Origin of the sequence: Reichenbachiella sp. MALMAid0571 (assembly GCF_040151475.1) — a bacterium.
In the GTDB taxonomy this organism is placed as follows: Bacteria; Bacteroidota; Bacteroidia; order Cytophagales; family Cyclobacteriaceae; genus CAXBNB01.
This window is the reverse complement of record NZ_JBDKWG010000128.1, coordinates 1-57,671: the sequence shown is the minus strand read 5'-3', so window position 1 is coordinate 57,671 and position 57,671 is coordinate 1. Positions and strand designations below refer to the sequence as shown.

The window sequence follows — 57,671 nt, the reverse complement described above, 5'->3', positions numbered from 1 at the left end:
TCTACGTTTTTCGAAAGTGCGGGGGAGTTTGTATTGTTACCACCACATCCTGATATTAAAATTAGACTTGTAAATAATAATACGTACTTCATAATTTGATATGTCATTTGGTAATTCTATGAATCAAAATTAATAGAATTTGATTCAGTTTGAAAACTGATTGATTACGGATTTAGATCTTTTAAGGTATCAATGTCTGAGAGTGTTGGCAAAAGAAAACAGGTCTTCGACATCTGTTGGATTTCATGTATGGCTTCAGCGCATACTTTGGGAGTGCTGTAGGTTTTGTTGGCGAAAAGTTGGGGTGCAGGTTCACGCATTCCCAGCAAATAATAACCACCATCTTTTGCCGGACCAATCACAAAATCATACTCTTTCAATTTTTCAAATGCCTCTGCCAGTATAGGCTCATTGATTTCGAAACAATCACTGCCAATAATGCAGATGGGCTGGTTGCCATTGTCAAAACCAGCCTGAAATGCATTGGACATTTTGTCTCCCAGATCATTTCCTTCCTGAATTCTTTTTTTATAATCTCCTAATTCCCATTGGTCTCCAATATCAATTTTGGTGGAATAATACAGTACTTTTTCAACCTTCAGATCAGTAGTAATGGAATGCGTATGATCAAGTAGTTGCTTGTAAATCTCCAGAGCACGTTCATCTCCTACTTCTCTGGCAAGTCGGGTTTTTACCTTTCCTTTTTCAGGATTTTTTATGAAAATAATCAAAAGTGGCTGAGGCAAATCCATTATGTTTTTAGGTATGTGCTGTTTCTAAACTTCATGATTTCAAATATGGCCAATGGGATGACAACAAGGTACTCCAAAGCCATGATAAAAAACGGGTGTTCATATCCTCTAACAGAATATCCGATATAAGTGTAGAATATAAGCAATGACCATACAATAGGGAATTTGAATTTTGTTAATGAAGAAAAGGCCACCAGAGGAATGATGTACCAGGGGTGTACCGTTGTAGCAAGGCTTAGTTGAATCAATGAAATGACTATAAATGCTGTAGGCAGATAAGTGTTTTTTTTGAATATAAAGAAACTGTAAATCAGAATCAATACAATAGCGGACAGGCTCATCCAGGGGCCAAGTGTAGCGATGATGTCATATCCCTTGAAGTAAAAACCGATTTCTCTAAACAGGAAAAAAAGCCCGCCATTAAATTCAAATTTTCTAAAAAACAGATCCAGGCTGTCTGACATGCCGGATATAAACTTAAAGTCAAGAAATGGCAGGAACAGTAGTATTGTTACGGCTCCAATCAGAAAGTAGATTGATATGGTTTTTACCGGAGGTGATTTTTTAAACAACAGAGGTAAAAACATCAGTGGAACCAGCTTGGTAGCTATCCCAAATGCCAATGAGACAGAAGAAATAATTGTTTTTTCTTTTTGGAAAAAATAAATAAACCCAAGAATAAAAAACAGCATGATACCTTCGAAATGCAGATTCCCAGTGAGTTCAAGAATTACCAGTGGATTCAATGCATAAATCAGTGCATTGGAAGAATTGAGGTTGGTGCTTTTCAACAACTTTGAAATTAAAACCATACATCCGATTTCGAAGCTTAAAATAATTGTTCTCATTACCAGCACACTTCCTGCTATGATATTGGGAGTAAATAGAGTTGAAATCCAAAATACAAACTGACTAATAGGAGGGTAGATAGTGAAATAGGATTTGGAGTTTAGGTTTTCATAGAGTTCAGGAGATAGTGCACTGAATGCTACCTGATTTTGCATGAAAAAATCAGGTGTATGGAAGAAAGGGTTGATGCCATTGGCTATAAGCCTGCCATCCCAGATAAACCTGTAGAAATCATCGGACAGGTTGGGCAGTGACCAGAAGAGTAAGAGTCTTGAAACTACGCCTAAAACTAAAATTTCTTTAGTAGAAAATTGATTGTACTTAAGTGTGAAAAGGTAAATAGCGAAGACTAAAGTATAAAAACCACATAAGGTAATAGTATCTTCTCTCTGTAAAAAATAATGGATATAGAAGAGTCCTGTTAAGAATGGAATCAGAACAAGATAAGATCGAATCTTGTATCCGTCATGCATTACTCATTGGTTTAACAGTATGAATAAAAATACCACCAAAACCCAAAGCCAGCATGATATGGAATGCAATTAAGCCATAATCTTTCAAGATAAAACCAGCGACTACTCCGCTAATAAAATACAGGCAGAGAATCCCTTCCAGTATGGTGGGGATACTTATTTTTGGTCGATAATATTCATTGTTTTTCCATTGTTCGCCTTTTTTGAAGATGTTGAATTTGGGAGTACGAATAAAAGGCGTTTTGTATCCCAGCAACCCTTCCGAAACGGCCATGGTATTGTGCAGTGACAGCCCCATGGAGAAAGTAAGGAATACAGGAAAGCTTTTTAGAAAGTACATTCCTGATTTTTTCCCTTTGATAGCTTTGGATGAAGTCCAGTAAAACAATCCGATGGAGAAAAATCCAATAAGAAAAATACTGCCCATGTTGAACAGTATGTCCAATTCAGGATGCGATGCTTTGATGAATAGCATTGGGATACTGAGAATAGCAGCAGTAAGCAACATCAGGAAAACGGAGCTATTGAATAAATGCAACACTGCATGAATTTTGTGTGTCAACCCAATATTGGATGTCAGGACATTTCCAAGGTTTTTTCGAGCGGTTTCTGCCGCTCCCTTATTCCATCGGTATTGTTGGGATTTGATGGCCGGCATGATGACAGGTAGTTCCCCAGGAGCCACTACATCTTCCAGAAACTTAAATTTCCAGCCCTTCAGTTGTGCCCTGTAGCTCAGGTCAAGATCTTCGGTAAGTGTGTCGGCTGACCATCCTCCGGCATTTTCGATACACGATTTTCTCCATACCCCTGCTGTGCCATTGAAGTTGATAAAGCTACCAGCATGGCTTCTGCCAGTTTGTTCAATGGTAAAGTGGGCATCCAGTCCAAAAGCTTGTAATCTGGTAAGCAGTGAATAGTCTTGATTGACATGTCCCCATCTGGTTTGAACCACTCCTGTGTTGGAATCTTCAAAATAGGCCAGGGTCTTTTTTAAAAAATCCTTTTTGGGAAGAAAATCAGCATCGAATATGGCTAGAAATTCTCCTTTGGCGAGTTTCATCCCATATTTCAACGCTCCGGCTTTGAATCCTTCACGGTTTTTTCTTCTTATTTGCTTGATGTCAAAACCCTGATTGGAAAATTCTTCAACCTTTTTGGCGATAAGTTCTATGGTTTCGTCTGTAGAATCATCCAAAACATGGATTTCCATTTTATCTTTTGGATAATCCAACTCTGCGATGCTGTCAATTAGCCTTTCTACCACATATTTTTCATTGAAAATCGGTAGTTGGATAGTGACTTGAGGAAATGTTTTTAATTGTGGAACGGGAGCTGGTGATTTTTTACTTTTCCAATAGTACCAGGTCAGGTGAAGCTGACCCAGACTGAATAAGAAAATAAAAAACAAAGCACCAGCGTAGATGCAAACTACCAACCACTCCATTATAAATATTTAAATATTGTATATATAATTTTATATCCGGCTAAAATAGTGCCTTTTACCGTTCCTGATACTTTTGAAACACCAATTCTTTTGCGGTAGTTCATTGGTACTTCAGCAGTTTTCATTTTTAGTTTGGCAGCTTTCAGTTGCATTTCTACTGTCCATCCATAAGTTTTGTCTTGCATGTCCATTTTCATCAGACTTTCATATTTGACAGCCCTAAATGGCCCCAGGTCGGTAAATGACACATTGTAAAACCATCGGATCATGGTGGTCGCCAACCAATTACCAAAAATCTGTTGTGGAGTCATTGAGCCTTTTTCTTTTTGCCCAATTGCCCTGGATCCGATAACCAGATCAACGCCATTTGTCTCTATTGGTTCTATCAGTTTGGTCATTTCCTCAGGATAATCTGAATGATCTCCATCCAGAAAAATGACGATATCTGGTAAATCATTTTTTCGATTTGCAATGTATTCCATCCCTTTCAGACATGCCCTGCCATAGCCACGCTTTTCTTCTCGCAGTACTACGGCACCTTTTTGCTGAGCTATCTCACAGGTATTGTCGGTCGATCCATTGTCAACTATTATGATTTCATTTACAAGCTCTTTGGGGATTTCATCTATGACGAGCCCTACCGCATTTTGCTCGTTAAAAGCCGGAATGATTACTTTTATGTTGTGAGACATTTATGGTCGCTCGTATTGTATTTTTGAGTTGAAACTATTGGCCTGATGAACAGCTTTTGCAAAGCTAATTGAAAATGCAACCGCTATCTGACTGGTAAAAGACAATTTTTCTAAACTATTAGTTCTCCAAATTGGTTAATCTTTATGACTAAACCTTAATAAATATGAACAACAAGTCAATAATAGGTATTTTGGTAATTCTCATTGGGCTATTGTCTTGTCAGGGAATGACTCAAAATAAGAAAGTCAAATCTCCAACAAGTTATTCCCAAGAGTTTTCGGATTACTGGTTTCAGGGAAAAGCGGAGCTTTCGAGTTACGAATTGTCTCAGGCAAGGTATGGAGAAATGCGCCAAGGAGAAGCTGTCTTGATCTTTGTGACCGAAGATTTTTCCAGTGCAAAACAAGTAAAGTTGGATGATCCTTCTAAGAATAGTGGTGATGCGATAAAGGTTTTGAAAATGAATGCCACAAGGAAATTTAATACCGGAATTTATCCCTATTCTATGATGGAATCGGTATTTACTCCTTTAGACCAAAACAATTACCCCAATTCATTGAAAGTAACTATTTCGTCTCAGGAATGGTGTGGGCATACTTTTTCCCAGCTCAACCTTAAAGGAAATAAGTATCATTTTTCAGGTAAATCATATTTTGAGTCTGAGGGAGATGAAGAAATGGATGTGGAGAAAAGGTTATTGGAAAGTGAATTGTTTAACCTGATAAGGCTGACACCTGAGCTTATCCCTATCGGTGCAATTGAGATCATTCCTTCTGGTTTTTTTACCAGATTATCACACACAAAAATTGGAGTCAGGCATGCTAATTTGACAATCAAAGACAGTTCTTCCAAGTCTCGAATGCTGGAAATCAATTATTCCGATATAGAAAGGAATGTCAAAATAGAATTTGCGGTTGAATTTCCTTATGAAATACTCCGATGGGAAGAAACCTATAAAAGTGGATTTGGTGAAAATGCCAGACTAATGACTACCGTGGCAGTCAGGAAGAAGACAATTTTGTTGGATTACTGGACTAAGAATCATGAAGCTGATTCTACATATAGACACCAGATTGAGTTGGATTAACCCTAATCCTCCGGATAAGGAATAAAAAGAAACTTGGTGAACTCTGCGTCGACTACAAACAGGCAGCAAAACTCATCAGGATTTTTATAAGCCTGTTCAAAATCTGGTTGTCTGTCCTTTTCTACCAGTTCACGTTGGATAAATTCATCCAGAAACGATGCGTTGTATTGCCAGTTATTTTCCAGTTCTCCGATTTTGATCAAAGGTTGACCGATAGGAATGTCCGTTTTGCTAATAGCAAAAATCGGGAAATTGGAAAAGCCCCTTTTGATAATTTGGTAGGACGCTTCTTTTAGGTTTTCGGATACTTTCACAAAATCAGCGGTGATGGTTCCTAAATATTTTCCGCTAAGCTCTGGATCGTTGTTCATGCTTGTTCCTTTCTATTAATTATTGTCACTAACTGTTATTCTCTTATTCTTTACTTCAGCACCAACAACGCAACATTCTCCACATGATGCGTTTGTGGAAACATGTCAACGGGTTGGATTTTTTCTACTGTATATTTCGACGACATGAGATGGATGTCTCTTGCCTGAGTGGCAGGGTTACAGCTTACATACACTATTTTTTCAGGCTCTACTTTCATCAATAAATCCACTACGTTTTCATGCATCCCTGCTCTTGGCGGATCTGTAATCACTACATCGGGTTTTCCGTGTTTTTCTATAAAAGCTTCATTCAGCAAGTCTTTCATGTCACCTGCAAAGAAGTCTGTGTTGGAAATGTTGTTGAAGCTGGAGTTTTCCTTGGCATCTTCTATGGCTTCTGGCACATATTCTAGCCCAATTATTTTCCCCACTTTCGAGGCGCAAAAATTGGCTATGGTTCCCGTTCCCGTATAGAGGTCATACACCAATTCATCACCTTTAAAGTCTGCAAAATCCGCCACTACCTGATACAGGTTGTGGGCTTGTGCAGAATTGGTTTGATAAAATGACTTGGGATCAATTTTGAATTTTATCCCATTCATTTCTTCAATGATATGGTCTTTGCCGCCAAATGTGATTACCTCCAGGTCATTGAATGTATCGTTTCCCTTATTGTTGATTACATAAAGGAGAGAGGTGATTTCGGGGATTGTTGCTCGTACATGCGAAAGCAGGTTTTTAATAACTTCTACATCATTTTGAGCAAATTGAACCAATACCATTATTTCACCGAAATCTGTAATCCGGATCATCAAAGTCCGTAGCAGTCCGGTTTGTTTGCGAATATCAAAAAAGCTTATACCATTCTCCAATGCATATTTTCTTATTACATTTTTGATTTTATTGGTAGGCTCCTCCATTAAATGGCATTGCTCAATATCTACTATTTTGTCAAATAGTCTGGGGATATGGAAGCCAAGTGCATTGCGCTCCAATGGTTCCTCTGACTGAATTTCCTCTTTTTTCAACCATCTTTTGTTAGAAAAAGTAAATTCCAGCTTGTTGCGATATTTTTTTGTTTTTTCTGATCTCAGTATCGGGTAGGTTTTCCCAATCTCTACTTTTCCTATCCTTTGCAAATTGTCCACCACTTGCTGGTGTTTGTACTCCAACTGCGCTTCATAATCAAGGTGCTGCCATTTGCATCCACCACATACACCGAAATGCTCACAGAAGGGCTCGACTCTTTTGTCGGAATAGGTATGGTAGAGGATAGGGTATCCTTCCATAAAGGACTTTTTTTTTCTAGTGACTCTAATATCAACTACATCTCCCGGTACAGCTTCTTTTACGAAAACTACCTGCTCCCCAGTCCGTGCGATGCTTTTTCCTTCAGCCGCTACACTTTCTATTTTCAGGTTGTACAGTGTTATGTCTTTATTCCTTCTTCCCATTGTGCCGCAAAACTACAAGGAATCTCTGACTGATGGACAGGCTGGCTTGAGATAATTACACAAAAACTTACGTTTACCCACAGCAAGTATAACATTTGAAATGATTACCAAATTAGAAGTTATTTATGGAATGAGAACGAATATGAAAGATGTAGGTCAACCGATTAATTGATAAAATCTCCCCTTATGGTTGTCGGCAGGATGTCTTCTTGCTATTGAAATTCTATCCAAATTCATTTTATTACTTAAATTCGAGAATATATGTTTTTGGTTTTGCATAGTGATAAATTCTATTGTAGAAAGACTCATCAGTTTTGTTGAAAAAAAGAATAACTTGGTTGAAATAAGTGATATTCAAACATGCCTTCTTTAGGGTATATGACATAGCAGATGTTCTTTATTGATAAAAAAACAAACGCCACACTACCAGCTAAATGAAGAAAATTTTACCCATCATTTTATTGTTCATAATGCTTTCATACAATTTGAAGGCATTCCACATAGTGGGTGGCGAGATAGAATTGGTGCATGTGAATGGGTTTACTTACAACCTGAACCTGATACAGTATTTTGATGCTGCACAGGCAGACAATCCGGCTCCTGATCAATCGGTTACGGTTTATATTTATGAAAATGGTACCAATGCCAAAGTAGATGAATACCTATTGCCACTGCAATACACACAGTCGGTTCCATATACTACGCCTGATTGCGCTATAGGCCAGTTGCAAACGCTTCGACCCTATTACTCCAGGCAGGTGACTCTTGATCCTGATAAGTATTCGAACCCTGCGGGCTACTATGTGGTATGGGAGCGATGTTGCAGAAATGCTTCGGTGGTCAACCTCAATAATGCTACCGGGACAAGTGTAGGAATGACTTATGTGCTGGAGTTTCCAGCCATCATGAAAAATGGAGAACCGTTTGTAAACTCTACTCCGCAGTTGTTTCCTCCATTGAGTGATTATGCCTGTATCAACCAATTATACTACACCAGTTTTGCCGGGATAGATGTGGATGGCGATTCTCTTGTCTATTCTTTGACAACTCCATTAAACAGTTCTTCCAGCGATCCTGTACCTATTCCAAAAGCTAAACCCCATTTTCCAGTGGTTTTTGCCAATGGGTTTGATCAGCAAAACATGGTGCCGGGCGACCCATCTCTTCAAATTAGTAATAAAGGCTTCCTGACAGTGGAGCCGGAGTTTACCGGATTGTTTGTGTTTTCAGTTTTAGTGGAAGAATACCGGGATGATATCAAAATAGGCCAGGTTACACGTGATTTTCAGATGTTGGTGATCGATGGTTGTGATCCTCCTGTACCACCGGATGCTCAGGTGAGGTTGCCGGGTGAGGACGAATTTTACAATGAGGTTGATACCATTAGGTTTACAGTGGCTGATGAAAAGTGTTTCGAATTTCTTGTTACAGATGATGTAGGTGATTTGGTTACATTCAGGGCAGAGGGAGTAAATTTTGAGCAAAAGGTAGAAGATATTTTTGAATTCAATCAAGATTTTATAAATAGCAATAGGGATACTTTGCGTGTAGAAGTGTGTATTCCTGATTGCCCCTATGTAAGGGACGAGCCTTTTATTATTGATCTGCTTGCGGCTGATAATGCTTGCCCTTTGCCTCAGATAGACACTGTCCGATTGACGATTTTTGTAGAGCCACCACCAAACGATGCTCCACAATTTCAAACGACTACAAAGACCAGAACCATTTCTATTCCTGAAGGACAGGTTTATTCTGAGAAATTTATAGGTAGAGATGGGGATGGAGATTTTCTCGTCACCACAATCGAGCCGATCGGTTTTGAATTAGACGATTATGGCATGTCATTAAACCTGACCAAAAATTTGGCAGGTGAAAATGAAGTGGAGTTCAATTGGGATGCTAAATGTCTGACTTATGATTTTAATCAGAAATCTAATTTTGAATTGTCGCTTATATTGGAAGACCTGGATGTCTGTAGCCAGCCTGTAGCAGACACTATTTTATTTGACCTGACAGTTGATCTGCCTCCCAATAGTGACCCTGTAATTACTACCGGGCTTGGAGATAGTCCTGCTTTTTCCCGAATAGATACAAAACTGGAATTCAATGTCAATGTAAAAGATGCTGACAATGACATTATTAATTTAAAGGCTTTTGCACCTGATTTCAATATGCAGGAATTGGGATTGGTATTTGACGATGTTTCAGGAGTTGGAGAGATCAATAGCTTGTTTTCCTGGCAGTTGGATTGTGAAGTGTTGGATATAGACCAATCTAAAACTTATAACATTTATTTTGTTGCTGAAGATGAGGATGATTGTAAATTTTCGAATAGTGACACCTTAAAAGTTGTTGTTAATGTGATAGTCCCCTACAATAACAAACCCGAATTTGATTTATACCCTGATTATGAACTGACCGTAAATGAACCGTTTTCATTGGATATAACGGCTAGTGATAGTGACAATGATTTTATAAGTGTGGATTTGCTGGAAGGAGTAGCTGTACCGCCTTCTCCAAGTTTTAGTTTTGGAAGGGTTTCGGGGGAAGGACAGGTGACTTCTACGTTGGAGTGGACTCCTGAATGCTCTTTGTTGGATGACGACTTTGCTCCAAAAAAGTATAATGTCTTTTTTCTGGTTTGGGATGGAAGATGTCCGGTTCAAAAATACGATACCATGTCTATCATCTTTGAAATAAAGGAATTGGAAGTGGATTATGATACTTTTTTACCAGCCAATGCCTTTACCCCCAATGGCGATGCTCTCAACAATACTTTCAAGTTGACTGATTTGCCTATTCCTGAGCAGAATCTGCCTCCTGACAATTGCGAAGACCAGTTTATGTCTATTGTAATAGTGGATAGAAAAGGGAAAACGGTTTTTGAATCGGATGACAGGAATTTCGAATGGACAGGAAACGGAATGCCCGCATCTACTTACTATTACAGCATTCGCTATTTACACACTGACTTTCGTGGTACAATTTCTATTTTGTATTGATATCTTAGGTTAAAAACCCATTCCAAATTTGATGCCACTGGCGTAGTGTTCTCCTCTCAAATAGGCCATGTAATAGTCTATTCTGAAGATTTTAAAAATGTGTTCCAGCCCGAATCCATATTCTATATAGCTTTTGGATGTTTCCGTAAACAGGTAGTTTACAGAGCCTGTGGCTTGCACTTTCGTTTTTCTAAGCAATGGAAATTTGTTGATCAGAAATCCATTAAAATGATGCGAATATTGAGCAGTCAACCAATTTTTGGTAGTACTAAAGTAGTAGTAGTCCAATAATTGGAAATTATTAGCTTTGAACTGAGCCAATACCGTACGGCTACCAATAAAGTGTGTATAATCAATGAATGTAAGTTTATTATCATTCAGAAAGGTTCCTGTAGCCAGGGAGTAGTTTCCAGAACCCATTAGTTTGTAATCTATATTGTCCCTGACATCAAAACTGATTCTGTCAAAATCCACATCTGAACCCAGAGCAGGGAGTCCTTTGGAATAACTGATTCGAAACCTGGGGTATTTCGTGCCCATTACGATTTTCTGGTCTGGTCTTGAAATGTATTTTTGTTTTATTCTTAATGTTACATGAGCATCCACTCTTAGCGCATTGTTTGATCCAAATGACGTGTTGGTTAATTCAGCATTTACAGGCTTGTTGGAAGTGAATACTCTTTCATCTTGTTTCAAAATAGAGTAATCCGTAGTGTTTGACAGCTCTTGCCTGTTGGCATATTCGATGTTAGAGGTCAAAAGAACTCCATTGGTGAGCTCTGTTTGATGAGCCATGCGAAAAAAGTTTTTTTCATAGAGCTTCATGTAGTTTCTTCTGTTGAAGAGAGTTTCCAGGGAGTTGATCAATGAAGAAATAGGCTGGTATTCGTTGTATTGATAGACAAAGCTTCCAAACTGAACGAGTGCTCTGGAGAAATTTTCAGAGTTGTAATAGAGCCTGCCAAAAAGCTGTCCGTAAGGTTTTTTGCTCGAAAATCCATACCTCAACTCAGGCACTACCTGATATTTTAAATTCCCATTTTCTGACTTGTTATAGGTTGACTTCAGGAATACTACAGCACCTTCTACTGTATTGAATTGCAGGTTTTCTATGATAGGTTCAAAACGAAAGTATTTTTCCTGAAACGATTTTTGATACACATACCCACTGTAGATGATGTTGGCAGGATTAATTTTATTGACTACCTTATCAATCGAGTCTTTATATGGTTTTGAATTAAAGATTACTTCCAGGCTATCTTTGGTTTTATAGTCTTCTATTTCGATTTTGGTCAGAGGAATAGGACGTACTTTTTCCCAATAGGAACTGTCTTTTTTATTGGAATTTTCTTTTACTACCAGTATTTCATTGTTGAAGTATTTCTTAGGAAATAATTTTTGAATGATCTGATGGGTTGTATCTCCGGTTTCGAGTTTGGTTTGAATGCTGTCCAAAAGAGTCTCATTAGGCTGTATTTCATAATCGGAATGAATGCCGATAAAATCTCCTTTGCCCTTGAAACCAAAAATATCGACGGTGAATGTGAATTTTTGTGAAATCATCATCCAAAAATCTCCATAAATGGGAGCGTGAACCTGACGAATGTTGAGGTTGTCAATAAACTCCAGCTGATGGTCTTTGGTGAGCGTTAGGTTCACACTATGAATCTTCCACGAATCTTCTATGATATAAATATATCCCGAGAATACAGGGTCGTTGTTTCGACGCGGGATGACTTTTATTTTATTAATGATTAGTTCATTTTCCTGTATAACGCCTTCCAGTTTGTATTCATAAAAGAGCATGGCATTGTTCGCAATGGGAGATACATATCCACGCTCGCTAAGCCCCTCTGCTTTGAGCAGATTGTCATAGAATGAGAATAGCATTTGTGAGCCCTGATTGTAGCTGAATGAATTGTTGTTTCCGCTCACTTTAGACGAAATCATCACCTCCTTTATATTGTCCGGTTGCTCAAAACTCAGTTCTGAAATAGATTCTGACAGATATACAATCCCCGTATCAAGGGGTATGGCAAAACCAAATATTTTATCAGGTTTCTCATCGATGGTTTGAAGCCCTTTTATATAGACCTGACACTTATAAGCCTGAATTTGTTCTTTGTGGTATTTTCTTTTTTTGATGGCTTCTCTGACCACACGGTAAGCCGGATCTTCATCTGTAGCACTCACCACCACTTCGTTCAGTTGTAATGCCTCACTTTCGAGCATTACGTTCAGTATGAAGGGAGAGTCGCTTAGCTGCACACTTTTTATTTCTTTTTTGTAACCCACATATTGAAATATCAACTGATATTTTCCAGCAGGCAGGTCGATAGAATAATAGCCGTCTGCATTTGATGTTGTACCCTTCGTAGTATTTTGAATATATAGCGTGGTAAAGGGTAGAGGTTCGCCTTTTTCATCAGTAACTCTACCGGAAATAGTATGTGCTACCAAATCAACAGAGAGTAATAATAGTACACTACAAAGAGCTGTTTTCACAAACCTGATTTTTATCAAAATGAAATTTTTATTCAAAAATACCTGGTGCAATACTACTAAATATTGAGGGCATATAAGTAAAATGGGTTGGTCAAAATGGTAACTGCTAAGGTTATGAAAACTCCTATATGGTATGATAAAATTGCACATCATACAGGCTTAATATTTTATACTTTTATCTTTGGTGAAATTTTACATGGAATCCCTGCCTGACGGACAGGCTGGCATGAGATAATTACACAAAAAACAGTTCTTATTCCCGGTATGTGTGATAATTGATATGGTTTCCAAAATAGACTTTATATAAGGAAAAATGAAAACAGTAATTATCACAGGAGGATCGTCAGGAATTGGGCAGGCTTGTGCTTTGGAGTATGGACGAAAAGGCTACAATGTAGTGTTTACAGGCAGGAATGATCAGCGGATCAAAGAGACGGAAGACTTGCTTAAGTCAAAGCAGATTTCGTTTCTGAGCCTGAATGTGGATGCTGCAAGTGAAGAAGGAGCGAAGGAAGTGATAAATGCCACTTTGACTAAGTTTGAAACCATTGATGTTTTGGTTTGCAATGCTGGTATTTCCATGCGAGCCCTTTTTGAAGAGGTAGAATTGAAAGTGTTTGAGGATGTGATGAACATTAATTTCATGGGGTCTGTGTATTATGTGAAATATGCCTTGCCTTATTTGTTGAAGTCTAAAGGTTCCATCGTTGCTGTGTCTTCTATCAACGGCCATAGGGGCACACCGGCTCGTACGGCCTATACTGCCTCCAAATATGCTATGGAAGGCTTTTTTGAGGCACTCAGGACAGAAGTAATGTATAGAGGAGTTCATATTCTCGTGGTAAGTCCGGGGTTTACTGGTACCAACATTCGAAATACGGCTTTGACCGCTGAAGGTAAAGTGCAGGGAGAATCACCACGGGATGAAAGTAAAATGATGACTTCTGAGGAGGTAGCTCAAATTATTTATAAAGGCCAGCAGAAAAAGAAACGTGATATTGTTTTGACTACACAAGGTAAGCTTGCCGTATTCTTAAACAAATGGATTCCTGCTGCTATGGACAAGATTGTATATAAAGTGATGGCTAAAGAACCGGATTCTCCTTTCAAATAAAAATCTTTATTATCAGGGCAAACGTATTTAAAAGAAAAAACTTCCTTACCGTACTGGTTGTGTTATCTTTTAAAGCCAGAGTCAACTCTAAAAAGACCACCCCTGAATGAATCAGGGGATAGTGTGAATTTTTAAATGAGATTGCCCTGTTCTTATTACCCCAGTTTTTTTACTTTGTCTTTTTTGATGTAGGCTTTTTCACCATTCCATAAAATTTCTAACCACGGACCATACTCTTCGAAGGTTTTCACCCGATGGCCTTTTTTAATTACTTCTATGAGATCCGACCCTGAAGAAGGTCCGCTCATGAGGTATGCATGATTTTCTATAATAATGGCTTCATTATTATCGGTACCATAATTAATAAAATAAAAAAGCAAGACTAAAGTGGCGGTTAAAAACAGAAAAGAAACTGTAGGCCTGTTTTGAGTTTTGTATTTTTTATAGAGAATGAAAGACAAGAAGAGAATACAGACTAAGAAGATAGAAATGATGATGGGTGTTTGATATTTATTTAGAAGGTTCAGGAAAAAAACTGAATCGTCAACTACAAATCCAGATAAATTGTTTTCTTCGGCTATTTCTTTCATTTTATTTCTGGCATTCTTGTCAGAGGTTTTTAGGTAGTAAAGGTTCAGGTAATACAACGCAGTGCTATAATCACCCAGTCCTTCTTTAATAAATGCCATTTTTAGTAGCATTTGTGCAGTTGCTTGCTGATTCCGGTCTAAAATATTTTCATAAATCCGGAAGGATTCTGTGTATTTTTTTTGCTTGAAAAGCGAGTCGGCAGTGCTTAAAGATTGTTGCGCATTTCCAGTTGAAATCAGGCTGAAAAAGAGTGAAAAAAATAATAGTATAAAATTGAAAGATTTATTTTGCATTTTGAATTTTAGATTTCTAAGTTTGCAACCGCAAAATAAGGGAAGGCATTGCAAATAGTAAAAAAATCCTTTGTTTTTTTGAAAGATTTGGTAGCTCAGCAGGTAGAGCATCTCCCTTTTAAGGAGAGGGTCCTGGGTTCGAACCCCAGCCAAATCACAACCCAAGACCATTTCAGAGCTGATTTGGTCTTTTTTTATGCCTTTTTCGGTATTTTTGATTTGTCCTATTTTTCTAAAAGGTTTCTTTACTGGTTTCTCCTAATTTAGCAGAAAGCAAACCATCGTTAAAGGGAAATTTAGAGCAGGTGGTGGCACAGCCTGGCCTTTTATGGTGACAGGCCCAAATTGGAGCACTGAAGAATTTTTAAACCAATGCAAATTTCTGGAAGTTTCCGGGGTTGAACTTTTCCCAATAGAGAAGTAGGCACTATTAAAGGAATCAAATAGAGTCTGTCTATAAAGTACGATCCACGCTTTACTAAGCTTTTAAAGATTGGTAAAGCTGTTAAAACAGTAAGCTTTAAGAATCCTGAAAGGCTTCTCAAAGCACATGATAGACAGATTCTAAATATGGTATGTGCCGCTAGCTGAAAAGAACAAAGTATCTATGGTACTTGAACCTCTAAACTCGATAGTTACAGAAAATATGAAAGGACACTCTGGTTATCAGGGGAATCACCTGGAAATCTGTATGGAAATCATTAAATTAGTAAGCTCTCCAGCTTTTCGATTGTTTTTTGATGTGTATCATATTCAAATTATGGATGGCAACATTATTGACAACATCAAAAAGTACATGGAGTACATTGGTCATGTACAAGTAGCAGAAGCCCGGATCGTGGAGAAATTGACGGTCAACAAGAAATAAGCTATCGTTTCGTGATGAAAACCCTTTTTGCGAATAGTTACAAAGGCTATGTTGGTCATGAGTGGATTCCCGACAATAATCCGGTATCAGGTCTTAAGGAGGCTGTACAAATTTGTGATGTTTAAAATTCTCTTTAATTTTCGCAAAAAAATATTATGCGAGTAAAAAATATAAGTTTACTATCTATTTCCTTCTGTTTGATTTTTCTGCTTCATGTGGGCTGTGACACTCCGAAAACAGAAGATGGTGGAATAAAATCAGTTGAAACCCGCCCCAATATTGTTTTTATTCTTGCTGATGATCTTGGTTGGAATGAAGTGGGTTTTAATAACAAAAACAATAAACTTACTCCAAATATTGACCAACTCAGAGACGAAGGTGTAAGTCTTACTCAATTTTATGTGCATGCTGTTTGCGCACCAAGCCGGGCTGCTTTTTTAACGGGACGATACCCCTTTAGAACATGGGCAGACTGGCGTTCGGAAGACTTTGGAAAACCCAGCTATCTTGCCAAATTAGGATTGGAACTTAGCAAAAACAGTGACGGAGAAGAAACCCGGAGAATTCATGGACTGGCTCCTGAAGAAAGAACTATAGCTGAGGCACTTAAGGAGCGAGGCTATTTCACTTCAATATCAGGGAAATGGGGGTGTGGTGAATGGCTACCCGGACATTTGCCAATGGGGCAGGGCTTTATGCATCAATACGGACATTATGCCTGGGGCATTGACTACAATAACTACACGATTCCACACAATGCGCCAGCCCGATTTGCTGTGTACGACTGGCATAGAAACCAGGAACCACTTAATGAACAGGGCTACAGTACTGACCTCATAGCAAATGAAGTTGTTCATTTGTTGGCCAATCATAGAAAAGAGCATGTTAATAAACCCTTTTTCTTTTATGTACCATTCAATGCGGTGCATGGCCCTCTTGAAGAAATTCCCAGATATACTGATACACACGAAAAACGCTATGCAGCTATAAAATGTCTTGACGATGCAGTAGGACGTATCCTTTCAGCTATTGATCAATATGGGTTTGATGATAATACTCTGGTTGTGTTCACCAATGACAATGGTGCCATTCGAGACAATATGAATGCACCTTATAGAGGTACTAAAAACACCAATTATGAGGGTGGTGTTCGAGTCCCTTGTGTGGTAAAATGGAAGAACAGAATACCTGACGGTAGTACAAATAATGAATTGATGCATATTACCGATTTTTATAGTACATTGATAAAATTGGGAGGGGCTTCTTTGGAGCAAGAAAGAAAGCCTGATGGAATAGATATGACTTCAGTATTGTTGGAAGGAGCAAAAAGTAAACGTGATGAAATCGTGTTTGAAGTATCGGGAAGTGTTCGTTTGCCTAGTATTAGGAAGGGTAATTATAAATTAACAGGTGATGAATTGTACAATATTGTTGAAGACCCTGCGGAGCAAAAGAATATAGCAACCGATAATCCTGAATTGGTAGAGAAACTAAAAAAACGAGTCACATCTGTAGGAAATGAACGCCCTCCTATGCCGGATATGAGCCTGTTAATGACGCCTGCTTTGCCTTGGGTTTATGGTCAGGAGGAAAATGCACATGCTCCGGATTGGGTCAAGGAAGCCATCACTAAGGTAAGGGAAACACAGCCAAAAGAATGGAAGAAAGGGGAGACCCCATGGCCTCAGGCTCCTAAGGACGGCAAAATCACTTATACAGGTGATGGAAGGTAACAGTCTGTTAGGACTTTTAGAGCTAAAAGGCAGAGGACAGTTGCAAATTTGATAATGGGATAAAAATTAAGAAAATAAATACGGATTACAAATTATTATAAAAAAACTATGGAAGATATTTATTTGGGAATAGGATCGAGAGTAAGGCACAGTGAGTGGGGTGTGGGCATAGTGGTACAGGTGACCAGCGATGACTATAAAATTACTTTTGTAAATCATGGCAACAAAGAACTTTCGAAGCATCAGGATGACCTTGAAATTATAGAGTTGGTAGAACCTGCTCAGGATTTGATTAGTCTGGAACTGGTAGAAAAAACACTTGAGAAGTTACTCTCAAATATTACAGATCAAACGGAAATTGTTGATCTGGGTGATAAATGGATCGGGGGTAAATTGGTTTTTCACCCGGGTAATTCTGATTTGAAACCTTACGAGCTGCCCATTGATAGTTTCTTTCATAAGATTGTGATGGTACGAGACAGGTTGAGGGTGATGGAACAACGTGTCAATAGTTCAGAACTTACAGACGAAGAAAAAGTTAACCTTCAGCAGTATATTACCAGAATCTACGGAAGTTTAACCAGTTTCAATATTCTCTTCAAGTACCGAGAGGAAGGCTTTAAGGGAAGCGGTAAATAGATTGGTTATGTTCACTTCTGGTATTAATCCTCAACCTCTGAGCTGGAAGCTATTTGGATTCCCAGTTGTTTGTAAATAAAGCTAAGCAACCAAAGTGGGCCAACAAGCAAAAACTGAATGTCTTTAAAAAAAGAAGGTTTTGCTCCTTCTACTTTATGACCTATGAATTGACCTATCCAGGATACCACGAAAATGATCAATGATATTTTCCAGGTAGGGGCGAGGTGCATTTGTTCTACAATGTTGGTGATAACCAGAAATCCGGTGAGTACACCTGCCATTCCGTAAAAAAGTGGCGGAGATAGTGTGAAGTAATAGAACAAAGCAAGTAGTGTTCCTACCAAAGCCCAGTTGAGGTAAGTAGTGTCGGTATATGGAAATAGGTTAGTAAGAGGGGTGGATGGTATAGACCATAACAAGCCAATAATGCTGTAAACAATAAGTGGTACGCATATCCAGTGCACTACTTTGTTAAAAGTGTTTTGATGGCTTTCTCCATACTCATCCAAAAGTTGTTCTACTTTATTCATGTTTTTCTTCTTAAATTTTTAGAGCAGTGCTTAAAACTAAAGAGTTGCTGCAAATTTCTTCTCAATTTAGTTGTTTGCTGCAAAACTCCCATTACTTGAAGCCCTAACATCCAATTTTGTGTCAAGAACGATTGTGCTATGGATGAAATTATTCATTTCCTGATCAAAATCTATTTCTTCTACAAGTTTTTGCATGGCCAGCTTCCCCATTTCATAGCAGGGTTGTCTTACTGCCGTAAGTGAAGGAATCATAAGTTCTGCTATAGGGTTTTCGCTAAACCCTACGACAGCCACGTCGTTTGGGATTATTCTGTTGATACTCATAGCGTAGAATATGGTATTGACAGAAGTCAGGTGATTGGCACAGAGGATGGCATCAGGAGGATTTGATGCATGTAGTATTGACTTGGCGGCACGGTAGCAGTCCTGCTGCGTAAGATCAGTTTTTTCTATAATCGAATCGTCAATGGGCATGTTATGATCTATTAGTGCTTGCTTGTAGCCACCTAATCTTTCTTCAAATATCTGACGCATCAATGGACCTCCTATGTATCCAATATGCTTATAACCTTGCTGGATCAAATGGGAAGTTGCTTTGTGAGCACTTGAAAAGTTATCCACCATTATTTTGGTTGTATTGGGTAATTCCAATCCTACCCTGTCAAAAAACACAACTGGAATGTCTGCATCTATGGCTTTTTCAAAGTGCTTTAAATCAGTAGTTTCCAGTGCCAGTGAAACGATGATACCATCCACTCTGCTAGACATGAGTGTATTGATATTGGCTTGTTCTTTGAGATAAGAATCATGAGACTGACAGATCATTACAGAATAACCCATCTCAAAAGCAGTGTCTTCGATACTTCTAACTGTTTGTGCAAAAAACTCTCTATTAATCTGCGGTACTATTACACCTATCGTTTTGGTCTTATTAGTCATAAGCCCGGAAGCCAAAGCATTTTTTTGAAAGCCGAGTTTCTCAGCCATTTGCTTTACTTTTCTGGTCGTATCAGCACTTATCTTTGGATTGTTATTTAAAGCTCTGGAAACCGTAGAAATGGACACATCGAGTGCCTTTGCTACATCATATATGTTGATTTTCTTTTTGATCATTTTTGAATTTAACGCAGTTAATCAAAGTGTGTGTGCAACCATAGTTAAATATACAGGTCAATTTTTTGAAGATTACAAGTATAGTTATTTATAGTAAACTTCTAATTTATAAAATATAATTAAGAATAGGCAAGCGCTTGCAGAATTTAAAATCAAGGACTACTTTTGGAACAACAAAATGGAATACTGGTTAAATTGTTTGAGCAATATTTCGGTAGCTCTGTGAGTAAATTAACTATACATCATACAAATTATGAAAAGCAATCATTCAATGAGGAAATTTATTTTATTCATATCTATGCCAGGAGCAGATATTGTTCTAGACACTATTGATCGAGCAAATAAGAGTTTTAGCTGATTCAATTCTTTTTCTCAAACAAAAAATGAAAATTATTTACAATAACAAAAAATTCTTGCTGATTACGATCTGTTTATTGTTGGTAGGCTTGCAGGTTGTTCAGGGACAGCAAACAGAGAAGATTTACCTTTCAGGGACAGGAGCAGAAGACACTAAGACTTGGGATTTTTATTGCTCCGATGGAATGAATAGTAAAAAACGGGCGACCATTGAAGTGCCATCTTGTTGGGAGCAGCAGAGTTTTGGTGCTTACAACTATGGACACATGCCCTTTGAAGAGCGTATAAATGAAACTGGATTGTACAGACATACTTTTAACGCTTCAAAGAGCTGGAGTACTCAGCAAGTCAATTTGGTTTTTGAAGGAGTGATGACTGATGCATTGGTCAAAATAAATGGAAAGTCAGCAGGAGCAGTCCATCAAGGTGCATTCTATCAATTCGAGTATGATATTTCCAAACTATTGAAATACGGGAAAGAGAACAGTCTGGAGGTTTTGGTAAAAAAGCATTCAGAAAATGAGTCTGTTAACCAAGCGGAAAGAAAAGCAGATTTTTGGGTTTTTGGAGGAATATTCAGACCTGTTTATCTCGAAATCAAACCAAAAGAAAATATCCGGAGAGTGGCCATTGATGCAAAAGCTGACGGAACTTTTAAAGCAGATATTTATACTTCCAGTCTGAAAAAAGCTGATCTATTAGAAGTTGAAGTGCAAACTATTGATGGAAAAACCATCAATTTTTTTTTAGTAAAACCTTCAGAAGAAACTACCAGAATAGAGAATAAAGTTGACAATCCTGCTACCTGGAATCCCGAGTCTCCAAATTTATACCAGGCGATATTCAGGTTGAAATCATTGGGTAAAACAATTCACCAATATTCAGAGAAATTTGGTTTTCGAACGGTGGAAGTCAGGGAAAATGATGGCATTTATGTTAATAATGTCAGGATTAAATTTAAAGGAGTCAACAGGCACACTTTTCATCCTAAATACGCCAGAACATCGTCAAAAGCTTTGAGTATTGAAGCAGTAAGTTTGATGAAGGAGATGAATATGAATGCGGTAAGAATGTCTCATTATCCACCGGAAAAGCATTTTTTGGATGTATGTGATTCGTTAGGATTGTTTGTGTTAGATGAACTTACAGGCTGGCAAAAACCTTCTTATGATGAGGATGCAGGGCGCAAACTTTTACGGGAAATGATCGCCAGAGATGTAAATCATCCAAGTATTGTACTGTGGGACAATGGGAATGAAGGAGGCTGGAATACCAAGCTGGACAATGATTTTGCAAAGCTTGACATACAGCAAAGAAAGGTTTTGCATCCATGGGAAGATTTCCGTGAAACGAACACACAACACTATGTGGACTACAATTACCTGGCACTTGACGGATACAGCAAACGTAAAATATATTTTCCCACCGAGCTTTTACATGGGTTGTATGATGGTGGCCATGGTGCCGGATTGGAAGACTATTGGTTGCGGATGTGGAATCATCCACTTTCGGCAGGTGGTTTTTTATGGGTATTTGCTGATGAAGCAGTTGCCAGAACGGATATGGATGGTCAGTTAGATGCTGATGGTAATCATGCGCCAGATGGAATAGTTGGACCATATAATGAAAAGGAAGCCAGTTTTTATACCATCAAAAAAGTATGGAGTCCGATATATTTCGAGAAACGATATATTACTTCCCAATTCAACGGTATTTTTAATATTGAAAACAGATACCATTACACCAACTTAAATGAGTGTTCATTTTTAGTTGAATGGTTGACCTATCCATTGCCTAATCAAACTGGTGTAGAGAAAATTGTTTATACGGAAAATATAAAAATGGATTTAATGCCTGATCAAAAAGGGAAGTTTCAGGTGTTTTTACCAACTGATTGGGAAAAGTCTCATGTGTTGAAAATAACAGCAAAAAATGCATTAGGAAGTGATATTGCAACGTGGACTTACCCTGTTCAAACTCCACTATCTATTTCAAATCAATTGATGGTGGAGGGAGAAGGGTCAGAGGTTACCCTCGTTGAGGATGAGAATAAATATCAGGTAGAGGTTAAAAACCTTATATATACCTTCAATAAGAAAAACGGACAATTACTTTTGGTGCAAAGGGATGATGATATGGTGCCATTAAAGGATGGGCCTGTTTTTGTAAGCCGTAAAAAGGAGGTTGAACAAGTTGAAACTATCAAGAATAACGATGGTTCTGTATCCATCAATACTGTATTTGCTGAAAACAAAGATTCGGTGAGTTGGGTCATACAAAAAAGCGGACTTCTAGAGTTAAATATTGCTTACGAACCGCAGGATACATCTCCTTATGCCGGGATTAGTTTTTCATTTCCTGAGGAGAATGTTTTAGGTATGAAATGGATGGGTGAGGGGCCTTATAGAGTGTGGAAAAACAGGATGTCAGGTACAAATTTTGGTGTTTGGCAAAAGAAATATAACAATACATCTACGGGATATTCGGGGTTCGAATACCCTGAATTCAAAGGCTACCATGCAGAAACATATTGGGTCGATGTGAAAGGGAAAAATAATTCTGGATTTAAAGTTTATGTAAAGTCCAACGACATATTTTTCAGAATACTTACTCCTGATCAACCGGAAGATGGGAGAACAACGAAGGTTGATTTTCCAGTAGGAGATATTTCATTTTTACATGGTATAAATGCGATTGGAACCAAATTCAAAGACAAATCTAATCTGGGGCCACAATCTTCGGATTATTCTTTCAGGCCTTCCAGGATTGATGGTAAGAAATTGCGTATGAGTTTGGTGTTTGATTTTGACAATTGATTTACCTGGCTATTTCATAGTATATTGTTTGAAGTTTGCAATAAGTTGATCAATAGTAAACAAGCGCTTGCAAAATATTAAATATGGCACTACTTTTGACTCAAACGGCAATAACAATTACTGTATTCTGATTACCAAAAGAGTTTGGTATTTAGGAAAGTATTTTCTTTTTTATTGAACACTAATTTTAGCACAACATATATGAATCACATTATGAAATTAAGTTTACTTTTTATGTCTCTGATTTTAATTGGGTACAATGGAGTCAGTCAAAAATCTCCGGAAATAAAAATCGTTCCGGATGAGGCCAAGCAGAAAATAGATGTTCTTGTTGATGGAAAATTATTTACCTCATACATCTACCCAAATGAAATTATGAAGCCCGTACTTTGGCCTGTGGTTACTCCCGGAGGAAATGAAGTAACAAGAAACTTTCCCCTAAAAAATAAAGCTGGAGAACGTGTCGATCATCCACACCATGTAGGTATCTGGTTTAACTATGGTGATGTCAACGGATTGGATTTCTGGAATAATTCTGAAGCCATTGCACCGGAAAAATTAGATGGTTATGGTACCATTAGACATCAGAAAACCAAGAAAATAAAAAGTGGTACAGGAGAAGCGTCTTTATCTACTACATCAAAGTGGAATGATAACTCTGGCAACACTTTGCTGGATGAGTCCACACAATTTAAATTTTCAGCAACTGAGAATGTGCGTATTATTGACCGTACAAGTACTTTGACCGCTAAAGTTGATAAAGTTACTTTCACTGACAACAAGGAAGGAATGTTTGCTATAAGGGTAACCCGTGAATTGGAACTTCCAAGCGACAAAGCTCTGGAGCTTTCAGATTCTCATGGCAAGATCACTAAAGTAGCTTCTCCCGACAACTCAAACGTATCAGGCAATTACCTGAGCAGCGAAGGAATAGAAGGAGGGGATGTATGGGGAACCCGTGCTACATGGATGAAATTATCCGGCATAATGAATGGTGAAAAAGTAGCCATTGTTATTTTTGATCACAAAGATAATGTTGGTTACCCTACTTACTGGCATGCCCGTACCTATGGGTTGTTTGCTGCCAATACTTTGGGGCAAAAGATTTTTTCCGATGGAGAGGAAGAATTGAATTTCAGTCTGAAAAAAGGAGATTCAGTAACATTCAAGTATAGATTGGCTGTCTTTACCGGCGATCCAACTGTTGATGAAATCGAAAAGTTGGCTCAATCCTTCCAATAAACCTTAATTAAAATAATTTAACAATACGAAATACAGAATAGACATGAGTGACAGACGAAGTTTTATCAAAAAGACAGCAGTAGGAGCGGCTGGAGTGGCTTTGGGGGCGACAGCATTTTCTGCAAAATCATACGGAAACATATTAGGAGCAAACGACAGGATAATACTCGGATCGGTAGGAATCAGAGGTAGGGGAGAAAGTTTGTTAGACAATTTCTCCAAAATGTACAACGATGGTGTAATGGTCAAAACGATTTGTGATGTTGATTCACAATTTTTTGCCGAAAGAGCAAAAATGGCCGGAGAGAATCAAAAAGGCAATAAGCCGGGTACAGTGACAGACATGCGCAAACTTTATGAAGATAAAGAAATTGATGCTGTAGTTATCGCAACACCTAATCACTGGCATGCATTGGCAGCTATTTGGGCTTGTCAGGCAGGTAAGCATGTTTATGTTGAAAAACCAAGTTCTCACAATGTATGGGAAGGTAGAAAAATGATTGAAGCAGCCCGGAAGTACAACAGGGTTGTTCAGGTTGGATTTCAAAACCGATCTATCAGCAATGTAATGCAGGCAATGAATTTCTTGCACGATGGTGGTATAGGTGAAGTATATATGTCTCGCGGAACTTGTTTCAAACCACGTGATTCTTTTGGAATTGCTAAAGACAGTAATCCTCCGTCAACTTTAAATTATGACCTGTGGTTAGGGCCTGCGTCTTATCGTCCATACAACGAGAAAAAAGGACATTATAACTGGCACTGGCACTGGGATACCGGAAATGGAGATACCGGAAATCAGGGCCCCCACCAATTTGATGTAGCACGTTGGGGGCTAAACAAAAAAGTTCACCCGGTTAAAGTTCAGTCTATGGGTGGTATATATGGTATTTCTCCAAAAGAATGCTCTCAGGAAACTCCTAACACTCAAATTTCAACATTTGAGTATGCAGATGGAAAAATACTGGAATTTGAAACACGTGGAAGATATACCAACGCTGAGTCAAATGAAGGCATCAAAATCGGGAACATGTTTTATGGCACTGAAGGATGGATGGAAGTGAATGGTAGCACCTGGAAGGCATATAAAGGCCGTGATAAAGAACCATTTGCCGGATCTGACATGGGAGCAGGTGCTGCTGTTGGTGGAGATCAGACGTTCCGTACTGCACCAGACAGTAAGGGTCACTTTGGCAACTTTATAGATGGAGTTCGTTCTGGAAATCGTTTTGATTTGAACTGCGACATAGAAACAGGCCACATGTCAACTGTTCTTCCTCACATTGCAAATATTGCTATGAGAGTTGGGGAAACTTTAAAATTCAATGGTGAATTTGAACAATTCATTGACAATGAAGCAGCAGATTTAATGTTGACAAGAAAGTATAGATATCCTTATATTGTTCCAGAAAGTGTATAAGCTAATAATTCAATAGAAATAGTTAAAATAGCAGTCAGAATTTTGACTGCTATTTTTTTACCATTTTACTTTTGAAGTTTTCAATTGCCTTTTTTGAGAAATCAGAAAGCACCAACTTTCCACTGATAGCTGCTTGTTCGCTCAATAACTCATTCCAATTTTCAGTGTTTTTCCAAAACATCTTTTTCAATGAGCGCATTGCTTCGGGGTTGGAGCGGCTAAGTTGAACAGCTAATTTGTTCACCGCCTCGTCTAATTCATCCGTGGTTTCATATACCTCGGCATACAGTCCCTTGGATTTCGCCCATTCAGGATTTTTCCATTCTGTAGCATTTATTGTCAATTGAGACAAAGCAGAAAATCCAATTTTTCTTTCCACCACCGGAGCTATTACAAAAGGCCCAATCCCTATTGTTAACTCACTAAGTTTAATCATCGCAGAGGTACACGCCAGGCAATAATCAGCAGCAGCAGCCAATCCTACACCACCTCCAACTGTTTTTCCCTGAACCCGGCCTATCACCAGTTTAGGACAGAGCCTGATTGCGTTGATCACATTCGCAAATCCAAGAAAGAAATTGTGTCCCATCTCAAAATCAGATATAGAAATAAGTTCATCGAAATTCGCTCCGGCACAGAATGCTTTATTTCCACCACTTTTTAGTATAATTACTTTGATGCTGTCATCTTTACCTGCATTGGTTAAGGTATGAGTGAGCAACTCTAAAAGTTGGCTTGGCAGTGTATTGCTTTGTGGGTGTGTAAATGTGATGGTGCCGATATTATTTTCGACTTCTAATGTTACATTTCCTTTTTCCATTGTTAAAAATAGTCATATTAGAAATAAAACTCCTTCTGTATTATTCTCAATAATGTCACCCATATTTGTGTTGAGTGTGTGTTAACCAAAATCAATGAATTTCAAATCTAACTACTGAATAAAATGTTAAAAAAGTGGATTCCTTTGGTATCAATAGTCTTGATTGCTTGTCAGTCTCAACCTAAGATAGAAAATATTGAAGAAGTGGCAATTATTCCTCAGCCAACATCTCTCACATTGGGGGATGGGTATTTTGTGATCAATGACAAAACCGAATTGTTGCTTTTGGGAGAGGTGTCAGAGATCAGCCCTGTGGTCAGGTATTTCAATTCAGTACTTGAAGGAAGTTCGGGGTTTGCATTGTCTGTTGACAATACTACGGAGAATGAAATTCAGGAAAACAGCATTCTTTTAGAATTGAAAGCAGGAAATAAAAAAAGTGAGGCTTATACGCTCAATGTGACTGACAAAGGAATAGCGATAAAAGCAGAATCTGCTTCGGGTTTGTTTTATGGAATACAATCTTTGAAACAACTAATGCCTACTCAATTGTCGGCAGGAACAGTTCAAAAGGATATTCCGGTAGTGATACCTGCTGTTTCAATTATAGATGAACCACGTTTTGGCTGGCGAGGCTACATGCTCGATGTTTCGAGGCATTTTTTCGGCGTGGAAGATGTCAAAAGGGTATTGGATTTTATGGCTGAAATGAAACTCAACCGTTTTCATTGGCATTTGGCAGATGATCAGGGATGGCGTATTGAGATAAAGAATTATCCTAAACTGACCTCAGTAGGAGCCTGGCGAATGGATTATAATGTTACCGATGAGTCCATTTCAAATTGGTGGGGACGGCCAGTCCAGCAACCAGGTGAGACGCCTACTTATGGTGGATTCTATACTCAAAAAGAAATTAAAGAAATTGTTGCTTATGCTAAAGCACTTTTCATAGAAGTGGTACCGGAGATTGATATGCCCGGACATTCTCAGGCTACTATTGCTGCTTATCCTGAAATATCATGTACAGGCGGCCCATTTTATGTGGCCACCGGTGGTGTGTACAAAGACAATACTTATTGTCCCGGCAAAGAAGTCACCTTCAAGTTTGTAAGAGATGTGTTAGGAGAAGTAATGGATTTGTTTCCTTTTAATTATATCCATATTGGTGGGGATGAGTGCAATAAACTCTCATGGAAAAAAGATCCTGATTGCCAAAGGAGGATCAAAGATGAAGGTTTGTTGGACGAGCATGAATTGCAAAGTTATTTTATCAAACGGGTAGAAGATATAGTGAATGCTCGTGGTAAAGATATGATAGGTTGGGATGAAATACTGGAAGGTGGTTTGGCTCCAAATGCTACTGTAATGTCATGGAGAGGTGAAAAAGGTGGAATAGCAGCAGCCAGAGCCGGGCATGACGTAATCATGACTCCCAACAAGTATTGTTACCTGGATTTGAAGCAAGGGCATGATGATCTGGAGCCAAATCTTGGTTATTCATACAGCTTTCTTAAGGATGCTTATGAGTACAAAATCATTTCGGATAGCTTGACACAAGAGCAGGGCAGGCATGTACTTGGCGTTCAGGGTAACTTATGGACTGAATCAATTGGAGATTGGGGTAAATTGACTTATATGACTTTTCCCAGATTATATGCGATAGCTGAAAATGGCTGGACGGCTGAGAAATCAAAAAACTGGATGGGTTTTACAAGGAGGTTATTGCCACAGTTTCGACGCTTGGATGCAGAAGGAGAACGCTATGCTACCAGTGCATTCAATGTATGGATAGAGCATGAAGGAAATAATGGTGGAATAGATATAAGCATGAAAACAGAAGTAGAAGGACTTGATATTTATTATACTCTGGATGGAAGCATTCCTACAATGAATTCCAATAAATACGAATCAACCTTTCCTATTGATAAAACTACAGTGATTAAAGCCACTACTTTTTTGGATGGGGTGCAGATTGGAAATATATCAGAAATGAGTTTCCCGGTTCACAAAGCCTATGGAGCTCAAGTGGTTTACAATTCACCAACATCAAAGCAGAAGAGTACGGCAGGGGTTAGTGCATTGGTGGACTTGAATTATGCGAAGTTGAATGCCGGAGATCCGGCATGGCAGGGTATTAACGGAGACGTAGAGTTGGATGTTGTTTTTGATACACTGACTGAAATTGAAAAGTTTAAAATGACTACTTTACGCATGACCATCAGTGGAATCTATCTTCCTGAGAATGTCGAGGTTTATGGTTCAAAAGACGGGAAATCATTTACAAAGCTGGGTGAAACAGAACAGATTCTTGCCAGTCACACTCAGGGAAGAAATAAAGTGACTACTGAAGTGAGTTTTCCGAAAACAATTGTTAAAGCTATGAGGATAAAAGCAAAAAGCGTTAACCCAATTCCTGAAGGGCATCACAGGGCAGGAAGTGCTTCAAGAATATCAATTGATGAGTTGGTTGTTTATTAATCAGTAGAATTAACTTCTCTGTATTTTTAAAATGAGAGAGGGCATGGTTACACCTTTATCTCATAATAGTCAGAATATTTTCATCAGACGGCAAAAAAAGTATTATAAAGGGCGCAATAACTTGTAGAGAATTTTCATATCAAATCTTAGTTTTGAAGGTTAAAGTCAGTGCCTGTTTTATTAGTAAAAATCAGAACGGAAGAATTAGAATCTATTTCAAAATGATTCTTGATTTACTCATTTGTAGAGAGTAAAGAATTGATTTTTTTGGAGCTAAAATAAGCTATAACTATACTATTTATGAGAAACAATTTACTCATCATTTTTGCTTCAATTATCTTTTTATTATCTGGATGTCAACCGGAATCATTAGAACTTTATATAAGTCCAAACGGGCAACCTGACAATGAAGGAAGCAAAGAATCTCCTTTTAGCAGCGTTCAGGATGCTTTGGCGGAAGTAGAGAAGTTTCAGGGGATTCAGGCAACTATTCACATGGCTTCTGGAGAATACAGACTTGATGCGCCAATTGAAATTTCTCCCAAAATGAATGGCGTTAAGATTATTGGAGCTGGTGAAGTAGTAGTGAAGGGCTCTAAAGTGCTTGACTTGAATTGGAATCAATACGAAGGACAGATCATGGTAGCCGATGTGTCGAAGCAAGCCAATTTCGATCAGTTTTACGTGAGTGGAAAACAGCAAATATTGGCCAGGTATCCCAACTATGATGAAGAAGGGGGACATTGGCAGGGGCATGCGGCAGATGCAATTGATCCTGTGAGAATTCAGGGGTGGAAGGATCCTGTTGGTGCTATTGTGCACGCCATGCACAGCGGTGAGTGGGGTGATTTTCATTATACTATTACTGGTTTGAAGGAAAATGGTGAGCCTGTTTTATCCGGTGGTCATCAAAACAACCGCCCATCCGCAATGCATGAAAAGTATAGAATGGTCGAAAATGTTCTGGAAGAACTTGACAGTTCGGGCGAATGGTATTTGTCCGATGACAATAAGCTGTACTATTGGCCGACTGAAGGCATTGATATTGAAAAAGCTGTTTTCGAAGGGGTAACACAAAAGCATTTGATCAATATTTTGGGAATAGAAGACAATCCTGTAAAAAACGTAACGATTGAAGGCATTCGATTCGAACATGCGCAAAGGACATTTATGGAAAAATATGAACCTTTGTTGCGTAGTGATTGGACTATGTATAGAGGCGGAGCTGTTTTTATTGAAGGAGCAGAAAATGTGTCAATAAAAAATTGTGAATTTACCAACCTTGGAGGAAATGTCATCGTGGTGAGTAGGTATAATAGAGGAGTTGAAATCAGAGGAAATCATATTCATGATTGCGGAGCAACAGGCATCACTTTTGTTGGTGATCCGAGTGCAGTACGTTCTCCTTCTTTTCAGTATAGTCAGTTTGTGCCAATTGCCGAAATGGATACAGTTAAAGGCCCTGCTAACAATCAATATCCGGCACAATGCGTTGTGGATGATAATTTGATTTACAGAACCGGACGAATTGAGAAACAAACTGCGGGTGTTCAGATATCTATGGCGATGGATATTACTGTAAGCTACAACAGTATTTACGAAGTTCCCAGAGCTGGAATCAACATCAGTGAAGGTACCTGGGGAGGACATATTATTGAATTCAATGATGTATTCGATACTGTGTTGGAATCCGGCGATCACGGGTCTTTCAATTCCTGGGGTAGAGACAGGTTTTGGCATCCTGACAGGGGCAGGCTGGATCAATTGACAGACAGCCTACCTGACATGCCAAAATGGGATGCTATTCATACCACCATTATCAGAAACAATAGGTTCAGATGCGATCATGGTTGGGATATTGACCTGGATGATGGTTCATCCAATTATAAAATATACAATAACTTATGTTTGAATGGTGGAATTAAACTGAGGGAAGGTTTTTATAGAACTGTTGAAAACAATGTCATGGTAAACAATGGATTTCATCCTCATGTTTGGTTTAAAAACAGTGAAGACGTATTTAGACGAAATATTGTATTGTCTGGGCATGCTGACATCCGATTGTCAGGGTGGGGGAAAGAAGTCGATTACAATTTGTTTCCGGATGAAGTAGCATTAAAAGATGCGCAATCAAAAGGAGTAGATCAGCACAGTGCGTATGGCGATCCTCTCTTCATTGATGCCGGGCACGGTAATTTTAATGTCAGGGAAGAGTCTCCAGCTTTGAGCATTGGGTTTAACTATTTTCCAATGGACGATTTTGGGGTAAAAAGGAGTGCTTTGAAGCAAATAGCCAAAACACCTTTCATTCCCTTAGTATGGTCGGTTTCGGATAATAGTTCTAAATCTCTGAAAATGAATTGGCTGGGTGCTGAGATTAAAAATATTGAAACGATGGCTGAGCGTTCTGCTTCAGGATTGAGTAAAACAGCGGGAGTATTGATTTTGACTATCGATGAAAACTCTGTGGTTTCAAATTCCGATATTCAAGTTGGAGATGTGGTTATCAGTTGTGAAGGTGTAGAAATAGAGGGCATTCAAGGGCTAATGAAAGCTTATCAGGTACACAATTGGAAAGGAAGATTGAACCTGAAAGTCTTTAGAAATCAAAAAAGTATGCCATTGGTGTTGCATACGAAAAAATAGAACGAATTTTAATAAGTAACCTGAATTGATGATCGATTATCAGGAACGAGATTTACTATTTATATATTAAAAGTTGAGATTAAATGGAATAAACCACTTTTGTCACCTCGACGAAGGAGATTTCTCCTTCGTTGAAATGACAACAAAATAAGGAACTGTTGACAAATTACAAATCAAAAAAATAGCATTACAAATAACTAAAATCAAAACCGTGAAAATTACTAAAAACATCATAATTGCATTTTACCTGTTATGCCTGGCATTCAATGCTTCTGCACAAAGTATCAACTGGGAAGAAATTCAAAATGGAATTTGGAAAGCAAGTGTGGGAGTGCCGGAGGACATCAGTTTGTTGAAAATGGCAGATATTCAGCCTAAAAAAGAAGCACTGGACAATTTACCTGATGCCACTTTTCCATTTTCTAAGGATAAAATCAGTACCGAAGTTATAGATGGTAAAACTTATTTGCGTTTTCCGCTGACCAGAGAGGAGCAATTGTATGGCCTTGGGCTAAATTTCAAAACAGTTCATCAACGAGGCAGGATCATGACTTTGCACGTGGATCACTACGGAGGCAAAGACGATGGCCGGACACATGCGCCTGTTCCATTTTATGTTTCATCAAGAGGATATGGCGTATTGATAGATGCGGCCAGGTACATCACAGTATATGCAGGCACTGGTGTTCGTGTGGATACAGAAGATCCTCCGGTTTTGAGGGATAGGAATACAGATAAAAAATGGGATCCTTCCCCTTACTCGGATGCTGTAGAAATATTGGTTCCAGCAAAAGGAACTGACATTTACATTTATGGTGGTTCTTCCCCAATGGAAGCCGTTCAGCGTTACAATTTGTACAACGGTGGAGGTTATATTCCACCCAAGTGGGGATTGGGGTTCACTCAAAGAGTACCTACATTGTACAGCCAGGATGATATTATTAAAGAAGCAACAGAATTCGTTGAGCATGATTTTCCATTGAGTTTTATTGGTGTGGAACCAGGCTGGCACAGCATGGCTTATCCATGCACATTCGAATGGGATGAAGGCCGTTTTCCTGACCCCAAAAAGTTCAATACTGAATTGATAGCTATGGGAATCCGATCAAATTTATGGTTAAACCCTTTTGTATCGCCTGTTGGATCATTGTATCCCAAGGTAAAAGAATTGTCAGGATCTCATACAGTCTGGAATGGAATAGTTCCTGATTTTACCATCAAAGAAACCAGAGATATTTTCAAAAAACACTTTGTGGACAATCATTTGAGTATCGGAGTGAGTGGGTATAAGATTGACGAGGTAGATGGTTTCGATCGTTGGTTGTGGCCTGATGTGGCTACTTTTCCTTCTGGATATAGCGGCGAACAAATGAGACAGGTCTATGGTTTGTTGGTTCAGGAAATGACTGGCAAGTGGTTCAAAGAATTGAATCAGCGGACTTATGGGTTAGTTCGTGCTTCCAATGCTGGTGCGAGCTCTTTGCCTTATGTTATTTACAACGATTATTACAGCCACCGAGATTTCATAACTGCACTGATCAACAGTAGCTTTATTGGTGTGCTGTGGACACCAGAAGTAAGGGCATCCAAAACAGCTGAAGAGTGGGTACGCAGGATGCAATCGGTATGTTTTTCACCAATGGCGATGCTCAATGCCTGGGCTGATGGCACCAAGCCATGGTCTTTTCCTGAAGTTGAAACTGCCGTCAGGGATGTGGCTAATTTGAGGATGCAATTGTTGCCCTATATTTATTCCACCTTTTCACAATACCATTTTGAAGGCTTACCGCCATTTAGGGCTATGAACCTGGTGGATGGTTTTTCATTTGAACAGCAGGAATCAGCAGGAACGCTCAGTTCTACTGACAATCCTTATGCTATGGCAATAAAAAAAGAAGTCAAAGACCAATACATGATGGGCGACAACATGTTGGTGGCACCAATGTTCGAGGGGGAAACAGAGCGAAAAGTAATTCTCCCTGCCGGAAAATGGTATGACTTTTACGATGGTAAATATGTAGGTTCTAATGAAATCATTACAGTATCTCCCGGATTGGAGAAAATACCATTATTTGTCAGAGACGGAGGAATCATACCCATGATGCCAGTACAAAGACAAGCCCCTGCTAAAGGAGAAATGGTCGATTTGGAGGTAAGACATTACGGCACTAAAGAAGGAAGTTTTAAATTGTACGATGACGATGGAACAAGCTTTGATTTTGAAAAAGGAGATTATTCAAGAGTCGATATCAAAGTAATCAAAGATAAAAAAGGAAACCTGAAAGGCTCAGTATCAAAACCCGAAAAGGGTAAGCCTTATGGGTACAACAAGCAAGTGAGTTGGAAATTTATGACTAAATAAACCAATAATAATGAAATTAATAAAATCACCATTTGTATTGCTACCTCTGGCTTTATGTCTTAGCAAATGCAATCAGAAACAATCTGATGATCGATTAGGGGAATCATCTAAAATACTTTCAGAAATCCCCGTTTTGGATATAGAATTTATTCCTGAAAAGTACGTGGCATACAAAACCAAAAATCCTATTAATGTAGATGGGGAATTGACTGAAGGTGAATGGGGAGACATAGAGTGGACCAATGAATTTAATGATTTAGAAGGAGATAAAAAACCAAAACCTTTGTACAGTACCAAGGTGAAAATGGTTTGGGATGACGACTATTTTTATTTTGGAGCTGAATTGGTTGAGCCTCATATCTGGGCTACTTTAAAAAATCATGATGACATTGTGTTACACAACAACGATTTTGAGATTTTCATCGATCCCGACGGAGATACCCATGAATATTGCGAGATCGAAATGAATGCCTTTGAAACTGTTTGGGATTTGATTTTAACAAAACCGTATCGAGATAAAGCGAAGGTGATTGACTCATGGCACATCTATGGGATGAAAAAGGCAGTAAAAGTTTATGGCACTATCAACGACCCGAGTGACATAGACGATAAGTGGACAGTGGAAATAGCCATACCCTGGAAAGTAATGGAAGAATTGGCTAGTCATGGTGGTGCACCCGTGAATGGAGAGCAGTGGAGGGTAAATTGTATGAGGGTTAACTGGCAGCCTGATTTTTCAGATGGCACTTACAAATACAAAATTAATCCAGAGACAAACAAGCGATTTAACAATTACAATTGGATTTGGACTGTTTCAGGAAACTCCGGATGTCATGCTCCGGAACTGTGGAGTTTCGTCCAGTTTTCTGATTTGAAACCGGGGACGGATAAGTTCAAAGACGATCCAAACGATGATGTGAAATGGGCTTTGAGACAGATTTATTACCGTCAAAGAGCTTTTATGAAAGAATACAATGAGTATGCCTCTAATACTGCTCAATTGAAAACAGAAGATTTAAGTGTGGCCGATATTGATTTCAAACCTGAAATAAGTATGATAAATGGACGATGGGAAGCCAGGCAAAAAGGGTTTGATGATAAAACCGTCTTTATCAGGTGGGACGGAAAAGTATGGTTAGAATGACCAATTATTGAAGTATCAACAATCAACATTATTATAAAAGAGTAAAACAGAAAACCTCAACATAGGCAAATATGAAAATTTATAAAACAAAAGAAGGAGCAGTTGTCCAAAAAGGAGCTGATTTTTTTATCTTGAAAATTCAGGATTGGGATGCTTTCATCAACCGAAAAGGGCTTCACAATGCATTGCTCAAAGACATAGAGGGAGTGACTCCATCTCAGGATACTTCATTGATAGAAACCACAGAAGCTCCAATTGGCAAACAGGAAATCTGGGCTTCCGGAGTGACATATATGAGGAGCAAAGAGGCAAGAATGGAAGAGTCGAAAAAGTCAGGCGGAGACACTTTTTACGACAAAGTGTATGATGCAGACAGGCCGGAATTGTTTTTTAAGGCGTTGGCCAACAGAACAGTAGGAAATGGAGGCACTGTAAATATCAGAAAGGACTCAACCTGGGATGTACCGGAACCGGAACTGACACTTTTTATCAGTTCGGAAGGAACTATTGAAGGATACAGCGTGGGAAATGATATGAGTAGCAGGAGTATAGAAGGAGAAAATCCACTCTATCTGCCACAGGCAAAAGTTTATGAAAGATGCGCAGGTTTGGGGCCATGTATTTATGTGCCAGAAAAACCGATTGACCCTGATACCAATATAAAACTGGAGATTTTGAGGGCAGGCAATCAGATGTATCTTGGCAATGTACTCATCAGCAACATGAAAAGAAAGCACACCGAATTGGTAGGATTTCTTTTCAGCGAATGCGATTTCCCCGATGGATGCTTTCTGATGACGGGAACGGGGCTTGTGCCTTCCGATGATTTTACCCTGCAGGTAGGAGATGAAGTAAGGATCACCATTGATTCAATAGGAACATTGGTAAATTTTGTAGCAAAGAAAAATTAAACAGAATAGATGAGTAATTCAAAAACATTTTACGCCATTAATCCGGCCAACAACGAGCAACTTGAAAAAGCTTTTGTAGTTAATACAGAAGAAGAAATCAATGAAGTAGTACAAAAGGCTGCTGTTGCTTTCGACATTTACCGAAAAAAGGATAAGAACAGCATTGCCGATTTTTTGGACTTAGCAGCCGAAGAGATAATGAATCTTGGAGATGCTTTGTTAGAGAGGTGTCATTTGGAAACCGCTTTGCCTTTGGCCAGACTTACTGGTGAAAGAGGAAGGACTGTTGGTCAGTTGAAACTGTTTGCCACAGTAGTAAGAGAAGGCTCCTGGGTAGATGCCAGAATCGACAAAGCCATTCCCGACAGAAGCCCATTGCCAAAATCTGACATCCGTCATATGCTAATGCCTTTGGGACCTGTTGCTGTATTCGGAGCGAGTAATTTTCCTTTGGCATTTTCTGTAGCCGGAGGTGACACTGCCTCTGCTTTGGCTTCAGGCTGTACTGTTGTGGTAAAAGGACATCCTGCACATCCGGGTACTTCCGAAATGGTAGCAGGGGCGATCATAAAAGCCGCTGTAGCTTCCGGAATGCCGGAAGGCACATTTTCATTGGTGCAAGGAAACACTAATGCAGTGGGAGAGGCTTTGGTAAAGCACCCACAAATAAAAGCAGTTGGGTTTACGGGCTCTTTCCGTGGAGGAAAAGCTCTTTATGATCTGGCTAATACCAGACCTGAGCCTATTCCGGTTTTTGCCGAGATGGGAAGCACCAACCCTGTATTTATTTTACCTGGTGCTTTGGCTGAAAGAGCAGAAGCAATTGCTACAGGAATGGTTGGTTCAATTACCATGGGTGTGGGACAATTTTGTACCAATCCTGGTTTGGCTTTTGTCCAAAAGTCGGAATCCTCAGATGTATTCTGCAATACCTTGAAAGAAAAAATAGGAGAAGCCCCGGCAGGTACCATGCTGACCCTAGGTATCAGCACTGCTTATAACAATGGCTTACAGTCGGTTTCCGGTACTGCCAATGTAGAAGCCATAGCGAAAGGAAAAGAGGGTGCTACACCGAATACAGCTGTTGCTACTGTTTTCAAAACATCTATCGATAACTTCAATCAAAATCAGGGTTTGGCTGAGGAAAACTTTGGGCCATCAAATGTGTTGGTAGAAGCAGATACTAAAGAACAAATACTGGAGGCGGCTAAGAATTTGCAAGGCCATCTAACCGCTACAGTTCATGGAACGGAGGCTGATTTTGCCAATTATGGTGAACTCTTTGATGTCTTGGAAAAGAAAGTAGGAAGAGTACTTGTCAATGGATACCCAACAGGAGTGGAAGTTTGCCATTCGATGGTACACGGTGGGCCATACCCGGCTACTACAGCTCCTCAATCCACATCAGTAGGCACCAATGCCATCAAACGATTTGTAAGGCCTGTTTGCTTTCAGGACTATCCTGCATCGCTTTTGCCGGATGCATTGAAAAATGAAAACCAACTTGATATTTGGAGGTTGGTTGATGGTGAATTGACTAAATCAGCCATATAATGGGAAAGCTTGCAATTGTACGGTTTGCTGTAGTTTTATTTTTGCTTGTTGCATCTTGCAGGCTATCTGCACAGTCACCGATAAAAATAGCTTGTGTTGGAAACAGCATCACCTACGGTGCTGGGATGGTCAATAGAGAAAAAAATGCATATCCTGCGCAATTGCAAGCCATGCTTGGAGGTGATTATTATGAAGTCAGGAATTTTGGAGTCAATGGAACAACCCTCCTAAAAAAAGGAGACCATCCATATTGGAATACCAACCAATATAAGAATGCCTTGGGCTACAATGCAGACATTGTGTTTATAAAACTGGGTACCAACGACAGTAAGCAACAAAACAGGGTTTACCTGGCCGATTTTGAAGCGGATTATAAGTCATTGATCAGTTCATTTCAAGAGGTAAATGAAAATGTCAGAATTGTTTTGTTATTGCCTGTTCCTTCATTTTTGGAAGACACGACAAGTATTTGGGATCCTGTGATCAAAGGTAAGATTACGCCTCTTACTCAAAAAGTGGCTTATGATGCTGGAGTCGAGGTAATTGATTTGTACCAACTTTTTGTAGGTCAACCTGGATTATTTCCTGATAAAATACATCCCTCGTCAAACGGAGCTACTGTGATAGCGAAAAGGGTTTACGAGGCAGTTGTTCAAAAAACAGAAACAGGTTTTGACATTCAGGAAAAGCTTGGACTTACTGAAATCAAAAAAAGTAGTTTTCATGGTTTTGAACAAATGGATTTCGAATACAATGGTGTAGCCTGTAAAATTGTCAAACCAAAACGAATCGCTCCTAAGAAACCCTGGATTTGGCGTGCCCGATTTTGGGGACACGAACCTCAAACGGATATTGCTTTGCTTGAAAGGGGATTTCATGTCGTGTATTGCGATGTATCCAACCTATATGGTGCACCAGAGGCAGTAACCAGATGGAATAACTTTTATGACCTGATGAGACAAGGAGGATTGTCTGAAAAGGCAGCTCTTGAGGGAATGAGCCGGGGTGGTTTGATTGTTTATAATTGGGCTGTGGAAAATCAGGAGAAAGTAGCGTGTATTTATGCAGATGCCCCGGTTCTGGATGGAAAAAGCTGGCCGGGAGGATTTGGGAAAGGCAAAGGAAGTAAGGGCGATTGGGAACGGTTCATGAAAGTATATGGACTGGAATCTCAGGAATCTATTGACGCTTTTGCTGGAAATCCCATCCATAAAACTGAAGCGATTGCCAAAGCAGGATTTTCCATGATACATGTTTGTGGTGAGGCTGACAAGGTAGTACCCGTAGATGAAAACAGCCGGATTTTTGAACAGAAAATCAAAGAATCAGGTGGTGAAATCAATGTGATTTACAAAGAAGGTGTTGACCACCATCCACATAGCTTGAAAAATCCGACTCCAATTGTAGATTTTATTTTGAGGGTAACTGATAATAAAATCAATTTTGCAACCATTGCTGCTCCGGGAGCTGAGTATAGGTCTGCCGCAGGTTGGAAAGAGGGAAAAGACTGGTGGGCACAGATGGAAGATATAGACTCTTTGTGCAGAAATTCAGGGAAAATAGATTTACTACTTATTGGAAATTCTATTACTCAGGGGTGGGGTGGAAGCCGTACTTTGACTACTTACAAACCTGGGAAGGAAGCAGCCGATACATATTTCAAAAAGTTGAAATGGATCAGTGCAGGTATTTCCGGAGACAGGACACAACATATAGCCTGGAGGCTTCAAAATGGTCATTATGAAGCCTGCAAACCAAAATTCGTTGTGTTGGCAATTGGAGTAAATAATTTTGGAGACAATACCGCAGAAGAAATTGCAAAAGGAATAGAAATGGATTTGACTATTATAGAAGCGAAATTTCCAAAATCAGCTATTTTACTTTTGGGGCCATTGCCTACCGGATTGGATAAGGATTCTAATCAAAGAAAAAAATACAACGAAGTACACCAGTTGATTGCTGGTTTAGGTGAGAATAAAAAGGTTAATTATAGTAATTTGATTGAGTTGTTTTCCAATGAAGACGGATCTTTAAGTCTTGACTATTATGGTAATGATGGTATCCATTTAAAACCCGATGGATATAAGGTCTGGGCAAAGTACATACGGGAGCAGATGAAAAATATTAAATAGATATGAATAGGGATAGATTGTTGATCGCCTTCCTGATGGGATTGATTGTGACTGGTTGTCAACCAACAGCCAACAAAAACATGAATGAAGGTGGATTGAAGTTAAAGCTCAATAACATACAGGTAATTGGCAGCCACAATAGCTACAAAAGGCCTATTGAACCTGCATTGCTTAAAATCTTGCAGGAAGAAACTTCAGAAACATTTCAGAGCTTGCAATATGGGCATATTCCCCTTGCTGATCAGTTGGAAAACCATGGACTCAGAAATCTGGAAATAGATGTACTTTATGACCCTGAGGGAGGTCAGTTTGCCAAACCGTATGGATTGGAATTATTGAAGCAACAGAATACAGAGGCACAACCTTACGATCCGGATGGCGTGATGAATGATCCGGGTTTTAAAGTGCTGCACGTACCTGATATCGACTTTCGATCTAGTTGCTTGCGGCTTACAGACTGTTTGCAAGAGATCAAAGATTGGTCTGATGCCTATCCTCAACATTTGCCAATCTGCATTACTTTCAATGCCAAATCAGGACAAGCTGATCGTCCGGAATTTGCCAAACTTTTACCCTATACACCTGAGGCTTATGATGCTTTAGACAGTGAAATATTAACAGTCTTTCCTAAAGAGAGAATAGTAACACCTGATGATGTTCGTGGCGACTATGAGACATTGGACGAAGCAGTCAAATTGATGAATTGGCCGGAAATTGATGAGGTAAGAGGGAAAATAATTTTGGTGCTTGACGAAAGAGGTCAAAAGATGGATGATTATGTTAAAGGACATCCGTCACTCAAAGGCAGACTGATGTTTGTACGGGCGGCTCCCGGAACACCCGAGGCTGGTTTTATGATTATGAATGATCCAATAGCAGATCAGGATTCTATTAAAAAACTGGTGAAAGCAGGCTATATGGTGAGGACAAGGGCAGATGCAGATACGGAAGAAGCCAGAAATGGCGATTATACCAAGTTTAAAGCTGCACTAAGTTCCGGAGCACATTTTATCACTACCGACTATTATCTGGAAGATAAAAGCCTGGGTACGGGATACCAAATACAATTGCCTGATGATGGCATTGCCCGTTGCAACCCGGTATTTGTCACTGAAGGATGTAAAGGAGAAATATTGGAATAATAAAATTGAAAACTAATTAACACTAAACATACAAATATGAGAATTGATAGCCACCAACACTTTTGGAAATATGATCCGGTGAAATATGCCTGGATAAATGAAGACATGAAAGTAATCCGAAGGAGTTTTCTGCCGGAGGATTTAGTTCCCGTTTTATCATCGGCTAATATTGACGGTTGTGTTTCTGTACAAGCCGATCAGTCAGAATCCGAAACTGATTTTTTGCTTGGCTTTGCTGAAAAAAATGATTTTATCAAAGGAGTTGTGGGATGGGTTGATTTATTGGCAGACAATGTGGAAGACCGACTGGCGCATTTCTCTACCAACAAATGGCTAAAGGGGATCAGGCATATCGTGCAGGAAGAACCGGACGATTTTATGCTGCGAAAGGATTTTCAACACGGTATTAGCAAATTGAGCCAATTTGGACAGGTCTATGATATTCTTGTGTACCCTACACAATTGAAAGCCTCAATTGAGCTGGCTCAGAAGTTTCCTGATCAGCCATTTGTGTTGGATCATATCGCCAAGCCTTATATCAAAGACAAGAAAATCAAGGGTTGGGAAGAGGAAATCAAAGAACTGGCCAAACATACCAATGTGTTGTGCAAGGTATCAGGGATGGTTACGGAAGCTGATTGGAACAACTGGAAAGAAGAAGATTTTACACCTTATCTGGATGTCGTTTTTGAAGCTTTTAGTACTGACAGAGTTATGTTCGGTTCGGATTGGCCGGTCTGTTTGGTAGCTGCCGAATACCAAAAGGGATTGAATATTGTGGAACATTACATAGGTCAATTCACAGTAGAAGAAAGGGTAAAAGTCATGGGGCAAAATGCCGTTGATTTTTACAATCTGTAAGCTTTGATTTTAAACAATCAAAATATAAGCTGATAAGATTTTTATTCCAAATTGACTTGTTCTTAACCCTAAGATCCTTAGGTGTGACAAGTTTATTTTCTTGTAGATTGAAATTTCCCTCCTTGGAGGCAGGGAAAAAGCATTTAAAAGCAAAACCTCCTTACCGCACTTGTTGCGGTATCTGCTAGAGTTACAGTCAACTCTAGCAGACCCCAGAACAACTTGCCTGAAGGCAGTCAGGAGTCTGGGGATAGTTTTAAATGCGTTTGCCCTGTCCTTGGAGGGACGATAGGTAAGTTAATTGTTGTACCAGTTGATATTTTAAGACTAAACAATTTAAAACTATGATATTAAACAGACCCTTTTTGTTGTTTTGTTTGGCTGTTGTCCTTTTTTCTTGTGGAAAAAAACAGGAAAAGAAAGCCTTAGAAGAATCAAAAAATATTGACAAAATCTGGTACAACCAGCCAGCTACTTCATGGATGACAGAAGCCCTGCCAATTGGCAATGGGTATATGGGTGCCATGTTTTTCGGAGGAGTAGATGAAGAACGCATCCAGTTTAATGAGGAGACACTTTGGTCAGGCGGCAAAGGAGAATGGGATGGATACAATGGAGGAAACAGGGAAGGAGCATATAAGTATTTACCGGAAGTAAGAAGGTTGTTGAATGAGGGCAAGTTTGATGAAGCACATCAGCTCGCCAATAAGGAGCTCTCCGGAGTAATTAAGGCTAGCACTAAAGAAGGCTGGGTGGGTTTTGGAGCTTATCAGGCTTTTGGGGATGTCTATGTGAAAACCGATCACCAAGGAGAAAAGAAAAACTACCGGAGGCAACTCAATATTTCGGATGCCATAGGATCTGTGGATTATGAAGTAGGCAGTGTGACCTATCATTGCGAATATTTTGCGAGTTATCCTAAGCGTACAATTGTTTTGCGTTTTGAAAACAATAATCCTGACGGCAGTGATTATGAAGTAAGGCAGACCTCTCTCCATAAGAATCTGGATGTGGTGTTCAAAGACAACCAACTCATTGTGTCGGGGAATCTGGCAAACAATGGAATGGGTTTTGAAAGCCGTATGTTGGTGGAATCAGTTGGAGGAGAGATTAATTTTTCTGATGGTAAACTGTTTGTTAAAGCTTCCAAGAAACTGACTTTGTACCTTACTGCTGCTACTGACTACCAAAACGAATATCCTTCCTATACTGGTAGGGATTATGAAGCATTGAATAAGAAAAGCATAGCATCAGTCAAATCAGCAAGTTATAGCGATTTGCTTAACGAACACAAAAGGGATTACAGTTCGCTCTATTCCAGAGTGAATTTCCAACTTGGCAATGCTAAAAACGATGCAATTCCTACTGATGAAAGGTTGAAGGCTTATGCTTCTGGAAAGCCTGACCCTTCATTGGAAGCCCTATATTTTCAGTATGGGCGTTACCTGATGATCAGCAGTTCCAGGCCGGGTACCTTGCCAGCCAATCTGCAGGGCAAATGGAACAACAAAACCAATCCGCCATGGGCATCTGATTACCATGCCAATATCAACATACAGATGATTTATTGGCCAGTGGAAGTAACTAATCTGTCTGAATGCCATCTTCCTCTAATCGAATACATAGATAAATTAAGAGATCCTGGGCGCAAGACGGCACAGGAATTTTTCAATACCAGAGGATGGGTGGTCAACACCATGAACAACACTTTTGGTTTTACCGCACCAGGGTGGAGTTTTCCATGGGGATTTTTCCCCGGTGGAGCAGCATGGTATGGACGACACATTTGGGAGCATTATGATTTTACAGGAGACAAGGATTTTCTTCAAAACAAAGGTTATCCGATCATGAAGGAAGCAGCCCTGTTTTGGCTGGACTATCTGACCAAAGATCAGGAAGGACATTTGGTCTCTTCTCCATCCTATTCACCGGAGCAGGGAGGAATATCTACCGGGGCTTACATGGACATTGAAATAGCCTGGGATATTTTTAACAATTGTATCAAAGCTTGTGAAGTATTGGATACAGACGATGCTTTCAAACAGCAATTGATAGGAGCAAGAGACAACCTACTTCCTTTGAGAATTGGTAAGTGGGGGCAATTGCAGGAATGGAAAGAAGACAGGGATGATCCTGACAACAAACACCGTCATGTGTCACATTTGTATGCTTTGCATCCAGGCAACCAAATATCGGTTGCTGATACACCGGAGTTGGCAGAAGCTGCTAAAGTTTCACTAAAAGGAAGAGGAGATGATGGTACGGGCTGGTCTATTGCATGGAAAATCAATTTTTGGTCACGATTGTTGGATGGAAATCATGCCTACAAATTATTGAAAAGGGCGATGCAACTGACTTCTGATGACGGAGTAAATATGATGGATGGCGGAGGGGTATATACCAATCTTTTTTCTACCCATCCGCCATTTCAGTTGGATGGAAACATGGGAGCAACAGCAGGAATGGCAGAAATGCTTGTACAGTCCCACACAGGTACTATTCACATATTGCCTGCTTTACCTGACGCATGGCTTTCGGGGAAAATTACAGGCCTTAAAGCACGTGGCGGTTTTACCGTGGATATTGAATGGGAAAATGGCAAGCTTATAAACCTGTTAGTTACTTCAGCTTACGACACAAAAGCCATGATAAAATATGGAGTCAATATGGTGGAAGGTAATTTCTCAAAAGGGAAGTCCATTCAATTTGATGGAAGTTTGAAAATCATTGAGTAACTCTAAATCATTGGAATCTTACCACTTAATATTTAATATAGCGGCGCAATAAATAACTACTAAACATTTAAAATTCTTTAAAGTAAAAAATATGAAAGTATTAAGCCAATTCCTGTTTTCCATCGTAGTGCTATCGACATTTCTAATCTGTAGTCGGTGTGCCGAAGTTTCCACTCCAAACGAGTACAGTATTATCCCAATGCCTGAAAAGTTGACCAAAGTAGATGGTCAGTTTAAATTGACTGCTTCATCTAATATCATTCTTGATGGTTCTGGAGAGGGAATGACCTATGCAGCAAATGCATTTCAAAATTTGATCACACAATCAACTGGTTTTAACCTGGAAGTTAAAAACGGAAACGAACCAGAAGATGGAGATATATTTTTATCTCTTGACAATTCGATCATAGGAGAAGAAGGATATAAACTTTCCGTGAACAAAGATCAGGTGATCATCAAAGCAAAAAAACCAGCAGGGCTGTTTTACGGAGTTCAGACACTTCGTCAGTTGATGCCTGCGGAGATTGAAAGTAAAAGCAAACTGGATCAGCCATGGAAAATAGCAGCTGTTGAAATTGAAGACAATCCACGTTTCAAATACCGAGGAATGCACCTTGATGTAGCTAGACATTTCTTTCCTGTTGATTTTGTAAAAGAATACATTGACCTGATCGCCATGCACAAAATGAATACCATGCACTGGCACTTGACAGAAGATCAGGGATGGAGAATTGAGATCAAACAATATCCTAAACTGACAGAAATTGGGGCATGGAGAAAAGAAACGCTGATTGGACATGGAGGGGCTAAACTTGAAGACATGACTTTCGATGGGAAACGTTATGGAGGATTTTATACTCAGGACGAAGTAAAGGAGATTGTAGCCTATGCCAAAGAAAGATTTGTGACTGTAATTCCTGAAATTGAGATGCCCGGGCATTCTCTTGGAGCTTTAGCTGCTTATCCGGAATTGGGATGCACTGATGGCCCATTTGAGGTAGCTACCCGATGGGGTGTTTTCAATGATGTGTATTGTCCAAAAGAAGAGACATTCGAATTTTTGGAGAATGTACTCACTGAAGTTTTCGATCTTTTTCCAAGTAAATATGTACATATCGGAGGTGATGAATGCCCAAAGAAAGCATGGGAAGAAAGTGCCTTCTGCCAGGATTTGATCAAAAAGGAAGGATTGAAAGATGAGCACGAGTTGCAAAGTTATTTTATCACTCGTATGGAAAAATTCATCAACAGCAAAGGGCGTGCTATCATTGGATGGGATGAGATTCTGGAAGGTGGTCTGGCTCCAAATGCCACAGTGATGTCCTGGAGAGGAATTAAAGGAGGTATTGAGGCTGCAAAGCAAGGCCATGATGTGATCATGACTCCAGGGTCTCACTGCTATTTCGACCATTATCAAACCAAAGACAAAGAAAACGAGCTGTTGGCAATTGGTGGCTTTACCAGTGTAGAAAAGGTATATTCTTATGAGCCTGTACCTGAAGAGCTTTCTGCCGAAGAAGCAAAATACATTCTTGGTGCTCAGGCAAATGTCTGGACAGAATACATCAAAACACCCGAACATGCAGAGTATATGGTTTTGCCTCGTATGACTGCTCTTTCAGAAGTGGTATGGAGCCCTAAAGCGAACCGGGATTGGAGTGATTTTACCCAACGTATGGATTCTCAATTCAAGCGATTTGATGAATTGGGATTGAATTATGCCAGGCACATGATTCAGCCTTAATAGACATTATCACGGTTGATTGTGCATAGAGAGATTACAAGATTTTTTTCTCCAAAATTAGCAATGAATTGGCGGTTTTTTTAAAAGCAAAATTCTCCATAATAAATCAACCGTGATAATGTCTAATGATTTCTTTAATTTTTGATTCGGTTTAAAAATTCAGATATGACTATTTTATCAGGAAAAGGAAAATATTTTATTGGACTCATATTGACAATATTGGTTTCATGTAGTACTCCGGTTGTTCCTCCGGAACCAGTAAATCCCGTACCAACAGTACAGCAAGTAGCTTGGCAGGAGATGGAATTCTACGGATTTCTCCATTTCAATATGAACACTTTCACCAATCAGGAATGGGGATATGGAGATAAGTCTCCTGAGGTATTTAATCCGACAGCTTTGGATGCCAGGCAGTGGGCAAAAGTCGCAAAAGAAGCAGGAATGAAAGGGTTGATCATTACAGCCAAACACCATGATGGTTTTTGTTTGTGGCCTTCTGAATATACTGAATACTCAGTGAAAAATTCGGTATGGAGAGATGGTAAAGGAGATGTATTGAAAGACCTTGCTGAAGCATGCAAAGAATACGGACTCAAAATGGGAGTTTATTTGTCTCCATGGGATAGAAATCATGCTGACTATGGCAAACCGGAGTATATCACCTATTTCAGAAATCAACTTAGAGAGTTGCTGACTAATTACGGAGAAATATTTGAAGTGTGGTTCGATGGTGCAAACGGTGGAGACGGATACTATGGTGGAGCCAAAGAGGAACGACGTGTGGACAAAAGGAACTATTACGACTGGGAGAATACCATCAAGATCATTCGGGAACTACAGCCAAATGCGGTGATTTTCAGTGATGGTGGGCCGGACGTACGCTGGGTAGGAAATGAGCATGGCTATGCCTACCCCACCACATGGTCGCCGTTGCTTAGGGATGAAGTATATGGCGGTATGCCGGAGTACTCCAAACAATACTCACCAGGCCAGGAAAATGGTACCCATTGGGTGCCGGCAGAAGCAGATGTATCTATAAGGCCAGGTTGGTACTACCACACGTCAGAGGACAACAAAGTAAGGTCTTTGAACGAACTATTGGAGATTTACTACAGGTCGATAGGCCAAAATAGTAATTTGTTGCTCAATTTTCCATTGGACAGACGTGGCTTGGTGCATGAAAACGATGTAAAACAACTTCAAAAGTTGACCAAACAGTTGAAACTTGATTTTGCAGAAGACCTTGCATTGAACAAAACAGTAAGCGCAACAAATGTTAGGGGTGATGCATCCGGGTATGCAGCCAGCAATGTCAATGATGAAAATAAAGATACCTATTGGGCAACTGATGATGGACAAATTACGGCTTCCATCACCATAGATTTGGGTGAACCAACCGAATTTAACAGGTTCCTGGTTCAGGAGCACATTCCTCTTGGCCAAAGGATCAAAGCTTTTTCCTTGGAGGCTGAGGTAGATGGCAATTGGAAAACAATAGATAATCAAACTACTATAGGATATAAAAGGATATTAAGGTTTGATAATGTGGAGGCCACAAAAGTCAGGTTGAACATCATTGATTCAAAGGCATGTCCTGTTATTTCCAATATTAGCCTGTACAATGCTCCGGTGATCGTAGATGCTCCTGTAGTTTCCAGGGACAAAAATGGCATGGTGACATTGGGTACACCTGAAGAAGGGGTGGAGGTTTACTATACAATGGATGGTGGGAATCCCACATTACAATCCAAGAAATATTCCAATGTGTTTGATGTAAACCAACCAGCAACGATTAAAACATTTTCCTATGATCCGGTAACAAAACGTCAGAGTGATGTGGTTGAAAAGAGTTTTGATGTCAGCAAAAAAGATTGGAAAATATTGAATGCACCGGATGAATCTGTAAAAGCCATAGACGACAATCCAAACTCAAATTGGACATTGGAGGGTGGTAAAGGCAATATACAGTTGGTGTTGGATTTGGGAAAACCAGAGACTTTGAAAGGGTTTAGCTATACGCCAACTCAAAGCAGATGGGTGTCGGGTGTAATAACGCACTTTAGTTTTTATACCAGTAAAGACAACAGAAAATGGGCACTTGTGTCCAAAGGAGAGTTTTCAAATATTGTCAACAACCCTTTGGAGCAACAGGTAGATTTTGGTAAATCAGTTAATGGAAGGTACATCAAGATCGTGGCAGACAAAGTTATGAATGATAGTAACAAAGCAGTCATTGCTGAAATAGGAATAATAACGAAATAATAAAACTATTCAATTATGGATTTAAAAATAAAGGATAAGGTAATTATCGTTACAGGTGGATCAAAGGGGATTGGTGAAGGCATTACAAGATGCCTTGTTGCAGAAGGAGCCATTCCGGTGATAGCAGGACGGGATCAGGTTTCTGGAGATCAATTGGTGAAAGAATTTGCAGATGCCGGAAAGGAGTCATTTTTCATCAAAGTGGAATTGTCTTCAGTGGAGAATTGTAAGAGTGTGGTTGACCAGACCCTGGCAAAATATGGCAGAATAGACGGACTAATCAACAATGCTGGAATCAATGATGGAGTAGGCCTGGAAAAAGGAACTCCGGATGAATTCCTGGGTTCGTTAGAGAAAAACCTTCACCACTATTACAATCTGGCACATTTTTGCCTTGATGCTTTGAAGAAAAGTAAAGGCGCTATTGTAAATATCAGTTCCAAAACTGCCTTGACAGGGCAGGGGAGTACGTCAGGATATGCAGCATCCAAAGGGGCGCAACTGGCATTGACCAGAGAGTGGGCGGTAGAGCTATTACAATATGGCATACGTGTGAATGCTGTTATTCCTGCGGAAGTGATGACACCACTGTATGCAAATTGGCTCAAATCATTTGACGATCCAGAAACCAAGTTGAAAGCAATCACTGAAAAAATACCTTTGGGAGGCAGAATGACTACCAGTGAGGAAATAGCTGATATGACGGTCTTTCTGATGTCAGACAGGGCATCTCACATCACAGGACAGTTTCTGTTTGTAGATGGTGGTTATGTACATTTGGATCGGGCTCTTGCTGGTGTAGATAGAAAAAGCAAAACTATATAAACAACTATAGCGATATGAAAACAACAAGATATTGTCTGGCATTGGATCTGAAAGATGATCCGAAACTTATTAAAGAATACGAAAAATACCACGAAAAAATATGGCCGGAAATAACAAAAAGCATAGTAGATGGTGGTGTGGTCAGTTCTCAAATATACAGGCTGGAAACCCGAATGTTTATGATTCTGGAAGTGGATGAAACTTTTTCTTTTGAAAGAAAAACTAAAATGGATCAGGAAAATCCTAAAGTGCAGGAGTGGGAGGACTTGATGTGGAAATACCAGCAAGCATTGCCCTGGGCAGCTCCGGGTCAAAAGTGGATGCTGATGGACAAGGTTTTTGATTTGAAGGAGAATGGGTGAAAATCCCCGGGTAAATTATATATAATTCGTTGGGTCTATATTGCCAAATAGAAACATCAACTATTTGGTAATAAATATTAAATAAAGGAATCAATTTAAAAATTCATTAGATTTGAGAAAAGTATAGTGCATATATAACGCACAGTGCGTGATACTCAAATGTTGTATGCCATGCGTAGGGACGGATAAGCCATCACACATTTAGGCACATTTGATTTTTCCAACGCTCAAATTCAACGCAAAAAAAATCAAAAGAGCCTAAATTACCTTTGCGCCGCGAACCAAAATGAGAATGGACAAAATATTAGATTTTATAGCTAAAGAAACTGATGGCAAGAATTACAAATCTTACAAATACTGCTTTGAATCTGTGGATATTCCAAAGTTGGATTATGAAGATAAAAGAGGAATCCAAGTAAAGAAAAAAGGAGAGACTGATAAAAGCTTAACAACCACAAAATCCCTCAAAAACTTAGCAGATAAAATAGGTAAAAACGGATCACCACTTTTCAAATACTTTTTGGATGGCTCTCGAAGGACATATAAGGTTGACGACATAGCCTATGGAAAAAGGCTGTACCCCATAATTGCAGGACAAATTGGTGTCGCTGTTTGCGAGCGACAAGATAAACACACCTTCAAACCTGTGAACTTAAAAAACCCACTCGTTATTTCAATTCCGGAGAATGCCAACGCCCAAACAACAATCGGTAACAATGACCAGTTTTTCACCAACCTAATTAGGAAATTGAACGGGCAGGAAATCCTTAAAACACAAAAACTAAATTTCAGCAAAATCCTTCCATATAAAAACACGGCCTTAAAGGAGAATGACAAATATGAAGATCGAGGAATAGCCAAGATACAGGATGAAATGATTGCTCTGGAGCAGAAGGTTGTTTTTGAACTTGTCAAAGCAAAGAAACTTAATGCTGATTCTTTTTTGATAAAAGACGGTTCTTTGGAATACATGAAAAGTGGAGAAGCGAGGGAACTATCTCAAATCAAGTCAAACTACGATTGTGTAATAGGGGTTTCAAAAGCATTTAACCCGGAGGCCCTATCGAATGATGTTAGAGACATATCACGAAGCATTGCTGAACTCAAAATCAATCATCGAACACCTGCTTTTATGTATCAAACAGAAAGGATTCCAGACGTGAAATTCGCTGTTTGGTACTTAAGGATTCGTGAAACATTAAGTCCATTTGACGGGGTGTTAAAAATCGAGAAAATACTCGTTAGGGATATTCAGGAAGAAGAGGGTTTGGATTCTGATGAAATAGATTTGATAAGTGCAAACATCATAAATGAACGAAATCCTGTTTGTTATGGAAAAGACGATAGATGGGCAAAGCATCTTTACCCTATTCATTTAACGGAAAGCTATATTAAAAGCAAATATCTAAGTGATATTCATTTTATCAACTTATTTTAGATTATGACAAAAACAATTGGCAAAGTTGCGGCTACTGAGAAAAATCCTACAACTATAGATGAGTTCTATTTTTGGACTAACAAGCAACGGATACTAAATCCTTTTGATGTTGTAAAAGTAGAACATATTGAAGGTTCAATATCCTTCGGAATCATTGAAGAGATATCTCATATCACAGACTCAGCCAGTTATTTGAGCAACTTCATCTCTAGTGATTTTGGTGATGTCAACAACGAGCCAAATATGCACAGGATTGGGATGAACTTTGTAAAAGCCAAAGTTCTAGGAAACGATAAAAGCATCTATACCCCTGTTCTGGATGGAAGTAAAGTTGGACTTGCTGACCAAGCAGAAGTTTTGCAAGCCCTTGGTCTGAAGAATATTAAAAACCCACTGGTTTGTGGATATATGGAAATGTATCGTGCAGAAGATAAAATCACTCTTCCTGTACATCTCAATTCACAATTCTTGATTGGACCAGAAGGAGCGCATTTGAATATTTCTGGTATTTCTGGGCTTGCTGCAAAAACTTCTTATACCATGTTTTTAATGAAGGCTATCCAAGAGCAGTACTTAAAAACTGATAGTAGTGACGATTCAATTGCTTTTGTCATGTTCAATGTGAAAGGTAGAGATTTATTGGCGATTGATGAACCAAATGAAGAATTGACAGAAGAAGAGAAAACTAGGTACACAAATATGCTGGGACTTTCAACTGAGCCTTTTAAAAATGCCAAGTACTACTATCCTTATTCAGACCAATCAAATTCCAAGACATATAGCTATGGGCAAAACTCTGACATTGAGGCACAAATTGACACTAACAAGGGTTTCAAATACAAATATGTATTTGAAGATGATAAGCTGAATTTAGACTTACTTTTTTCAAATATTGAAGATTCTACTGGCACAATGGAATCGATAATCAATTTTATCATTACAGATCAAGGTGGGTTCGGTGACGTAACGAGTTGGTCTCAGTTCATTAACAAGGTAGGTGAATTTACCAAGTCTGGTCAGCAAGGTGGTGACAAGGAAATATCTGTTATGAGCTGGCGTAAATTCAAAAGGGTAATTTCAAAAGCACTAAACAATTCAATTTTCAGTCAACGAGTTGTCCCAGAGAAAAATGAGATACGATTAAGGGATTCAATCAAGGATATCAAAAAAAATGATATTCATGTAATCGATATTGCGAAGTTGGATCAAGACACACAGGCCTTTGTTTTTGGAGATGTCATTCGAGCAATTTATGACCTAAAGCTTGGGCAGGAAGATAGAAACGAAATTGAGATACCTTCAAAAATTGTCATATTTATTGATGAGTTAAACAAATATGCGTCAAAAGATATTCCAAAAGACTCACCGATTCTCAGACAAATCATTGATATATCAGAAAGAGGTCGCTCTTTAGGTATAATCCTGTTTTCAGTTGAGCAATTCAAAAGTGCAATACATGATAGGGTAAAAGGAAACTGTGCTACTCATGCTTATGGTCGAACAAACGCAATCGAAATTTCCAAAGGAGATTACAGGTTTGTTCCACCAGTCTATAAAAATATGATGACCAGATTAGACCCGGGTGAATACATTATTGAACATCCTGTTTTTCGTTCGTTGCTCAATATAAAATTCCCAAGACCGCTTTATAAACAATTCCCGAATGGTTAAGTCAGTAGATACGAAAATAGGCAAAGACGTTATAGAATCATTGACGTTAGGGATGTATGAGGACTCTCGTTTTATTTTCAGAGAGTATATTCAAAATAGTGCTGATCAAATTGACAAAGCACTAGAGGATGGAATTTTTTCGGATTTAGGAGACGGAAAAATTGAAATAGATATTGACGCTACAGCAAGGACAATTTCAATATTTGATAATGCGACTGGTATTGAAAGCAATAAAGTTCAAGAAATCCTTAAAAATATAGCTCAATCAACGAAGGACAGAACTAAAAACAAAGGGTTTCGAGGAATTGGGAGACTTGGTGGCTTGGCTTATTGTGACAAATTGATTTTTGAAACCAGCTTCAAAGGAGAAGAGACAAAATCTATTCTTACCTGGGATTCCCAAAAGTTAAAGGCCATTATCAATAACAGAGCTACGAAGGAAGAGGCAACCGCTGTGATTGATGATGTGACAGAGTTTCAAACTGAAAAGGAATCAGGAGACTCTCACTATTTTAGAGTGACTCTGAAAGGCGTTAGTAACAATGCTTTGTTAGACAGAGAGGATGTTTACCAGTACTTGACAATGGTGGCTCCTGTTCCATATTCAAAGGGCTTTATTTTTAAAAAGAAAATCTGCGATAAGGCAGAAGAATTAAATTTTAACATTGATGAATATGCAATTTCGGTAAATAACGATCAAGTATTCAAAGCTTACACCACGAGTATCTATGAGGGAGATCATGGGAACAAGAAAAAGATTGATGAAATTCATGATATTGAATTTTTTGAAATCAGAACCTCAAAAAACAAATTACTGGCTTGGGGTTGGCACAGCATTTCAAATTTCACCAAAGTTATTCCCAGCGTCAATACGGCAAGAAGCCTTCGATTAAGAAAGGGGAATATTCAAATTGGATTAGATGAAGCCTTGACCAAGCTGTTCAAAGAAGCACGAGGCACTAAATATTTTTTTGGTGAAATACACACGATAAGTTCTGAACTTATACCTAACGCCAGACGAGACTACTTTCTTGAAAATTCAGATTTAGTAGAGTTCGAACGACTGGTTAAGTCAAAATTTGATGAGTTACATAAGCTCTATTACTTCTCTTCAAAAATCAGAAACGAGGTAAAGAAAATAGATGATTTCAAAACTTTCGCAAATGAGTATAATGAGAAATCAACAACTGGGGGGTTTACTGATAACAAGGAGCAAAAAGAGTATCGGGAGAAATTTGAGTTAAAAAGGGAAAAAGCGCAATTAGCAACGAAAGAGCTAGAAAAAGCACAGGAAAAAGCCAGTACCAGTTCTCCATCTCATCAAAAGGTTTATGAAAAAGTTATAGGACATGATGAACCTGAAATTGAACATATAGTTATTGCAAATGATAATGGTAAGCCCAAATACATTACCGATGATATTACCAGCTTGAGCCGTAAAGACAGAAAGTTAGTCTCTCAGATTTATGCGGTTATAGACAATGTGCTCCCAAAGGATATTGCAAACATTTTGAAGGAGAAAATTAAGGAAGATTTAAGCAAGTAAAATGAGTAAGGAAATAAGAAAAATTCTCCTGATAGAACCTGGTTATAAAAACAAGTACCCGCCAATTGGCTTGATGAAAATTGCCACCTATCATAGAATGCTAGGTGATCATGTAGTGTTTTATAAGGGAGATTTAAAGGAGTTTGTTTTTGGCCAAATATTAGGTGACTGCCTAAATAAATTAAGTGAAATAAATGACACAATCAATTGGCTGAAGAAGTCGGATGAAATTGTTGCTTATTTGAAATCTGGTCATTCAACTAAATTGAAAACCTTTCTTGATGAACTCGACCAGAGTTTAACGAATCAAATTCCTCTTTTTGAGATTTGGCTCAAACATTTTTCTGATTACTATAAAAATAGGAAGTACGAAGAAGACCCCAAATGGGATCGAGTTTATATCACGACCCTTTTCACATTTTATTGGGATATTACTATTAAGACAATTGAGGATGCCAAGTGCCTTGTAAAGGATCAGAAAGAACTCAAGATCGGTGGTGTCTTAGCTTCTTTATTGGCGAAAGAAGTGGAGGCAGAAACGGGTATTATACCATTTGAGGGGATTTTGGATAAACCTGGGATGCTCGACCCAAATATTGCTAAAGCAAAACATTTGGTCATTGACGATTTGCCGTTGGATTATTCGATTTTGGATGAGACAGATTACAAATACCCTACTGGCAGTGCCTATTTTACTTTTATGACGAAAGGTTGTACAAGGACTTGTGCCTTTTGTTCAGTGCCAATACTTGAGCCAACCTATAAAGAAAAAATACCTACGAAGAACAAATTTGCTATAATAGACGAACTCTATGGTGAACAACAGAATTTGCTTCTGATGGACAACAATGTTTTAGCATCTCCAAAATTCCCAGAAATCATTCAAGAGATTAAGGAAATGGGATTCGTGAAAGGTGCAAAATACATTGAACCAAATCAATTAAAAATTGCCATTCAAAATCTCAAAAAGGGAGTCAATGACGCTGCATACATAAAACGTAGTTATTCGATTTTAAAGGAATTTATTGAAAAGAGAGTAAAGGGAGAGGTTGCCCAAAAAGTCTATGACATATATGATCAATATCAACTCATCAAATATGAAACAGTTACACGTGAAAATCTACTTAGTGCCAATGAAGAATTGAAAGAAATCTATGAAAAATATCGTAATAAGGCACCAAGAAATAGGTATGTGGATTTCAATCAAGGGACAGATGCCCGATATGTCACTGATGAAATAATGAAGATGATTAGTGAGATTCCCATTAATCCACTAAGAATAGCTTTCGACTATTGGGGAATTAGAAAACAATATGAAAATGCTGTGCGCCTTGCTGCAAAATATGATATCAACCGGCTTTCAAACTATCTACTCTTCAACTTTAAGGACAAGCCGGAAGAACTTTATTTGAGGATGCAAATAAATATGGAGTTGTCTGAGGAACTGAACATTCACATTTATTCATTCCCCATGAAGTACATCCCGCTATTTGGTGAAGAGGCAAAGGATAGACAACATATAGGTAAGCTCTGGAATAAAAAATTCATACGTGCCATTCAATCTATAAGTAATGCGACAAGAGGTATTGTTCCGCCTGAGCGTTCATTTTTCGAAAAGGCATACGGTTCAAATGTAGAAGGATATTTTGATTTGCTCTACATGCCAGAAACGTTTATTATCTACCGCCAATTATTTGAAGAGGAATTAGGTTTGACTGAAAAATGGAAGGAACAATTCCATTCAATAAAGAACAATATGAAGCTTTGGCCTGAAGCCAAAGCTATTATTGAAAAAAACGATTTTTCAAATTTATCTGACAAGACAAAGAACGAGGAAATATTGAAATTATTAGAGTATTACACTATTACGCGTGAAGATGTTAAGAAAAGTGATAGTGAATACTTGGAACTAAGGAAGAAATTTGACCACTTAATTGAAAGTGATCAATTTATTGATTTGACTTTAACCTACGATTATGAGGAACGAGAGCCAAGCCCCACTGTAATCAGCCGTTAATCAATATGCCTGAAAGTCAAAACATAGAATGGAAGCAAGGTTGGCGAGATGAATATCTAAAATGGATATGCGGTTTTGCCAATGCTAAGGGTGGCAAAATTTATATTGGTAAAGATGATAAAGGCAATGTAGTTGGCTTAGAAGATTACAAACGCTTGATGGATGACATTCCCAATAAGATTACATCTGGTTTGGGACTTGTTTGTGATGTGAACCTTCACCAAGAAGCCAGTAAATACTACATTGAAATAGAAGTACATCCACATGATGTACCTATTTCTTTTCATGGTAAATACCATTTCAGAAGTGGTAGTACAAAACAAGAACTCCAAGGTGTCGCACTCAATGAATTCTTGCTTCGGAAGTCTGGTAAAACGTGGGATGATGTCACTGAACCTAGTGCTTCTCTTGATGATATTGACGAAAAGGCGGTAGAAGCTTTTAAAAAAGGTGCTGTGAAAAGTGGTCGTTTACCACAAGTCGAAAACGAAAATGACATTCTTCAGATTTTCGAGAATCTTCGTCTTACTAAGGACGGAAAACTAAAACGTTCGGCAGTATTGCTTTTTGGGAAAGACCCAAGAAACTTCTATATCAATGCGTATGTAAAAATCGGAAAATTCGGAAAATCTGATGATGATTTGTTGTCACAAGAAGTCATAGAGTGTAATGCTTTTGAATTGGCAAACCAAACGTTGGAAATACTGGATAAGAAGTATTTCACAAAATCAATTTCGTATGATGGATTGCACAGAGTTGAAACTACAGAATATCCTTATGAAGCGATAAGAGAAACACTGTTAAATGCTATCGTGCATCGCCAATATATGGGAGCACCTATCCAAATCAGTCTTTATGATGATAAAATCATGGTTTGGAATTTTGGAACTCTGCTAGAGCCGATGACATTCGAAGATTTGAAACACAAACATGCCTCCCATCCACGAAACCCGATTCTTGCGGATGTTTTCTTCAAAGGCGGCTTAATTGAATCTTGGGGCAGAGGAACCTTAAAAATCATTGATGAATGTCATGCCGCAGGATTACCAACTCCTGAAATATCAGAAATGACTGGAGGAATTGTTGTTACCATTTACAAGGATATTTATAATGAAAAACACCTTGCTAGCCTTAATTTGAACGAGCGACAACTGAAAGCAGTCCTTTATGTAAAAGAAAAGAAATCTATATCTAATAGCATTTATCAAGACTTATGTGACGTTTCTAAAGCAACTGCATCAAGAGATTTGACAGAACTGACGGAAAAGCATATGCTGTTGAAACGAACGGGTGAAGTAGGTGCTGGGACGGTCTATAAACTAATTGGCTCATAATTGGCTCAAACGAATCATAATTGGCTCACAATAGACTCATTGGAATAAAAGAAATGGACAGAATGTCAACCCCAAAGCCATACACATTGCCAAGTCGCACAAGCCAACCACACAAACCAAAACTTGTCAAAGAGTATGGCTGCCCACCGCACGGTGGTAAACCGAAAGGAACTATCCAGAACGAAAAACACGAAAACCTAATCGAGTAGATGGCCAGTGAGCAAATAGCCCACTGGTGCACCTCTCACACCACCGTACGTACGGGTCTCGTATACGGCGGTTCATCGAATCGAAGGTTGCGTATTCTGGTAGTAGGAAAGCATTGATTCATACCCTTT

40 protein-coding genes and 1 tRNA gene (1 of these 41 running past the window's edge) are annotated in these 57,671 nt (G+C 38.9%); 29 read left to right on the top strand and 12 right to left on the bottom strand.

Translation table 11 applies throughout. From position 1 onward, the window contains the following. From AAOP42_RS11415 to AAOP42_RS11395, 5 genes are all read right to left on the bottom strand, one after another. Window positions 1–92 carry the 5' portion of a toxin-antitoxin system YwqK family antitoxin gene (locus AAOP42_RS11415; protein ID WP_349528643.1) on the bottom strand. It extends 493 nt beyond the left edge of the window, so 92 of the gene's 585 nt are visible here — the first part of the coding sequence; it begins with the start codon at window positions 90–92; its stop codon lies off the left edge, out of view. 72 nt (window positions 93–164) lie between these two features. Continuing rightward, on the bottom strand, window positions 165–752 hold the full coding sequence (locus tag AAOP42_RS11410) for a TIGR04282 family arsenosugar biosynthesis glycosyltransferase (RefSeq protein WP_349528642.1): 588 nt from the start codon (window positions 750–752) through the stop codon (window positions 165–167). After that, window positions 752–2,074: an MptA/MptB family glycosyltransferase gene (locus AAOP42_RS11405; protein ID WP_349528641.1), complete on the bottom strand. Its 1,323-nt coding sequence runs from the start codon at window positions 2,072–2,074 to the stop codon at window positions 752–754. The genes AAOP42_RS11410 and AAOP42_RS11405 overlap by 1 nt, the downstream gene beginning before the upstream one ends. Then, complete coding sequence (locus AAOP42_RS11400) at window positions 2,067–3,521, bottom strand: cellulose synthase family protein (RefSeq protein WP_349528640.1); 1,455 nt, start codon at window positions 3,519–3,521, stop codon at window positions 2,067–2,069. The genes AAOP42_RS11405 and AAOP42_RS11400 overlap by 8 nt, the downstream gene beginning before the upstream one ends. Next, window positions 3,521–4,213: a glycosyltransferase family 2 protein gene (locus AAOP42_RS11395; protein WP_349528639.1), complete on the bottom strand. Its 693-nt coding sequence runs from the start codon at window positions 4,211–4,213 to the stop codon at window positions 3,521–3,523. Before AAOP42_RS11395 ends, AAOP42_RS11400 begins: the two co-directional genes overlap by 1 nt. 164 nt (window positions 4,214–4,377) lie before the next feature. Here AAOP42_RS11395 and AAOP42_RS11390 point away from each other — a divergent pair, with 164 nt between their 5' ends. Beyond that, on the top strand, window positions 4,378–5,301 hold the full coding sequence (locus AAOP42_RS11390) for a hypothetical protein (RefSeq protein ID WP_349528638.1): 924 nt from the start codon (window positions 4,378–4,380) through the stop codon (window positions 5,299–5,301). Window positions 5,302–5,303: 2 nt separating this feature from the next. On the opposite strand, the gene AAOP42_RS11385 is transcribed toward AAOP42_RS11390, so the two are convergent. Together AAOP42_RS11385 and rlmD are read right to left on the bottom strand one after the other, a co-directional pair. Continuing rightward, window positions 5,304–5,672: a hypothetical protein gene (locus tag AAOP42_RS11385; protein ID WP_349528637.1), complete on the bottom strand. Its 369-nt coding sequence runs from the start codon at window positions 5,670–5,672 to the stop codon at window positions 5,304–5,306. A gap of 50 nt (window positions 5,673–5,722) precedes the next feature. Beyond that, a complete protein-coding gene (rlmD, locus tag AAOP42_RS11380; protein WP_349528636.1) occupies window positions 5,723–7,126 on the bottom strand; it encodes a 23S rRNA (uracil(1939)-C(5))-methyltransferase RlmD in 1,404 nt (467 codons plus the stop codon). Between the two features lie 434 nt (window positions 7,127–7,560). Here rlmD and AAOP42_RS11375 point away from each other — a divergent pair, with 434 nt between their 5' ends. After that, the gene (locus AAOP42_RS11375) at window positions 7,561–10,128 is read left to right on the top strand and encodes a T9SS type B sorting domain-containing protein (RefSeq protein ID WP_349528635.1); all 2,568 of its coding nucleotides are present in this window, start codon (window positions 7,561–7,563) and stop codon (window positions 10,126–10,128) included. 9 nt (window positions 10,129–10,137) lie between these two features. On the opposite strand, the gene AAOP42_RS11370 is transcribed toward AAOP42_RS11375, so the two are convergent. Then, on the bottom strand, window positions 10,138–12,633 hold the full coding sequence (locus AAOP42_RS11370) for a DUF5686 and carboxypeptidase regulatory-like domain-containing protein (RefSeq protein WP_349528634.1): 2,496 nt from the start codon (window positions 12,631–12,633) through the stop codon (window positions 10,138–10,140). A 313-nt stretch (window positions 12,634–12,946) separates the two neighbouring features. Between AAOP42_RS11370 and AAOP42_RS11365 the strand changes: the two genes are divergently transcribed. Continuing rightward, window positions 12,947–13,747, top strand: a complete 801-nt coding sequence (locus AAOP42_RS11365; RefSeq protein ID WP_349528633.1) for an SDR family oxidoreductase — start codon at window positions 12,947–12,949, stop codon at window positions 13,745–13,747. A 155-nt stretch (window positions 13,748–13,902) separates the two neighbouring features. Here the strand turns inward: AAOP42_RS11365 and AAOP42_RS11360 are convergent, their stop codons facing one another. Then, the gene (locus tag AAOP42_RS11360) at window positions 13,903–14,436 is read right to left on the bottom strand and encodes an SH3 domain-containing protein (RefSeq protein WP_349528632.1); all 534 of its coding nucleotides are present in this window, start codon (window positions 14,434–14,436) and stop codon (window positions 13,903–13,905) included. A gap of 279 nt (window positions 14,437–14,715) precedes the next feature. Between AAOP42_RS11360 and AAOP42_RS11355 the strand changes: the two genes are divergently transcribed. From AAOP42_RS11355 to AAOP42_RS11340, 4 genes are all read left to right on the top strand, one after another. Next, window positions 14,716–14,788, top strand: a tRNA-Lys gene (locus AAOP42_RS11355). 420 nt (window positions 14,789–15,208) lie between these two features. Next, complete coding sequence (locus tag AAOP42_RS11350; protein ID WP_349528631.1) at window positions 15,209–15,499, top strand: TIM barrel protein; 291 nt, start codon at window positions 15,209–15,211, stop codon at window positions 15,497–15,499. A gap of 155 nt (window positions 15,500–15,654) precedes the next feature. Continuing rightward, a complete protein-coding gene (locus AAOP42_RS11345; RefSeq protein ID WP_349528630.1) occupies window positions 15,655–17,232 on the top strand; it encodes an arylsulfatase B in 1,578 nt (525 codons plus the stop codon). A 108-nt stretch (window positions 17,233–17,340) separates the two neighbouring features. Beyond that, a complete protein-coding gene (locus AAOP42_RS11340; protein WP_349528629.1) occupies window positions 17,341–17,871 on the top strand; it encodes a DUF8685 domain-containing protein in 531 nt (176 codons plus the stop codon). Window positions 17,872–17,894: 23 nt separating this feature from the next. On the opposite strand, the gene AAOP42_RS11335 is transcribed toward AAOP42_RS11340, so the two are convergent. After that, complete coding sequence (locus tag AAOP42_RS11335; RefSeq protein WP_349528628.1) at window positions 17,895–18,401, bottom strand: Mpo1 family 2-hydroxy fatty acid dioxygenase; 507 nt, start codon at window positions 18,399–18,401, stop codon at window positions 17,895–17,897. Window positions 18,402–18,467: 66 nt separating this feature from the next. Continuing rightward, the gene (locus tag AAOP42_RS11330; RefSeq protein ID WP_349528627.1) at window positions 18,468–19,514 is read right to left on the bottom strand and encodes a LacI family DNA-binding transcriptional regulator; all 1,047 of its coding nucleotides are present in this window, start codon (window positions 19,512–19,514) and stop codon (window positions 18,468–18,470) included. A gap of 383 nt (window positions 19,515–19,897) precedes the next feature. Here AAOP42_RS11330 and AAOP42_RS11325 point away from each other — a divergent pair, with 383 nt between their 5' ends. The 3 genes from AAOP42_RS11325 (at window position 19,898) to AAOP42_RS11315 (ending at window position 25,349) form a co-directional block, all read left to right on the top strand. After that, window positions 19,898–22,687, top strand: a complete 2,790-nt coding sequence (locus AAOP42_RS11325) for a glycoside hydrolase family 2 protein (RefSeq protein WP_349528626.1) — start codon at window positions 19,898–19,900, stop codon at window positions 22,685–22,687. Window positions 22,688–22,900: 213 nt separating this feature from the next. Beyond that, on the top strand, window positions 22,901–23,929 hold the full coding sequence (locus AAOP42_RS11320; RefSeq protein WP_349528625.1) for a DUF6807 domain-containing protein: 1,029 nt from the start codon (window positions 22,901–22,903) through the stop codon (window positions 23,927–23,929). Window positions 23,930–23,972: 43 nt separating this feature from the next. Further along, the gene (locus tag AAOP42_RS11315; RefSeq protein WP_349528624.1) at window positions 23,973–25,349 is read left to right on the top strand and encodes a Gfo/Idh/MocA family oxidoreductase; all 1,377 of its coding nucleotides are present in this window, start codon (window positions 23,973–23,975) and stop codon (window positions 25,347–25,349) included. Window positions 25,350–25,398: 49 nt separating this feature from the next. Here AAOP42_RS11315 and AAOP42_RS11310 read toward each other — a convergent pair whose 3' ends face one another. After that, a complete protein-coding gene (locus AAOP42_RS11310; RefSeq protein ID WP_349528623.1) occupies window positions 25,399–26,169 on the bottom strand; it encodes an enoyl-CoA hydratase/isomerase family protein in 771 nt (256 codons plus the stop codon). A 123-nt stretch (window positions 26,170–26,292) separates the two neighbouring features. Here AAOP42_RS11310 and AAOP42_RS11305 point away from each other — a divergent pair, with 123 nt between their 5' ends. From AAOP42_RS11305 to AAOP42_RS11215, 19 genes are all read left to right on the top strand, one after another. Then, complete coding sequence (locus AAOP42_RS11305) at window positions 26,293–28,647, top strand: beta-N-acetylhexosaminidase (protein ID WP_349528622.1); 2,355 nt, start codon at window positions 26,293–26,295, stop codon at window positions 28,645–28,647. Window positions 28,648–28,947: 300 nt separating this feature from the next. Next, window positions 28,948–31,293: a right-handed parallel beta-helix repeat-containing protein gene (locus AAOP42_RS11300; RefSeq protein ID WP_349528621.1), complete on the top strand. Its 2,346-nt coding sequence runs from the start codon at window positions 28,948–28,950 to the stop codon at window positions 31,291–31,293. A 211-nt stretch (window positions 31,294–31,504) separates the two neighbouring features. Continuing rightward, window positions 31,505–33,655 (top strand): glycoside hydrolase family 31 protein, encoded by a 2,151-nt coding sequence (locus tag AAOP42_RS11295; RefSeq protein ID WP_349528620.1) that lies wholly within the window; start codon window positions 31,505–31,507, stop codon window positions 33,653–33,655. 10 nt (window positions 33,656–33,665) lie between these two features. Beyond that, the gene (locus AAOP42_RS11290; protein WP_349528619.1) at window positions 33,666–34,799 is read left to right on the top strand and encodes a carbohydrate-binding family 9-like protein; all 1,134 of its coding nucleotides are present in this window, start codon (window positions 33,666–33,668) and stop codon (window positions 34,797–34,799) included. A 71-nt stretch (window positions 34,800–34,870) separates the two neighbouring features. Beyond that, window positions 34,871–35,710 (top strand): fumarylacetoacetate hydrolase family protein, encoded by an 840-nt coding sequence (locus tag AAOP42_RS11285; protein ID WP_349528618.1) that lies wholly within the window; start codon window positions 34,871–34,873, stop codon window positions 35,708–35,710. Between the two features lie 9 nt (window positions 35,711–35,719). After that, a complete protein-coding gene (locus AAOP42_RS11280; protein WP_349528617.1) occupies window positions 35,720–37,264 on the top strand; it encodes an aldehyde dehydrogenase (NADP(+)) in 1,545 nt (514 codons plus the stop codon). Then, window positions 37,264–39,396 carry a GDSL-type esterase/lipase family protein gene (locus tag AAOP42_RS11275; protein ID WP_349528616.1) on the top strand — a complete coding sequence of 711 codons (2,133 nt, stop codon included), beginning with the start codon at window positions 37,264–37,266 and terminating at the stop codon, window positions 39,394–39,396. The genes AAOP42_RS11280 and AAOP42_RS11275 overlap by 1 nt, the downstream gene beginning before the upstream one ends. Window positions 39,397–39,398: 2 nt before the next feature. Next, window positions 39,399–40,538 carry a phosphatidylinositol-specific phospholipase C1-like protein gene (locus tag AAOP42_RS11270; protein WP_349528615.1) on the top strand — a complete coding sequence of 380 codons (1,140 nt, stop codon included), beginning with the start codon at window positions 39,399–39,401 and terminating at the stop codon, window positions 40,536–40,538. Between the two features lie 36 nt (window positions 40,539–40,574). Beyond that, entirely contained in the window at window positions 40,575–41,399 is an 825-nt protein-coding gene (locus AAOP42_RS11265; RefSeq protein WP_349528614.1) for an amidohydrolase family protein, read from the top strand. Between the two features lie 344 nt (window positions 41,400–41,743). Beyond that, entirely contained in the window at window positions 41,744–44,134 is a 2,391-nt protein-coding gene (locus tag AAOP42_RS11260; protein WP_349528613.1) for a glycoside hydrolase family 95 protein, read from the top strand. Window positions 44,135–44,225: 91 nt separating this feature from the next. Further along, on the top strand, window positions 44,226–45,878 hold the full coding sequence (locus AAOP42_RS11255) for a beta-N-acetylhexosaminidase (protein ID WP_349528612.1): 1,653 nt from the start codon (window positions 44,226–44,228) through the stop codon (window positions 45,876–45,878). A 165-nt stretch (window positions 45,879–46,043) separates the two neighbouring features. Then, on the top strand, window positions 46,044–48,140 hold the full coding sequence (locus tag AAOP42_RS11250; RefSeq protein WP_349528611.1) for an alpha-L-fucosidase: 2,097 nt from the start codon (window positions 46,044–46,046) through the stop codon (window positions 48,138–48,140). A gap of 15 nt (window positions 48,141–48,155) precedes the next feature. Continuing rightward, on the top strand, window positions 48,156–48,965 hold the full coding sequence (locus tag AAOP42_RS11245) for an L-fucose dehydrogenase (protein ID WP_349528610.1): 810 nt from the start codon (window positions 48,156–48,158) through the stop codon (window positions 48,963–48,965). 14 nt (window positions 48,966–48,979) lie between these two features. Beyond that, complete coding sequence (locus AAOP42_RS11240) at window positions 48,980–49,327, top strand: L-rhamnose mutarotase (protein WP_349528609.1); 348 nt, start codon at window positions 48,980–48,982, stop codon at window positions 49,325–49,327. Window positions 49,328–49,619: 292 nt separating this feature from the next. Then, window positions 49,620–50,765, top strand: a complete 1,146-nt coding sequence (locus AAOP42_RS11235) for a hypothetical protein (protein WP_349528608.1) — start codon at window positions 49,620–49,622, stop codon at window positions 50,763–50,765. Window positions 50,766–50,768: 3 nt separating this feature from the next. After that, complete coding sequence (locus AAOP42_RS11230) at window positions 50,769–52,436, top strand: ATP-binding protein (RefSeq protein ID WP_349528607.1); 1,668 nt, start codon at window positions 50,769–50,771, stop codon at window positions 52,434–52,436. Then, window positions 52,429–53,982, top strand: a complete 1,554-nt coding sequence (locus AAOP42_RS11225) for an ATP-binding protein (RefSeq protein ID WP_349528606.1) — start codon at window positions 52,429–52,431, stop codon at window positions 53,980–53,982. Before AAOP42_RS11230 ends, AAOP42_RS11225 begins: the two co-directional genes overlap by 8 nt. 1 nt (window position 53,983) lies before the next feature. Then, window positions 53,984–55,999, top strand: coding sequence for a radical SAM protein (locus AAOP42_RS11220; RefSeq protein WP_349528605.1), 2,016 nt, complete (start codon window positions 53,984–53,986; stop codon window positions 55,997–55,999). Window positions 56,000–56,004: 5 nt separating this feature from the next. Next, a complete protein-coding gene (locus AAOP42_RS11215; RefSeq protein WP_349528604.1) occupies window positions 56,005–57,333 on the top strand; it encodes an ATP-binding protein in 1,329 nt (442 codons plus the stop codon). The last annotated feature ends 338 nt before the right edge of the window (window positions 57,334–57,671 follow it).

Coding starts and splice junctions, on each gene's coding strand:
- rlmD (WP_349528636.1), bottom strand. CDS start 7,126: ATGGGAAGAAGGAATAAAGACATAACACTGTACAACCTGAAAATAGAA.
- AAOP42_RS11275 (WP_349528616.1), top strand. CDS start 37,264: ATGGGAAAGCTTGCAATTGTACGGTTTGCTGTAGTTTTATTTTTGCTT.
- AAOP42_RS11385 (WP_349528637.1), bottom strand. CDS start 5,672: ATGAACAACGATCCAGAGCTTAGCGGAAAATATTTAGGAACCATCACC.
- AAOP42_RS11400 (WP_349528640.1), bottom strand. CDS start 3,521: ATGGAGTGGTTGGTAGTTTGCATCTACGCTGGTGCTTTGTTTTTTATT.
- AAOP42_RS11245 (WP_349528610.1), top strand. CDS start 48,156: ATGGATTTAAAAATAAAGGATAAGGTAATTATCGTTACAGGTGGATCA.
- AAOP42_RS11310 (WP_349528623.1), bottom strand. CDS start 26,169: ATGGAAAAAGGAAATGTAACATTAGAAGTCGAAAATAATATCGGCACC.
- AAOP42_RS11360 (WP_349528632.1), bottom strand. CDS start 14,436: ATGGCATTTATTAAAGAAGGACTGGGTGATTATAGCACTGCGTTGTAT.
- AAOP42_RS11405 (WP_349528641.1), bottom strand. CDS start 2,074: ATGCATGACGGATACAAGATTCGATCTTATCTTGTTCTGATTCCATTC.
- AAOP42_RS11225 (WP_349528606.1), top strand. CDS start 52,429: ATGGTTAAGTCAGTAGATACGAAAATAGGCAAAGACGTTATAGAATCA.
- AAOP42_RS11290 (WP_349528619.1), top strand. CDS start 33,666: ATGAAATTAATAAAATCACCATTTGTATTGCTACCTCTGGCTTTATGT.
- AAOP42_RS11305 (WP_349528622.1), top strand. CDS start 26,293: ATGTTAAAAAAGTGGATTCCTTTGGTATCAATAGTCTTGATTGCTTGT.
- AAOP42_RS11315 (WP_349528624.1), top strand. CDS start 23,973: ATGAGTGACAGACGAAGTTTTATCAAAAAGACAGCAGTAGGAGCGGCT.
- AAOP42_RS11365 (WP_349528633.1), top strand. CDS start 12,947: ATGAAAACAGTAATTATCACAGGAGGATCGTCAGGAATTGGGCAGGCT.
- AAOP42_RS11410 (WP_349528642.1), bottom strand. CDS start 752: ATGGATTTGCCTCAGCCACTTTTGATTATTTTCATAAAAAATCCTGAA.
- AAOP42_RS11390 (WP_349528638.1), top strand. CDS start 4,378: ATGAACAACAAGTCAATAATAGGTATTTTGGTAATTCTCATTGGGCTA.
- AAOP42_RS11345 (WP_349528630.1), top strand. CDS start 15,655: ATGCGAGTAAAAAATATAAGTTTACTATCTATTTCCTTCTGTTTGATT.
- AAOP42_RS11320 (WP_349528625.1), top strand. CDS start 22,901: ATGAAATTAAGTTTACTTTTTATGTCTCTGATTTTAATTGGGTACAAT.
- AAOP42_RS11255 (WP_349528612.1), top strand. CDS start 44,226: ATGAAAGTATTAAGCCAATTCCTGTTTTCCATCGTAGTGCTATCGACA.
- AAOP42_RS11250 (WP_349528611.1), top strand. CDS start 46,044: ATGACTATTTTATCAGGAAAAGGAAAATATTTTATTGGACTCATATTG.
- AAOP42_RS11260 (WP_349528613.1), top strand. CDS start 41,744: ATGATATTAAACAGACCCTTTTTGTTGTTTTGTTTGGCTGTTGTCCTT.
- AAOP42_RS11270 (WP_349528615.1), top strand. CDS start 39,399: ATGAATAGGGATAGATTGTTGATCGCCTTCCTGATGGGATTGATTGTG.
- AAOP42_RS11395 (WP_349528639.1), bottom strand. CDS start 4,213: ATGTCTCACAACATAAAAGTAATCATTCCGGCTTTTAACGAGCAAAAT.
- AAOP42_RS11265 (WP_349528614.1), top strand. CDS start 40,575: ATGAGAATTGATAGCCACCAACACTTTTGGAAATATGATCCGGTGAAA.
- AAOP42_RS11340 (WP_349528629.1), top strand. CDS start 17,341: ATGGAAGATATTTATTTGGGAATAGGATCGAGAGTAAGGCACAGTGAG.
- AAOP42_RS11280 (WP_349528617.1), top strand. CDS start 35,720: ATGAGTAATTCAAAAACATTTTACGCCATTAATCCGGCCAACAACGAG.
- AAOP42_RS11240 (WP_349528609.1), top strand. CDS start 48,980: ATGAAAACAACAAGATATTGTCTGGCATTGGATCTGAAAGATGATCCG.
- AAOP42_RS11285 (WP_349528618.1), top strand. CDS start 34,871: ATGAAAATTTATAAAACAAAAGAAGGAGCAGTTGTCCAAAAAGGAGCT.
- AAOP42_RS11235 (WP_349528608.1), top strand. CDS start 49,620: ATGGACAAAATATTAGATTTTATAGCTAAAGAAACTGATGGCAAGAAT.
- AAOP42_RS11215 (WP_349528604.1), top strand. CDS start 56,005: ATGCCTGAAAGTCAAAACATAGAATGGAAGCAAGGTTGGCGAGATGAA.
- AAOP42_RS11325 (WP_349528626.1), top strand. CDS start 19,898: ATGAAAATTATTTACAATAACAAAAAATTCTTGCTGATTACGATCTGT.
- AAOP42_RS11230 (WP_349528607.1), top strand. CDS start 50,769: ATGACAAAAACAATTGGCAAAGTTGCGGCTACTGAGAAAAATCCTACA.
- AAOP42_RS11220 (WP_349528605.1), top strand. CDS start 53,984: ATGAGTAAGGAAATAAGAAAAATTCTCCTGATAGAACCTGGTTATAAA.
- AAOP42_RS11300 (WP_349528621.1), top strand. CDS start 28,948: ATGAGAAACAATTTACTCATCATTTTTGCTTCAATTATCTTTTTATTA.
- AAOP42_RS11330 (WP_349528627.1), bottom strand. CDS start 19,514: ATGATCAAAAAGAAAATCAACATATATGATGTAGCAAAGGCACTCGAT.
- AAOP42_RS11335 (WP_349528628.1), bottom strand. CDS start 18,401: ATGAATAAAGTAGAACAACTTTTGGATGAGTATGGAGAAAGCCATCAA.
- AAOP42_RS11375 (WP_349528635.1), top strand. CDS start 7,561: ATGAAGAAAATTTTACCCATCATTTTATTGTTCATAATGCTTTCATAC.